The following is a 57671-nucleotide window of genomic DNA, read 5'->3' as shown; positions in this document are numbered from 1 at the left end:
CTTCAGTGACGCCGTGAGGCGTTGAGCACATGCAGGCGGCCATTCTGGACGAGTTGACCACAAAGGTGCAGACTTCAGTGACGCCGTGAGGCGTTGAGCACAAGCAGCGAATCATAGCGGGCACACAAACCCCGATGTGCAGACTTCAGTGACGCCGTGAGGCGTTGAGCACCCGAGGCGGACCCGGCGGTCGGTCCGGAGTCGGTGCTGTGCAGACTTCAGTGACGCCGTGAGGCGTTGAGCACCCCGCGGCGCCGAGCGAGACGAGCTGCGGCGGGTCGTGCAGACTTCAGTGACGCCGTGAGGCGTTGAGCACAACTTGAGGTGCGGGTGGTCCCACACCAACTCCGGTGTGCAGACTTCAGTGACGCCGTGAGGCGTTGAGCACCGAACCCTGTGCCGGAGTCTGATCGCCCCCGCCGTTGTGCAGACTTCAGTGACGCCGTGAGGCGTTGAGCACTCGTCTCGTGCCGGGTGTTTCCTCTCCACATCCTTGTGCAGACTTCAGTGACGCCGTGAGGCGTTGAGCACTCCTGCCCGTGGCTGGAAACGGCACCTTCGATCATGTGCAGACTTCAGTGACGCCGTGAGGCGTTGAGCACGCGGCGGTGGGTCAACGGAGGGCGCGGGCGTGACGGTGCAGACTTCAGTGACGCCGTGAGGCGTTGAGCACGGCTATTCGAAGGGCTGATGCAGTCCGACGGGCACGGTGCAGACTTCAGTGACGCCGTGAGGCGTTGAGCACTGACCGCGACGGCCCCGCCGAGCCGGTCTCAGCCCGGTGCAGGCTTCAGTGACGCCGTGAGGCGTTGAGCACCCTATTGCGCGTTGCGTTGATTTCTTCACGCGTTGTGCAGACCACAATGCGTGAAGAAATCAACGCAACGCGCAAGTACTTGTTTAGCGCCCCGTGAGTTGGCGGGATGATTTCCTGCCCCCCCCCTGTGGCTACGATAGCAGGTCTTCCCGACCGAACGTGAACGCCGAGGCGATGGCGCACATGTCCCCGTCATCAATGATCTGGAACGTCAGCCCGACGAACTGGCGGACGCATTCGGGGACGCTCGGCGATCCCAGGGCTGCGGACACGGACTTGCCCCGTCGCAGTTCGGCCAGGAAGCCGTCGATCAGGGCGGTGCGGGCTTGGCAGCGGGTCATCGCCCGGTGGTACAACTCGAAGTGGCTGACGAACCCGCCCCGCCCGTCGTCGTCGCTCTCCTCAGCCAGCACGATCTCGTTGACGAGCCGACAGCCGAGCGGGTCGGCGGCGGGGAGCCACGGCACATCGGTGCAGCAGAGCCGCCGTTGGAGCGCCTTGAGCAAGGACATGAAGTCCCACACGCCGAAGGCGTGGTGCTCCATGAACAGGCGCAGCGAGTCCAGCCGGTCGATTTCCCGGTAAACGGGATGGTTCAGGAGCGCCGCCTTGAGCGGCCGGATACGCTCTTGAATCCGTTGGATTCCGTCCACCGTGATGTTTCTCTTTCGAGAGGGGCAACGGACAAGTCGGGTGCGAGCCGGCGCAAGCGAAGTGACAGCCGGTGTCGGAGTCACCGCACGACTACGGCCCCGTTATTGTACCTTCCTTTAACTTGTCCGTCCCACTCGCCGAGAAACGGATGAGTAAGGGTAGAATGGGGCGAAGGGCGAGCCGGTCGTGTCGGCCCCCCCGCAAACGTGTGCCGGAGAACGCCCGGCCAGCGACGTGCGTACCTCCTGAAGAAAAGCACCTCGACCGAGAGGGCTGCCGATGGCGTTTGATGAACCCCTCGCCGCCCGCATCCGGGATGTCCTGGCCCGCCGGTGCCGGGGTTAATCTGGTAAACCGACACCCGCCGGCCGACCTCTACGCCCTCCAGGTGGAAGCGTGGGATGCGCCGGTCGTCGGCGAACCGGAAGGTGAAGAACGGCTCCTCGAACAAATTCACAGCATCCTCGCCACTCGGAGCTGTTCGGTGCGTTCGCCCGCCCGCTCTCGTTGAGGAGACCGAGCCGGACCATGCCGTGGCACGCAGACCACCACAAACGGCCACTGCGCCGAAAACGAGTCGCTCGGTAGGAACGCCCTCGCATCCGTTCGTTTGGCCAGTTGGCCGCCGCACAACACTCGCACGAGCCAACCGCAAGTGCGGTCGGCACCTGAACTTTTATGATTCTCGTACCCGCCGGTGGCTGCGCGCGTCCACTGCCCTATTCCCACTCCTTGGGGTGGAACCCCAAGCTGTTGGCGTTCTCGCTCACAATCCGCTTTAACGCGTCGCTCACTCCGGCGGGGAAATCGGCCGAGATCTCGATCGTCACGCGCACCGTCGCGTTCGGGTCTGCGGCCAGTTGCTCAATGATGTCCGCGGCGATACTCGACCGCGCGAAACCGACGGGCAAAGTGGCCGTTCAGGAGAACGGGAAACCGGGCGACGTGGTGGCAGTGTCGATGGCCGCGTTCCGGCTGTTCACTGACATCCTCAACGCGATGGCCCGCGGCGACGCGGGCACTATCATACCGCTGCACGCCGAGTTGACTACGCAACAGGCTGCAGACCTGCTGAACGTGTCGCGCCGGTACCTCGTGAAACTGCTGGAGCGCGACGAACCGTCCTATCACATGGTCGGCACCCACCGACGAATCAAGTTCCACGACCTCATGGCATACTCTCGGGTCGCGGATGAGAAGCGGCGGCAGGCGCTCGACGCGCTGGCCGAAGAGGGAGAAGAACTCGGAATGGGGTAAGTGCCCGGTGTCCAACTTTACGGCCCTTTACGACACCTGTGTCCTGCACCTCGCCCCGCTCCGCGACTTCCTCATGTCGCGCGCGGAGGCGAAAATGTTCCGCGCGCGGTGGACGGAGCGCATCCACGAGGAATGGACGCGGAGCCTGCTGGAAGCAGCGAACCGACCTAACCCGCGAGAAGCTCGAACGCACGCGGCAGTTGATGGATGCCGCGGCGCCCGACTGCCTCATCTCCGGTACGAAGACCTGATCGACGGTCTCGAACTCCCGGACCCAGACGACCGGCAGGTCCTGGCCGCCACGATCCGCGGGCGGGTGGACGTGATCGTAATGCTCAACCTCAAGGACTTCCCGCCCGAGCGCCGTTCCCCGTTCGGAATCGAAGCCCATTACCCGGACGTGTTCATCGACCACCAGTTGAGCCTGAACCAATCGGACTAACAACGAATCGGCTGGAAATCTAGGCAAGTCTGCAAATACGCAGACCGCTTGCACCAATGCTTGCACCAGCCCACCTTCTGCAATTTTAGAGGGCATCAACTCGCCTTTGATCGCGGCACTGCTGACGTTGGCCAGCCAACTGACCTCAGCCGAGCGGCACGCGCTCGCGCACCTGCTCATTGCCGGCTCGTAGTTCACAGGGCCATCCATCCGCTGCTTTCGCAGTGCGTGATGCTTCTTGCGGAGAGGAGCTCGTGATCGGTGCTTGGTGATCGGATGACTGGCCGAATCCTGCTTCGCTCAAATGGTTCGTCTCGAAAGGAGCACGCGGCGGAGCGGACGGCTGCGCGCGGGGCGGGGCGGCACACGAGCAGTGCAAGCCCGACCGGGCCGGGAGCGCCCGGGGGCGGCCGCGCCGCCTGTGGAAACAAAATAGATCCACGCACAAGCACCCGATAAGTGCCGAATGAAGACGCAAGCTCAAGCCCGATCGTGGGAACGGTAAAAGGCAAAGAAAAGTTGTGCTCCTTCGTTGACAATTCGCGCCGCATGTGGGAATATCGGCTGCGTTAAAACAATCCTGTTGATTCGGCACTGGTCTGTTGCGGACGGCGGATCGTCTGCTCAAGGTGTGCCCTTTTGAGGACGCCCGGTTGAAACGCCCCGCCCACCCTCTTCACCATACCCTCTTCCCCTCCGTTGTCGCGCACACGCGACCGGCGCCCGCGGCCGGTCGCCGCGGGTAGTACCACAGTCTCGCTGTGCAGCCACGCTCACCTCGCTGTGCTACCGCAGTCGGGGCTCACGGTTTGTCTCGTACTTGTTCCGAGTTAGGTTCCGATGCGCCCTGACGCCCCGTCTGGTAATCCGTTCGTTACGGTCGTGGTGCCCCTGTTCAACGGGGCGGGCCGGATCGATCGCGCGCTGGCCTCGGTGCGGGCGCAGACGCGGGGCGACTGGGAGTGCGTGGTGGTGGACGACGGGTCCACGGACGGGTCGGCGGCGGTCGCCGAGGCGGTGGCGGCCGCGGACGCCCGCGTGCGGGTGCATCGGCTCCCGGCCAGCGGCGGGGTGTCGGCCGCCCGCAACGCCGCGCTCGCCCGGGCGCGGGGCGCGTGGGTGGTGTACCTGGACCCGGACGACGAGTTCGACCCGCAGTACCTGGCGCACGTCGCCGCCCGCGCCGGGGCCGACGCCGACGTGCTGGTGTTCCGGTACGAACTGGTGGAGGAGCGGCCCGGGCACCCGTGGTTCGGCCGGACGCACACGCACGACCCGGCCCCGTTCCACGACCGGCTGTTCCGGGAGCACATCGCGGTGCCCCTCGGGGTGGCGCACCGCCGGGCGGTGACCGACCACACCGGCGGGTTCGACGTGCGGCTCTTGCGCGAGCCGGACAGCGAGTTGTGGCGCCGGTTCGCGACCGCCGGGGCGGTGTTCGTGTTCGCCCCCGAGACGAGCGGGCGGTGCCACGTCCGCGCCGAAGGCGCGTACGGGGCCAGTCCGCCGGACCCGGTGGTGCCGCGCCCGGCCCCCGCACGGCTGCCGTGGCGCACGCAAGCCCCGGCCCCGCGCACCGAGCCGCCGATCGCGACTCTTGAGGTGCGCTGCAACGGCACCGCGCACACGCTCCGGGTGCCGGACCGGGACGCCGGGGTGGCGGACCGGATCTTCGCCCGCGGCGCATACGCCGGGGTGCCAGCCGCAGCCCTGGCGGACCCGCCGGTGGTGGTGGACGTCGGGGCTCACTGCGGCGCGTTCGCCGCCTACGCGGTGCTGGCCTGGGGCGCCCGCGTGACGGTGCACTGTTTCGAGCCGCACGCCCCGCACATCGAGTTGCTGCGGTGGAACACGGCCGGGTGGCCGGGGGTGATGGTGCACCCGGTCGCGCTCGGGGCCGCGGACGGGACCGCCGAGTTGCTGTTGGACCCCAGCTCCGGGGCCGGGCACTCGACCGTGTCCGAGCGAGTGCCGCGACCAGCGGGCCGGGTGCCGGTGCCGGTGCGGGACGCGGCCGCCGCGTGGGACGAGTTGGGGCTCGGCGAGGTAGACGTGCTCAAGGTGAGCGCCCCGGGCGCCGAGGCCGACATCCTGGAGCGGCTCGGCCCCCGCCTCGGCCGGGTTAAGGTGCTGCTGGTCGCGTGCCACACCGACGCGTTGCGCCGCCGGATCGGCGAACTGACCGCCGGGCACGTGCCGGTGCGGGCGGCGCCCCACACGGCGGCGGGAGACGTGCTCACGCTGGTGCGGGCGGATCTGGCTCAGGGGATGGCCCCGCTCGCGCGGGCGGCCCGCACCGGCCCGCCGCGGGTGCTGTTCGCGTCGTACCACTGCTTCGACGACCCGACCAGCGGCGCGGCCCTGTGCACCCACGACCTGTTCGACCTGCTGACCGCCCGCGGGTGGGCGTGCGCGGTGTTCACCGGCCCGCACCTGGACGCCGCCGGCGCGCCCGTGGGCGACCGGCTCCGCGCCCGCCCGGGAACGATCGTCGCCGCCGGCTCCGCCGACGGGTGTACGTTCACCGAGTACCGGTACGACGCGCCCGGCGGGTACCCGGTGACCGTGTTCGCCCCGGACCCGCCGGCGGCGCGGCGGCACCCGAGTCCGGCTGAGGCCCGCGCGTTCGCGGCCCGGCTGGGCGCGGCGGTGGAGCGGTTCCGCCCGGACGTGGTGCTGCACTACGGCGGGGACGCGGCCAGCGGGGCGGTCCCGGCGCTCGCCCGGGCGGCCGGCGCGGCGCCGGTATTCTGGCTCCACAACCTCGCGTACACGTCCGCCGACGCGTTCCGCGGGTGCGCCGCGGTGGTGGTGCCGTCGGCGTTCAGCCGGGACCACTACCGGGCGCTGGGCGTGGCCCCGGTGGTCCTCCCGGGGCCGTGGAACTGGGACCGGTTCCGGTGCGAGGAGGTGGCCCCGAAGTACGTGACGTTCGTGAACCCGGAGCCGGCCAAGGGCGTGTTCTGGTTCGCCCGCGTCGCCGAGGTGCTGGGCCGCACCCGACCCGACATCCCGGTCCTCGTCGTGGAGGGCCGGGGCACCATCGACTGGCTAGCCCGGTGCGGGCTCGAGCTGGGCGGGGCCGGGACCCTGCTGCGGATGCGGAACACCCCGGACCCGCGACGGTTCTACCGGCGCGCCCGGCTGGTCCTGGTCCCGTCCCTGGTGCAAGAGGCGCTGACCCGCGTGGCCGTCGAAGCCCTGGCCAACGGGATCCCGGTGCTCGGGTCCGGGCGCGGGGGGCTGGGCGAGATCCTGGACGCCGGGGGCGTGCGGCTGGAGATCCCGGCCCGGTACACGCCCGAAACCCGGGCCACGCCGGCCGCGGACGAGGTGGCCGAGTGGGTGGCGGCGATCGAGCGGCTGTGGGACGACCCGGCCGCGTACGCGACGGCCGCGACCCGTGCTCGGGCGGTCGCCGAGCGGACCTGGCACCCGGACGTGGTGGCCCCGCAGTGGGCCGCCTTCCTCTCGGCTGTCGCGCAATTAGGCAACAGCCTATAGTGGATGAGTTTCATTTGTACATAACGTGTGAAATATTACAATTTCCTTGCCACTATATTGCGTAAGATATAGCATTCCGCAATAATTCTGAGCGATCACAGCAACGTGGACCGGCCGCCGGACGGCGGCGTACTCCGGACGATTCCCCCTAGCCCCGTCGAGGCCCGATCGATGACGCGGTTGAACCGTTGGATCCTGCTGAAGCCGTTCCGTCGCATTGTTCGCACCTTGACGCGGCGCGCGGCCACCAGTCCGCGCCCGGCCGGCCTGCGCCTGACGACGCTCGAGGACCGGCTGGTGCCGGACGGGCGGCCGTTGCCGGTGCCGCTGGTGTTCGTCGGCGGGGCCACCGGCGCCCCGCCCCTGGTGCGGGCGTACTACGGGGAGACCGGGGAGCTGGCGTTCGAGCGGCAGCCGTTCGACGCCGGGTTCACGGGCGGGGTGCGGGTGGCCGCCGGGGACGTGAACCACGACGGGATGCCGGACCTGATCGCCGCGGCCGGCCCCGGGGGCGGGCCGCACGTGAAGGTGTACGACGGCCGCACGGGGGACGTGCTCAGCGGCCCGCTCGGGAGCTTCTACGCGTACGACGCCGGGTTCACCGGCGGGGTGTACGTGGCGAGTGGGGACGTGGACGGGGACGGGTGGGCGGACCTGGTCACCGCGGCCGGACCGGGTGCCGGGCCGCACGTGAAGGTGTTCAGCGGCCGGACCGGCGGGGAGCTGGCCTCGTTCTACGCGTTCGCGCCGGCGTTCGCGGGCGGGGCCACGGTCGCGGCGGCGGACTTCACCGGGGATGGTAAGGCCGAGCTGGTGGTGGGTGCCGGCCCGGGGGCCGGGCCGCACGTCAAGGTGTTCGACTTGGCTACCGGGCAGCCGATCGCGGGGCCGCTGGGCAGCTTCTACGCGTTCGACTCGGCGCTCACGAGTGGCGTCGAAGTCGGTGCGGACCTCCTGGCGGGTGACGTCACGGGTGATGGCCGGGCGGACCTGGTGGTGGGGACCGGGCCGGGGACCGGGTCCCGGGTCCGGGTATTCGACGGGGTGACCGGAGCCGTGGTGTCGGACTTCAGCCCGTTCGGGGCCGAGATGACGGCCGGGGTGCGGGTGGCGGTGGCGTACGTGAGCGACGACGGGGTGGCAGACGTGGTGGCGGCCACCGGGGCCGGGGTTCCGGGCCAGGTCAAGGTGTTCGACGGGGCCACGGGCGCGGAGCTGGCGGCCCCGATGACCGGGTACACGCCGTTCGGGGCCGGGTACACGGGCGGCCTGTACGTGGGGGCCAGCAACGACCCGGAGGACGTGAGCGGCGGGTCGGGCGGCTCCGGCGGGAGCGGGGGCAACTCGCCTCCGGTTGCGGTGGGTGACACCGTCACGGTCGGCTCGGGCACGCTGGCCGCGATCGCGGTCATGAGCAACGACTCCGACCCGGACCTGGACACGATCTACATCACGACCGTCGGCACGCCCTCCCACGGCACGGCGGCGGTCAGCGGGAGCGTGATCAACTACACCTCGAGCGCGGGATACTCCGGCCCCGACAGCTTCACGTACACGATCGCCGACGGGCACGGGCACACCGCCACGGCCACCGTCTCCGTTAACGTCAGCGGCGGGAGTTCGGGTGGGAGCGGCGGGAGCGGCGGCAGTTCGGGCGGGAGCGGCGGGAGCGGCGGCAGTTCGGGCGGGAGCGGCGGGAGCGGCGGCAGTTCGGGCGGAAGCGGCGGGGTCGTGATTTTTGATCCGATTCGCCCCAGCCAGCCAACCGAAACGTGTGTGTCCGCGGAACTGGTCGAGTCCGACGGGGCCGCGAACAACGGCGGGGTGACGAAGACCGAGTCCGGTGTGGAGGACACGGGCGCGGTGCGGGTGGTGCTGGCGAGCGTGGGCGGGGACGGGTTCGGGCCGGGGATGAGCAGCGGGGTGACCTGGAGCAACGCGCTCGGGTACGCCGAGGGGACGGCGGGCGCCGGCACCCAGGTCGGGGACTGGACCCGGCTGGTGTCCACCGACGCGACCACGGGCGACGTGGCGGTGATCACCTCGGCCAACTCGCGGGTCAGCTTCGACGCCGCGTCCGGGGGCGGATACACGACCGGGTTCGGGAGCACGATCCGGCTCAAGCTGGACGCCGTCAACAACGAGTACACGCTCACCGCCGGGGACGGCAGCACGCAGGTGTTCTACGACCTGTCCACGTCGGTCGCGCCGGAGCTGCGCGGGCGGCTCAAGTCGCGGGCCGACGCCGCCGGGAACGCCGTGTCGGTGACCGCGTACGACACGGCCGGGCGGCCCCTGGGGTTGCAGAAGGTGGACGCCGCGACCGGGGAGACGGAGCGGCTCGCGTACACGTACAACAGCGCCGGGCAGGTGGCCACGGTGACCCGCGAGCGGAAGCCGTCGGGCGGCGCGTTCGCGACCGTCCGGTCCACCGAGCTGAGCTACGCGACGCCGGCCGGGGCGAGCGGCCCGGCGCTGGTGGGCACGGTCGACAAGGACGGGGCCGGGGCGGTGCTGGGGGAGACGTACACCCGGTACTACGCGAGCGGCGCGACCGCCGGGTACGCCGGGGCGCTGAAGTTCCACCTGGGCGCCGACGCGGTGGCCCGGCTCAAGCAGGCGTACCCGGCCACCGCGCTGGACGCGCTGACCGACGCGCAGGTGTCTCCGTACGCGGACAACTACTTCGAGTACGACGCGAGCGGGCGGGTGACCAAGGTGGTGACGGCGGGGGCCGGGTGCAGCGCGTGCGACGGCGGGCTGGGCACGTACACGCTGTCCTACGACACGCGCTCGGCGGCCAGCTACGGGGTGAACGAGTGGCGGACGGTGGTGACCGAGACCCGGGACGACGGGACGGTGACCAAGCGGTACGCGAACACCAGCGGGCAGACGCTGTTGACGGCGGCGACAGAGCCCGGGGCGGGCGGGCGCACGTGGGTGAGCTACACCCGGTACACGGCCGACGGGCAGGTGGCGCTGACGGCAGCCCCCAGCGCGGTGACCGGGTACAGCGAGGGGTACGCGGACCTGGTCGGGTACAGCGGCGGGAACGCGACGTACCTGAGCGACACGGCCGGCCTGGTGACGGTGTACACGTACGGGAGCATCACCACCGCGACTCTCTCGGCCGCGGGCGACGCGATCGGGTACCTGAAGCAGTCGGCGATCCAGCAGGGTGAGACCGGGACGGCGGTGCCGCAGCAGACGCTCACCTACATCCTGAACACGGTGGGTGGGCTCGACTTCTTCCACCTGGCGTCGGAGACGGTGTACCGGAACGACAACGGGACCGGCGGGCAGACGACGAGCTACAGTTACACGTTCCGGTCCGGCACCAACGACATCGCTTCGACCACGGTCACGTTGCCGACCGTCACCACGGCGCAGAACGGGTCCAACAGCGCCACCACGGTCACGACGGTGAACGACGCGTTCGGCCGCCCGGTGTGGCAGAAGGATCAGGCCGGGTTCCTGACGTACACCGCGTACGACGCGGCCACCGGGGCGGTGGTGAAGACCATCACCGACGTGGACACGGCCCAGACCGGGACGTTCGCGAACCTGCCCAGCGGGTGGGCCACCCCGTCGGGCGGCGGGCTGCACCTGACGACCAGCTACGAGGTGGATGCGCTCGGGCGTGCGACCAAGGTGACGGCCCCGAACGGGCGGGTGGACTACACGGTGTACGACGACGACGCGCGCGAGGTGCGCACGTATGCCGGCTGGGATGCTACTACGAACCGCCCGACCGGGCCGACGACGGTGACCCGCACGGACGCGGCGAACGGGTACACCGAAACCCTGACGATGAGCGCGGCTCCGGCGGTGAGCGGCGGGCGGCCGACCGGGGCCGAGTCCATCTCCCAGGTGCAGTCGCTGTCCCGCACGTACGTGAACGCGGTCGGACAGGCGACGCACACGGACGCGTACTTCGCCCTGAGCGGGCTGACGTATTCGACGTCGGCGACGCTGGGCACCGAGGGGGTGAACTTTTACCGCACCCAGACCGGGTACGGGAAGACGGGGCAGTCGAACAAGGCGGTGAGCGCGGCGGGCACCATCACCCGCACCGAGTACGACGCGCTGGGGCGGGCGGTGAGCGTGTGGGTGGGCACCGACGACACGCCCACCACCGGGTTCTGGAGCACGACCAACCTGACCGGCACCAACATGGTGAAGGTGCGGGCGTACGAGTACGACGGGGGCGGCGTCGGGGACGGGAACCTGACCACGGTGACCGAGTACCCGGGCGGCGGGGCCGCTGCGCGGGTGACGCAGACCTGGTTCGACTGGCGGGGCCGGGCCGTGGCGGTGAAGCAGGGCGTGGAGTCGAGCGAGTCCACGAGTGTGAACCGGCCGCTCGTGTACACCGACTACGACAACCTGGGGCAGGTGACCAAGACCCGGGTGTACGACGCCGACGGGGCGACCCCCAGCGTGACGGGCGGGGTGCCACAGCCGCTCAGTTCCAGCCTGCTGCGGGCGCAGTCCACCACCAGCTACGACGAGTTGGGGCGGGTGTACCGCACCGACACCTACGCGGTCGACCCGGGTACCGGGAACGTGGGCTCCAACACGCTGTATTCGCTCACGTGGTACGACGCCCGCGGGCAGGTGCTCAAGACCGTGTCGCCGGGCGGCTTGGTGCAGAAATCCAGCTACGACGGGGCGGGCCGGCTCACCGTCAACTACACGACGGACGGGGGCGGGGACATCGGGTATTCCGACGCCGACGACGTGACCGGGGACACGGTTCTGACGCAGGCGGAGTACGGGTACGACGCGAGCGGGAACGTGCTGACGGTGACGAGCCGGGAGCGGTTCCACGACGCCACCGGGACCGGCGCGCTGGGCTCGCCGTCGGGCGGGATCGGGGCGCGGGTGAGCTACGCCGGGTACTACTACGACCTGGGCGACCGGCCCACGGCGAGCGTGGACGTGGGGACCAACGGCGGGACCGCGTGGACCCGGCCCGGCACCGTGCCGATGGGCACCGCCACCGTGCTGGTGACGCAGACCCGGTACGCGACGGACGCGGTGCAGTGGTTACAACTCACCGGGGCCAACGTGGGGGGCTCGTTCACCCTCACGTTTGGCGGCCAGACCACTTCGTCGCTGGCGTGGAACGCGTCCGCGGCGGCGGTGCAGGCGGCGCTGGAGGCGCTGTCCTCAGTCGGTAGCGGGAACGTGGCGGTGACGGCGGCCCCGGGCGGGTACGGGTGGGAGGTGCGGTTCACCGGAGCGCTGGGCAGCAAGTACCAGCCGGCGGTGGTGGCGACGGGCGGCAACCCGACCATGTCCGTGACCGTGGTCAACGCCGGCGGGGATGCCGGCTTGGCGGCCGAGGCGACCGACACGGCGGGGCGGGTGAGTCGCACCTACGCGGACGCGCTGGGGCGCACCGTGCGGACGGTCCAGAACTTCGTCAACGGGGTGGTGAGCGACGCAGACGACAAGGCCGTGGGGTACACGTACAACGGGGCCGGGATGACCAGCCTGACGGCGTACGTGACGGGCGGCTGGGGGCAGACCACCCAGTACCTGTACGGGGTGAGCCAGGGTACCGGCAGCGCGGTGGACTCGTTCGATGTGGCGGGCGCGACCCGGTGGCCGAACCCGAGCACCGGAGCCGCGAGTGCGTCCGAGCAGGAGGTCACGACGGTCAACGTGCTGGGGCAGACGCTGACGGCGACGGACCGCAACGGGAGCGTTCACACGCTGACGTACGATGTGCTCGGGCGGGTGGTGAGTGACGCGGTGACGACCCTCGGCAGCGGCGTCAGCGGTGCCGTACGGCGCATCGAGACCGCGTACGATGGCCAGGGGAACGCCTACCTCGTCACCAGCTACGACGCGGCCTCGGGTGGGAGCATCGTGAACCAGGTGCAGCGGGCGTTCAACGGGCTCGGGCAGATGGTGACCGAATGGCAGGCGCACGGCGGCGCGGTGAACGCCTCGACCACCCCGAAGGTGCAGTACGGGTACTCGGAAATGGCGAGCGGCACCAACCAATCGCGGCCCACGTCGATCACGTACCCGTCCGGATATGTGTTGACGTACAACTACGCGTCGGGGATAAATGACAGCATCAGCCGGCGGTCGTCGCTGAGCGATTCGACCGGCACACTGGAAGCGTACTCGTACCTGGGGCTGGGCACCGTCGTGGTTCGCTCGCACCCGCAGCCGAACGTGGACTTGAGTTACGTGAAGCTGGCCGCCGAGAGCGTCGGCGACGCGGGCGACCAGTACACGGGCCTGGACCGGTTCGGGCGGGTCGTGGATCAGCGATGGCTGAACCCAACAACCGGCACCGCGACGGACCGGTTCCAGTACGGATACGACGCGGCCGGGAACCGCACGTACCGCGACAACCTTGTCAATACCACGTTCGGCGAGGTGTACGGGTACGACGCCCTGGACCAGCTCGCGAGCTTCGATCGCGGCACCCTCAACGGCACCAAGACCGGGATCAGTGGCACGGTAGCCCGGAGCCAAGACTGGGACTACGACGCGGTGGGCAACTGGGACAGCGTGACCACCAACGGCGCCGCACAGACACGCACCGCGAACGCGCAGAACGAGATCACCGGGATCAGCGGGGCCACCACCCCGACGTACGACGCGAACGGGAACATGACCGGTGACGAGACCGGGCGCCAGTTCGTGTACGACGCCTGGAACCGGCTCGTGGCGGTGAAGAGCAGCGGCGGCGCCACGCTCAAGACCTATGGGTACGATGGACTCAACCGGCGGGTGAACGAGACCGTGACGGCGACGAGCGTAACCACGGACCTGTACTACTCGGCCTCGTGGCAGGTGCTCGAGGAGAAGGTCGGCGGCAACACGAGCGCGCGGTACGTGTGGAGCCCTGTGTACTTGGACGCATTGATCCTGCGTGACCGCGATACCGACGCCAACGGGACGCTCGATGAGCGGCTATGGGTGCAGCAGGACGCCAACTGGAACGTCACCGCGCTGGTCAACGGCAGCGGGAGCTTGGTCGAGCGGTACGCCTATGACCCGTTCGGCGTGCAGACCGCGTACAACGCTAGCCATAATGAAATAGACTTGGGAGGCGCATACGCATTTTATCACGGGTTTCAGGGCATGGAGGCCGATGCGGTGGCCGGTCTTAACCCGCAACGTAACCGGTGGTATAGCCCGACACTCGGGCGGTGGGTGAGCATCGACCCGATCCGGCTTGCCGGTGGAGATGTGAATTTTTACGGCTTCGTTGCGAACGGTCCGCTAAACGACACGGATGCAAGCGGATTGCAGAAACGCAAAATTGATGACGGTTTAGATAAGATTCCCGACGCCGATGTTGTGCGTGATCTGAAATGGAGCAAAGGTGGAACTGGTGAGATGCTGCATCATACACAGATTGTCAAGATTGAATTTACAGGGAAAACGCAAGAGCAGTTGGATGCAATCGCCAGCAATATATATTTTGACATGCAGCAGTTTAAGTATTTTAATGAAAATAATAACTCTCGAGTCATACCTCCTTTTAGAATCAAAGATGGTAGATGGTTTGCCGGATTTGAAGCTGTTGGCCTAAAAGGTTGGTCGAGCGGCCTAATAGCGGGTGATGGCCCCGGCAATATCAATTATGTGGAATTGTTTTTCAATCGCCCTAGGCGGCAAATCGAAGCCGTCACCGTCGGCAATCACTTGCTCGTTGGCTGGCGCACTTGGTCCGTAAGAACAGTAGATTTGAAGTGCAAGCAGCTTGTGATACTCGAAACCAACGCAGAAGAGAAGCGAAACGGAGCGTTGATAGAGGCTGGATTTCAGCTCAACAATCAAGGTAGAAAAGATACTGAAAAAGTCTGGAAGACATACTTGACTAATATGGCAAATGCTCACAAGGGTGATGGAGTTGTCGACGTTCGGCCACCCATCTCGGTATTCAAAAAGACTGACGCTGCGGCGGGAGGCAGAATGCCATATTTAGATGATTAATGTATTTATATAAATTATAGTGTTTTGTCCATTGACCACGGCCATATGGGTTGAATAGCTCGATTTGCCTAATAATCTAGCTCGTTGGGTTGCAGCATCTTATACGCTTCCCGGAGACAACTGCCGACAGCTACCACTGGAATGGCAGTTGTTTTTCGACTGCTTCTGAAAGCCTGCCCGGCAGTTGTTTCCTGGGAAGCGTATTGCTAGCCGTTGCAGAAAGAGTGCGATTCAGTTAGCAACCAACTCCTTGGAAAGGTGCCCTGCTGCAGTCACAGGAGTTGCACTCTTTCTGCGATGGCTAGTAGATCATGTAGACAGTCAACTCACGAGCTGCTGCCTAGCAAGCGGTTGCGGCGGCCAAACCCCTGGCCGCCATTGTGGCACTACATCAGACTGATTCAGGGTTTACGTCGAAAGTCAATTGCGGCTGTCCACACGGCCTAGACAATTTTCTAAATGGATACATTATGTTTTTTTTACGATCAACAGTCCACAAAGATGCGCAACAGCCATGTCAATCGTTGTGGCCGCAGCGGATCGCGATCTTGCTTGCTTTGGGTGGTTCACTTTGGGGCGTTCTACTATTCGGTACGTTTGGCGTGTCGGCGCTTATTCCGTTTCCATTCGGTATTGGGTACCTTATTACCATCGGTTACTGGGTGCGTGCAATCACAATTCCCACTCGAAAAGTGCGTCTGCTAATTTGGTCTGCGTCGCTCATTGTTCAAGCCTGTTGGCTTGTGCGATTTGGTCTAGCCAATGATCCACAAAACAGCACCTTCATTTTCTCTGCGTGGTGGGCCCTTTCAACGACTTGCTCAGCCGTCGCCTTGGTTGCTGATGCCCGGCCAGCACAATAGCCGGGCAGTCCTGCGCTCACAAACAGTCGGCGCGGTAACCGTTCACGGTGTCGCGAGTGGTGTGGGAATGAGTGACGGGCAGGCGTGCCTCTCGCGCAGCAATTCCCGGCGAGCGAAATTCGGCTTGAAAAGCTTGAATTCGTGGGCCTTTTTGGCCCCGGCGGGGAAGCTCGGTCGGCCCGAGGCGGCCGTCATTGTATCGCCCTCCGATCCCGTTGGGGCGTGGTCATGAGCCCACCCGTCGGTTCCCCGGGTGCTATGAGCACCTCCACTTCGATGCCCTGATCTCGCTCGCCCGGAACCGGTTCGACACGATCCCGGATGCGCGTCACGAGCCCACGTTCTCGTTGCCCGACACGCTCCTGGCGAGCCTGGCCCTGTTCGCCCTCAAGGACCCGTCCCTGCTCGCGTTCCAACGCCGCACCCTGGACCACAACCTGCGCCGTAAGCGCCCGGCGAAACACGTTGCTCGGGATGGAACGCGGGTAGCCCGCTGATCTCACGTGATCAGCGGGTTTGGGTGTCGCGGTTCGCTATTGGGATTTGTGCGGCGCGGCGGTGTTGGCGGGTCGGTCGCGGGTGCGATTGAGCAGCCACCGATCGGGTAGCCAGTCGCGCAGTTGCTCGGCGGTCGGCTCGTCGCCCAGCGCGAAGATCCCCGGCAGCGTGTCCCGCAGGTACGTCCACGGGTCGATGGACAGGTGCTTGCACGTCCCGACGACGCTGTACAGGGTCGCGGCCGTTCGCCCGCCCACCTCGCTACCCACCACGCCCCAGTTGTTCCGTCCGACGGCGACCGCGCGAAGCGTTCGCTCGGCCAGGTTGTTGTCGATCGCCAAGTACCCCGCGTCCCGGTCGCGGACCAGCGCCGCCCAGTTGTTCGTCGCGTAACCGACTGCACTCCCCAACGGTGACTTCGGCAACGCACTCGCCCGCGTCGTATCGAGCCACGTCCGCAAGTCGCTCAGCAGCCCTTCCGACGCCCGCACGCGGATCGCGCGCCGTTGCTCTTCTCGGGCGCGTCGTTGCTCGGTCGCGACCAGGTCGTCCGAAGGGGGCAACAGCGGGGGCAACGTCCGCTCGATCGCGTATAGCGGGCCGATCAGTTCGAGCGCTCGACCGGCTCGCTCCTCGCCGGCGTCGTGAGCGGCCACGAACTTCCGCCGGGCGTGTGCCCAGCAGCACACGTGCGTCACCTTCCCCTCGCGCTACAGCCCCTCGTACTGGGCCAGCGCGTCGGCCTGGAGGTAGCCCGCATAGCCGTCGAAGAACGCTCTCGGCCCGTCGGCCGTGTAGCCGGTGGTGAAGTCGAACACTACGTACGGGAAGTCCGCATCCCCGATCCCGACCCACCGGTGCGCCCGGGCCGTGCGGTTCTTGCCAGCGACGCGCAGCTTCACCGCCGTCGGGTCGCACTGGCGGCACGCGCAGCTCCGCTTGCGGGTCCGCAGGACGAAGAACCGGGGCGGGTCCAGGTCCAACTGCTCGGCCGTCTGCTCGCCGATGCATTCCCGCGCACGCCCGCACGCCGGGCACCGCTTCTGCTCGTCGGTCGGGTCGTGGACCACGTCCCGCCGTTCGAGATGTTCGGGCAATACCGAGCGCCCGTGCTCGTCGCGTCGGCGTGCGGGCTTCGGATCAGCCGGTGCGGGTTTCTTGCGCTCGCTGCGACGTCCGAACCGGTGCTTCGTCGCCGCGTCGAGTTTGGTCTTCAGTTCGGCGTTCTCGGCCCGCAGTCGGGTCCCCTCGGCCAGCAACGCGCGGACCAGCGCATGGAGCGCGGCCACGTCGGTCGGGAGTGGGGCGCCGGGGTCGGGGAGCGGGGCGTCCATGCCCGCGATGATGACCGCCGCGTGAGGGGTCGGCCAGCGAAAAGTGTCAGCGGGGTGTCGCGGGCGTGAACCGCTTGAACCGTCGGACGCGGGACAGGTCGATGCCGTCGAGGATCATGGCGAACTGGGCGGCCGACAGCTCGACGCCCGCGTCGGTCGCCTCGGCCGGGTCGGGAAAGTGATACCGCCCGGCTTCGAGTCGCTGGCACCACAAGCACAGACCGTGACCGCCCCAGTACAAGACCTTCACCCGGCCGGCCGTCTTGTTCCGAAAAATGAACAGGTGGCCGGACAGCGGATCGGCCTTGAGCCGGGACTGGACCAGGTTGAACAGCCCGTCGAACCCGAGCCGGAAGTCCACCGGCGTCGGCGCGTACCACAGCTTGACCGATGGCGGTATGGTCAGCACGGGATTGCTCCCACCGCCCGGAGCAACGCCGCGACGTGCTGCGGATCGCAGTCGGCCGAGAAGCGGAGCATCGCGCCGGAGGTGAGCACGACCTCGACGCCGGACGTGGGACGCGCGACCCGCACGGGGACGACGGTGAGCCGGTCGGCCGGTTCGGTAGCGCGCTCGGCCGCGAGCGTCCGCCGCCACTGGTAGAAGGCCGGGACGGAGACGCCCTCGGCCAGACAGAACTGTGCGACAGTAACGCCGGCGGTGCGGAACCGGTCGATCCGCTCGACCCACTTCTGCCGGGTGGCCGCCGGATCGCGCCGAGACGGGCGGCCCGGACCAATGGGCGTACTCGTCACATCGACCGGAAGAACAAACTCGTTCATCGCAAAACCCTCGGGGTGGAGAAACCAACCCCGAAGGTAAACAACTCGTCAAGGACGTGATCGACCGGGCGGGTGCGGTGCTGGCGAGCCACGACACGTTCGCACCTCGGTTCTGCATGCCCGCGACCCCGACCGAGAAGCCCGGTGTGGAGAAGCGAGTGCAGGATCTCGAGCGCCAGTGGGCGACACCCGTGCCCCGCGTGACGGATTTCGGCGCGTTCAGCGCGCATCTGCTCCGGCAGCGCCTCGCCTCCCGGGAACCCGCGTGCGGTGATAACGTGTTGTCAGTGGGCACTCGGTTCGAGCACGATCGCGCCGCCGTGTTGCCCGTTCCAGCCCACCATATCGTCTCGTTGTTCTGCCGCGCTGAATCAATCTGTCGCAGCGCAGATCGTCATGGCTTGAGCAGGTTGAGCCGGGTGAGCACCGGGTCACTAGCAGGCGTCGAGCTAAACCGGCCGAGCGTGTGGTGGAGCACCCTAAACCCAGCACCTAGCACCGACATTACCTCACTGGCTCCGAGCAGCCAGCGGAAGTGCCCGTCGTCGAAAAACAGGCGCGAGTCGTTGGACACGGGCGTCAGTGCAGATGCGTCCGCCGGATCACGGAACTCCAGACACACGACGGTTCCCGGCCGGACTTCTGCCAGTCGCCGCAGCAGTGCCCACTGCTGCCGGGACGAGAGGGTGTGCAGCAGCCAACGACAGTACATGCGCCCGTACCCGGACAGGTCCGCCATCAATGCGTCCCCGCCGCGGCCGGTATGCGGGTCGCACTCGTCCACCTCGAACCCCTGCGCCCGCAGATACGCGGCGTCTCGGCCGGACCCACTGCCCAGATCGATCACCCGCCCCTGGCCCCTGGCGAACGCCGCTGCCGCGACCGGCGCGAACGTGGAGTGCGACTCGCCCGTCGGCGGCGTCTGGCGCCAGTGCGCGGCGTTCACCCGCTCGACGATTTCGTCCAGAGGCACCGACCGCTCGGTCCGGTGGTCGTAGGTCTTGATCTGGTACGTGCCGTAGTCGCCGTACAGGCTCCGCAGCACGGCCAGTGGGCACGCCGGCGCGAGTCGCGGAGTCCCCTCGAACAGGACCGGGCGGAACGGCAGCACTTGTGGCGCCGGGAACCGGTACACGCGGTTGGCGAACCGCGTCAGCACCTCGCCTCCGAACACGTCGTACGGGAACACGTCGACGAACGGCCAGCGCCACGGCAGGTCGGGCCGGCACACCGCCCCGTCGCGTCGGAACAGCTTCAGGAAGTGGGCCTTGTGGTGAACGATTCCGATCCCGCGGGCCGCACAGAACGCCTCCAGGGCGGGCACGTCCGACCGCGGCAGCAGCAGATCGATGTCGTCGTCCCACGGGATGAACCCGCCGTGCCGCACCGCCCCCAACAGGTTCCCCCAGAACAGGGCCGCCCGCGGGGCCAGGAACGGGTCCAGTTCGGTCAGGAGGTCGAGCGCCTCGTGCTGCTCGGGTAAACGGGCCATGCGGTTCTCGTGAGTGGATTCAGGGAGACCAGGGAAGCCGTTGCGCGTCAGGGCCGGCGACCGGGGGGCGGCCCGTCGCGACTCCTCAACCGTCGAATGCCGATTCCGCAGGTAGAACGGTGGTTCCGGCCCGCGCGATGAGGTCGGTGGTGTGGTACCCGTCGAACTCGGGCAGCGTGTGGAACCGGCCGGCCGCCATCAGATGGCTGTAGTAGGTGTGGAGGAACGCCGGATCGCCGGCCCCGTGGATCAGGTAGTCGATCCCGAGGGCGTCGAGTGCGGCCACGGGCGTCCGGAGCGGGTAGTGGGGGATCACCGCATCGACGTACCGGCACGCCCGCACCACCTCCACCCGGTGCTCGTGCGGGACCACCGGCCAGCGCTTGTAGGTGGCCGTGGTGGCGTCGTCGATCACCCCGGCGGTAACGTGGCCGTACAACGCCTTGGCCCGCGCGAACAGGCGCACGTGGCCCACGTGGAACAGGTCGAACACCCCGTCGATGAGGACCCGCAGTTCGGAGCGAGCCGCGGGCGGGTGCGAGGCGAGTGCGGGCGGGGCGTGGGACGTGCGCCAGCCCGCACCGTACCAGTGATCGAGAAGTTGGGGTGCGTATCGCGGTACCGCGACCGGATGCCCGGCGACCGATAGCTCCTCGGCCCCGCAGAAATGGAACTCGTATCCGAACCGCTCAGGAGCGCACGCAATCACGCGCGTGATCCCGCGGCGCTCGGTGCGCCACAACCGCACACACCGGCCGTCGGCTCGCGCCAGTGAGACCACATTCGGATCGGCGCGGCGCCCGTTCGGTAATTCATCGGGTAACGACGGGCACGCCAGGAGCATGTCCCGACACGCGGAGAAATCGCTCGCGTCCACGCCGATGTCGATGTTGAGGTCCGCCCGAGGTACCGGCTCGGGCGCACGGTGGGCGAGCCACAGGGCGTCGAACAGGAGCCAGTGGCGGACGCCACAGCTACGCAGGCGTTCGAGGACCGGGCGGGCGAAGCTGAGCATGAATCAAGAATCGCGTGAATGATCCGCGCGGTCGCAGTGTGACCGTACGCGCCGACCCACACATCTAATCGCCCAAACCGGCCTTGGGGAAGGGAAGGAGCGCGATTTTCGGGGGATTGGTCGATTGTGATGATTTCGAGTAGGCCGCATGCTTCTGTCAGGTGCCGGTTGCTCGTTCTTCTGGGGGAATTGGCACTCCGGTGCATCTGCCCCTGACCTGCTCACCTTGCGCGGCATGAGCAAACGGGTACAATCAAATACCCGCCGAAGCGGGGCACGTGCCGAGGTGTAACAGAAATGGGCTGGGACAAGGGCGGCCTGTACTACACGCGATCCCGCCGCGTCGGTCGACGCGTCGTCCGCGAATATGTTGGTAGCGGACCGGTCGGCGAACTGGCCGCCCAACTCGACGCCCTCGATCGCGACCGGCGAAAAGGTGAGCGAGCCGACGCCCACGCCGAGCGTGAGCGACTGGCGGGACTCGACGCGCCTCTGGACGAACTGAACGCACGGGCCGACGAACTGGTCCGGGCGGCTCTGGTCGCGGCCGGGTTTCACCAACATAAACGTGGCGCGTGGAGGAAGAAGCGTGGCTGACGCAACGAAGCCGCTCCCCCCGGCAGAGCCCGAACTGCCGAAGACGGCCGCCGAGATCCGAGCGCTGCTGAAGCGCACCCACGCCGGCGATGAGAGCACCGCTCCGGTGGTGCGGAAGATGTTGCAGGACCCGGCCTGCGTCCACCTGTTCGGCGGCGACTTGGCCCACGAGGTCGTCGCGTCGTTCACCCGGGCGATGGCCGGCGACAACGTCAGCTTCCGTGAGGCGGTGCTGAGGAAGTTGGAACTGCTCCGGGCCGAGCTGCTCGGCGAGAACCCGACGCCCGTGGAGCGGGTGCTGGTCGAGCGGGTCGTGGCGTGCTGGCTTCAAGTGCAGGACGCCGAGCTGCGCGCCGCACAGGGCCAGAAGGACACGTCGTTCCGGCAAGCCGAGTTCCATCAGCACCGGATGGACGCCGCCAATCGCCGGTTCCTGGCGGCGGTCAAGACGCTCGCCCAGGTGCGCAAACTCGCGATCCCGGTGCTTCAGGTGAACATTGCGAAGAAACAAGTTAACGTGGCCGCCTCGGCGGCTGTTATCGTTGGAGCAAATGGCTAGCGACGAACCAAGGCCGCTGGCGCTCATTCGGCGAGTGACGGGAATCGAATTGGGTGTAACCGGTCGGGCTCTCGCGGAAAGCGGCGCTTTCAAAGGTTTTTCTCGTTCGGTGGCCTCTCCGCATGGCCGAATGGGGTTCATTTGGGTTGGGCTCCGGATTTCGCTGCGATCGTGGTGCCCGTACTCGCCGACACGCTCCGCCCGGATTCCGCAGAACCGCACCGTTGGAATCCAAGAAGATCCCAAATCCACTTAATGATGCCACCGACAAGTACGCCAGTGCATGCTACCGCTGAACTTCCCTCAGAGCGCCCGACCGGTTTCACCCAAATCATTGGGCAAGAGCGCGCCCGGAAATCGCACGCTGTGTTGTAAAACCCTTGTCTGACAGCCGTTCGCGGCGAAACGCGGGGTTAACATTTCGCGGCACAATTCTGCCGCAAAACGCCTCCGGCCGCTCACCCGGCGCGGGCTTCGGTCGAAGAGCGCGCGCCCAGACCGCGAACCACGGTCACGAACACCGACACCGCGCGTCGCAACTCCGTCATGTTCTCGGCCGCGTGGGCGCGAACCACGGCTTCCGCCGCGTCCTGGACCGTCGTGCGGCATCCGCTCACCCCGAGTTCACTCACCAGCGTGTCCGCGGTGTACATGAGCCGGTGCGCGAGGTCACCGTCCCAGGCATCCGAAACGGTCGGGGACTTCATGTCTGCGGGCGCCAGCGATTCGTTCGCCAGCGCCGCGACCAACTCCGGCAAGTTGCGCCGAATGGCCTCACGATCAGCCGCGGCGAGTCTGGTCGCCGGTCGCACCGCTAACTTGCCGTCCACCACCGCGAGCAGGAAGCCTCGCCCCCGGAGCGCTGTGATTAGGTCGCGGGTGTTCATGGGGCGAACACCTCCACGTCGTTCGTAAACAACTCGTCCGCGTGTGCGTGTCGACCGTTCGTGCTCTCGGTACCGCCTCCTGTTCCCGAAACCGGGACAACCGGGACAAACGAGCCGGTATTTCCCTTGGCCAGTCCCGGTTGCCCCGGTTGTCCCGGTTTCCCCAGCAGGAAGTCGGCGGCCAGCACCAACACGCGCCGGCGCACGCCCTCTAGGGTGACCGGGTAAGCGGTCCGATCGCCGTCGGTGCGCACCAGCACGCCGCTCTCTTTGAGCCGCCGGTACAAGGTCTGTTGCGTGACCGGATACGCTTGTCCCTGTTCGTGCGCCAGTTCCGACAGCGCCGCGAACGCGCTGTCCGGGTCCAAATACACTTCTTCACCCGCAACCCACCCGATCTTGCGCCCGCGCGGCTGACAGCTCACACGCGCCTCGCCGAACCCGGTGCGGCTCTCGCGAGCATCCCAGCCCCAGGCCGCGACCGATGGCGGGGCGCCAGGTTCCTTGCCGTCCGGCCCCGCGAGGTGCCCGCGCCCGCTACTCAGCACCGCCCCGAGCATCTCCGGGAACCGGGCCACCGGGTCGGCGGCTCGCTGGTGCTCACCTTGCTGGCCTGCCAGCGCCCGGAACGCGACCTCACCACGGCGCCACAGTTCCTCGCGCTGTGGTCGGTCGATGGCCTGAATGTCCCCCGCGAACGCGAGCAGATACCGCAACCCGAGCAGCAGGTTGGCGATGATGTCGGGGGTGCGAGCGTGCGAGAACTGACCCACGAACTGGTCCCGCAGTTGAACCCGCTCGGCATCAAGGCCGCCGCGGACATTTGCGTACCGCGGCGCCAGCCACGCGATGAACCCCGCCATTGCGGCGGCGTGTAACCCGTCCGCTGCGTCCTTCTGGCACGCCGACAAGCGAGCAAGGTTCACGTCCCCGCGCCGCACTGCAACCACGCCCAACCGAGCGGTGATCGAGTGTCCACGCGGAACGTCCTCGCCGGTCGCCAGGATCAGACCCCGCGGCGGCTTCGGCGGGCGCAGCGTGCCGTCGGCCCGCATCCGCTGGCGCCCGGCGCTGTTGCCCTGGCCGCGGATCAGCCGCTCGGCGGTGCGGTGCTGCCGGTCCGCGTCGGCGCGGGAGGTCGGCGGGGCGAAGTCGTCGATCACCAGCACCGCGTCCTTCACGGTGAACGCCAATCCTTCGAGCGCGTTGTCGGTGGACGCCCAGTTCCCCGGCAACCGGCTCCGGGTCATACCGGCGCCGAAGTGCTGTTGGGCGAGCGCCGCGAGTTCGCTCTTCTGCGCACCGGTCAGCCCCGAGAGCCAGAGCGCGAAGTCGGCGGGACCGAGTCCCGCGCGGTACACGGTTGCGACCAGCGGGAACGCGACCGCGTCGGGAACCAACCCGTCGAGCAACCCCAGAGAGGCGCGAACCGCGCCCCGGAGCGCATCGCCGGCGAGCGGCGCCGGGAACTGGAACCCAGAGGCCGCGCCGTCGAGTCGCACATCTATCGATGGGGAAACCGGGACACCTGGGACACTCGGGACGATCGCACCCGCGCCGTGCAGGTAGCACCACCGGCGGCCGATCTCGCGCCACCCGGTGTGTGTGTAGACCGTGGCCGACGGGATGTCGTCCCCGCTCATCTCCTGAATCGCGCACCGCAGGTGATCGCGCTTCCCGCTGCCCGCCTGGATCACCAACGTCGGCCCGAACTTCTCGACCACCCAGTCCAGCGCCCCGAACCGCTCCACCGGCACCCCAGCGACGCGCGCGGGCTTGTGCCCCTGTTCCACCCGGACCGCGAACTCGCGGGCCTGTTCGGTCCCGTCGTCGGTGACCGTCTCGCCCACGATCTTAGCGATGAAGTTGGCCAGCTTGGTCTTCTTGGCGACCACCAACTCGTCCGTGTCCTCGTCCCGCGCGAGCACGCAGTGGAACGTGTTGCCGCGGACCGCGGTGTACCCGCTTTCGGTGAATGCGGTCGCATCAATGGGGACCGCCTCCGGCTTTGGGTTCGCGGCCGGGTTGGTGGCGTTGAGGATCTGACGGAGTCGTTCGGCGCCGTGACGGACGAGGAAGTCGTCGAGCCCGTTTTTGGCCCCGTCCGGTTCAGCGGGCAACCGCACGACCCGTACCTCGGCCCCGTGGCGGATCAACACCTCCGCGAGCGCCTTCTCGGCTCGGGCCACATCGGAGTTCGACGCGGCGTCGCTGTCGAAGCAGATGTACACGCGGCGCCCCTTCCATGCGACGCCCGCCAGGTCGTGGTTGAGCGCGAGCTTGCCGACCTTCTTGCCGTTCTTCTTCTCGCGCGGCGCCACCCAGCACCAGACGCCGGGCAGCGACACGCACGGGAACCCGTGCTGGGTCGCGGCCAGCGCCTTCTTGCACCCCTCAGTAACGAGCAGCGGCGCGGTCGGCTCGCCCAGCGCGCCGCGGGCACCCGCAGGAACGTACAAGCGGTTCGGTCGCTGGCGCGGGTTCTCGTACTTCACCTTCCCGGGCTTGTCCGCCCGGTCACGTGGGCGGTCCGGCTTCACTGCGGCGTGGTGCAGCGGTCGCCCGTCGCGGTCGAAATGCGGGTACACCAACACCGGCCCGAGCAACTTGGCGCGGGTCACACTCCAATTGATGAGCGCGGCGACCTCCTTCGGGTCGGACTCGGAGTACACACCATTCGCCGTGCCCGTTTCGTCCGTCAGCCCGGACGCCCGGAGTTCGGCCCGGTGGTTCGGCAGCAGTTCGGGCTTTTTGGTGCCATCGGTGGGCTGTTCTGCCCGCGCCGCACCGCCCTGACCCACAGTTTCGGTGTCGGCTGCCTCGGGGCCGAAATCGACAGTGATTTCTTTCGGGCTCTCATTGCGATCGCCGGACCCATTTGATACGGTGAAGTCCATAGGTTTCTCCAGTCGGTCCGGGGCGTCAGTTGCGCGGCTCCCCGGGCCGATTTCGTTGAGTGGTGAGTGAAGTTGGCCGGGTAGGGATCAGGCGCCCATCTTCTTGAGCGCCGCGACGGCCTTCTCGGTCGCACGCGTGTGAGCTGCGGGTGCGCGGGTCGTGGGTGCGACCGGAGTAACAGCGGGGGTTGCGGCTTCGGTGAGCGCGGCGACGAACCGGGCGACGGCCTCGCGGGACGTGAGCCAGCGCCCGCCGACCCGGGCGGCCTCCAGCTTGACGACCCGCCCTTCGCCCGCCCGGGCGCCTTTGGTCACCCAGCGGAACACGGTGGACGGATCAACGGACGCGCCGCCGCGGTGCCCCGGGAACAGGCGCCCGGCGGCGGACAGTGACAGCCCCGCGCCCACCTGGATTTCGGCCAGCACCGGCAGCGCGGATGCGGCTTCGGAAACGGTTTCGGCCATCGTGAACCTCCTCGCACGGGTTGTGCTGAGGTTCACAATGGCCGATGCGCGGCGGAGTTGTAATTGGGCCGAAACGGGGCAAAAGGTTTCGCCCCGGTCACCCGTTCTTGAGATAGCCGCGGAGCGTTTCAGAGGTGTATCGGACCTTGAATTGCTGAAACACCGCGTCGGGAATGTACTTCCACGGCACTTTCTTCTCACGCAGTTCGCGGACGTACTTCACCACCTCTGGTTTGGTATCGTCGAGCGGACGCCCGGTTTTCCGTGCCGCTTCGCGCTGGAGCGGAGGGGTGGCGCGAACCGCATCTGGCACCCCCGGCCCCGGTGTCGTGGTCGTTACTACCGCGTGCGGCCGAAGATCGCTAAGTTGGTCGCCGTTGATCGTCACGGTCTCGCGCGTGTCGCCGTCCAGCACGAACCACACGCCATCGCGGGTCGCCCACAGTTCCAGGTTCCGCTCGGCGAGCAAGCGCTCGGCGAGCCACGGATCGTTCAACCGCTCGGGTGTCTGCGCGAGGTATTCGGGGCATGTGGGGCGCCCGTGGTATTGGCACGCCGCAAGCGATACTAAGTGCTCGCGCCCGGCGTGGTCCCGAAGGGAAATGTGCGCCGTCGGATCATTTGTCCTTCGGAGCGGTCTCATTGTGGAGTTTGGGTTAGTCAGTTCCGCAACCGCCCCCCACCTCGCCTGATCGAACGGGGCCGCGAACGGCGCGCCGGGGTGGCACCGGCACCGGTTCCGCACACCGGTGTCGTGCCCGACCCAGTGGACGGTGGTTCCTTCGGGGAGCGGATACAGCCGACGAATCGCCTGTTCCGCGAGCGATAACAGCGAGGGCGGAAGTACGGGATTCGCGTCCGGGCACGCGGTCGGGGTGCTCCCGGCGATCACCTTGCAACTCAGACCGGTAACCTGAACCCACTCACCCGTCCCGGCGCTAATGTGGTCGATTGTGCAAAGCCCGTGGCGAAGCTGATCTCGGCTGGCTTGTTGTAATTCATCGAGCGTGACCCGCTGGACGCCTTCAAGCAAATCGGCTGCTTCGTCGAGCGTCAGTTCGTTGGCGTGCTGTGGTTGCCACCGTTGCCGCTGGCAGATTTTTGCCCGCAACCGGCGCACCTTCGAGGTATTGATCCCCGCTTCTCCGGGTTCGAGGTCGCACAGTACCTCAATCCGCCGTATCCCCTGCATCTCGCTCTCGTCGGGTAGCAGATGCGCGGATGAAGGGTCCGTAGCTACGAGACCTCTTCGTAATTGTTCATGCTGGTTGAGGCGCTGGAACTCGCGGTTCCGTTCGGCGCCTTCAAGGTACTCAAGCAAGCCCCCCAACGTGGAACGTAACTTAACCGGTGCGCCCGGGCCATCGGACGGAGGTTGGGTTGCCGCTCGGCCGACACCCGCGCGGTCCAACCACCCCCGGCGAGCCAGTTCCGGTCGTGCGTGCCCAACAACCCAGTTGTGCGCCTCGCGAACGAGTTCCAAGATGGGAGAACTCGGGTCGAACTCCGGCCACTCGACACCGAGGATGCCGGCCAGTTCCGCAACGCACCGCCGAAGTTGATTTCGTGCCCAAGCGTGGTGCCGCGGTGGTTCGTCCCAGAGGCGCTGCATCGGATCGGTTCGGTACGCCAACCGGCGGAGCCACGCCCATTGCTCGTCGGTCGGAGTTCCGAGCAGAAACGTAACCGCCTCAAAGAACTGCGATTGGTCGTAGCGCGTTGTCAAGGAACTGTCGCCGGGTCGATCTTCCAGCCCCCGCCGCGGGTCACACTCGGGGCAATACTGCGCCACCCACTCCACCGTGGGAAAGGTGCCGAGGCCCGGGTCATACGGGAGTTCGTAGAACCACACGCGCTCTGCGCCCGACCACCCGGCCCGGCGCTCGGTGAAACGCAGTGCTTCCAAGAGCGCGACAATGTCCTCAATGGCGCTCATCACCTCGTGCGGGGCGAGCCGGTCGTGTTGGGGGACAATGCCGATGAACAGGTCATCGACCCAGGACGCCATCCAGTCGGCAATCAGGGCGTCGGGAAAACGCATGCCACCCGGAAGGGCAGCGTTGGCTTGGTTTACGGTTGCGACGAACTGATCGTAGTCTTCGCGCTTCACCCGCCACCGCTCCGCGAAAGGAGAGATGGGTTGGTGTCGGAAAGCCGCGGGGAAATGTGGGGCAGCATCCGCGCCGGCGGTGGGCGCGGGTGCTGAATGGTTCAACAAGGAAAGACGGGCAGATTCGACGGTCGTTCGCACGGATTCAGGCATGTAAAGTACCCGCACACCGGGCCGAGCGGCAGGGAAGACGGCGGCTCTTGCGCCCGCCCGAACACCCACGAACCACCCGTTTGCAACCGGGCGGCGACCATGTGTTCACAAGTATACCAATAGATTGCGAGGGGCGCGTAGATCAACTTCCGTTGTGCCCTCACCCGATCTTGGCAGCGAGGGCCACGGCCAGTTGTTCGTTGCGTTCGGCGTACACCTGCGTTACATCGGCACGCGAGTGACCGAGAAGCACTTGGGCGGCTTCGAGGCCGTGTTCCTTTCGGACCCGAGTCGCGTAACTGTGGCGGAGTTGATTCGGGTGCCAGCGGTGCTCTTGCTGCCACGCCAGAAGACGCGCCTTCTCATCCACCGTTAACCGACTCGCCCACGCGACTCGCGTTTCGCCGGACTGCTGCGCGAGCGGTGCCGCGGCCGGGAACGCTTCGTCACAGGCGCGGGCGACGGCGCGAGAATACGAGCGGTGGTCGTATTTGTCTGTCGGTGCGCGCCTCGGCCGTGCCTTCCGCTTGCCGACGTTCCGTTTCATGTGGCTGGGGTATCGAGGCGTCTTACGGTTCGCGGCGCGCTCGGCTTGGTGCTCTTCCATCGCACGCTCCGGGCTAAACAGGTAGTCACTCGCTTCGGTGGTGAAGAATTCGTTGAGTACCAGTTGAGCTTTCGGGCCGATCGCGATAACGCGACTTTTCCCCTTCCATGCGGTCTTGTGCGTCTCCGGGCGGTACAGCCAGACGGGACCGCTCATGTCGATGTCGCACCGGCGCAGGTTGCACGCCTCCCCGGGTCGGCACCCGGTGAACCGCTGGAACTGAACCAACCCGCGAACGAAACGGTTCAGGTATGGCAGCGTTGCATCGACCACGACATTTTCGACCGGCCCGACCGGTTCGGTCTCGCGCGCTGCGGATCGCCCGCGAGTAAGTCCGCTGACAGTGGTGAGCGCTTGGTAGGTCGCCACCGGAACCAGTTCTTCAGACGACGCCCATTTAAACATGCGCCGGACGAGGTTCACGCGCCGGTTGCATTCCGAACGCGCGAGGTTCGCGTTCACCCACCTGCGCTGAACGGCCTTGAGACGCAGTGGGCCAAACTCGGCAGCGGGCGTCTCGGCATACAACTCCCGAAGCGCCTTGACTACCAACCTGATCTCGTTGAACTCGCTGGTCAGCTTCCCGTCCGCGCCGCGGTAGTGTCGTTCGGCGTGTTGGAGGTACGCGACCATCACCTCGGCGAGCGTCATTCCCTGTGTGGGAGCGGTGACCGCGGCAGGCGAGGCGTCGAGTTCGAGCAGGAGGGTTGCGAACGCGGTGCGCGACTCGCGCGACTCGAACGCGCCGGGAAGCAGCTTGAACCGGCGTGTCCCGGTCGCGTCGGTCCAAACGGCACGACCGCGGCCAGATTGCTTGTGGAGGCAGTAGGTCGGAACAGACTTGCGCTGTGCGGGCATCGGGCACGTCCCCCCGAAGCGTGAAACGATTTCACACTTCGCGTCGTTTGGGGCCGCACCCGGCAACTCACCGGGGTAAGCAGAAACTGCTTCGGCAGAAAGGGCTTGCGATCACTTCGAGCCAGTAGCGGGGGTGGGAATTGAACCCACGACTCCTCGCTTATGAAGCGAGTGCTCTAACCTCTGAGCTACCCCGCCAGGGTATATTTAACTTACTCACCAGCGGCACTCTGGCAAGACAGTGTTGAGCGGTTCGAGGTTCACCGCCACCCCGAACTTGGCACACGGGTCACAAAAGCAGAATTGAATTCAAGGATTGTGCCGTCTGTGTCGATAAATTGGGTACGGCTCACCGGAAGGCTGTCGGCGTGGGGGACGCGCGGCACCACCGGCGGGCACGGTACACCGGCGCACGGAGGCACGGGGATGGTCCGCAAACTCGCATTCCGCAAATTGTTGCTGGCCCTGATCGCCGCCGTCGCGCTGACGGCGAACAGCGGGTGCCTGCTGAACCAGTACTCCAGCGACCCGAACGTGCGGATGCAGCAACTGCTGTATCAATCGGAAGACCTGCGCCAGATCCAGAACGAGTGGCGCCGGTTCTGGTTCAATGATCAGCCCAGCCACCTGACGCCCGAGCGCATCCACGGCGGCATCTACTGACCCGGTTCCGGGCTCCGAGTTCCGAGACGCGATCGCGTCGCCGACTTGGAACCCGGAGCGGGAGCACCGGCGCCCGGTTACCGACCGCCGGTTGTAGGCGCGTCGGGCCTGGATGCGGTGCGCAACCCGTCGCCGGCCACGCGGATGCTCAGTACCGCGGGCTTGCCTCCGTTGGCCACCTTCACCAGAACCGCGTTCCAGCCCTGCACGAGTTCGACCTCCGTGGTCGCCGCGGGTTGGGCGGTTGAGCCGTTCACCCACGCCCGCCACGGGTTCTCGCTCTCGACAGTCACGGCCGCCTTTTGCTTCGCGGGGGCGAAGACATAGGCGCGGACCAAGACCGCGGGAGCGTTCGGCGCCGCGAAGGTGCCTTTCAGGTCGAACTTACCGTTCGGCCCGGCGGTCACATCCGCCCACGTTACGTTCGCAACCGGCTCGGGCTTCGTCGAAGTCATGTCCGTGGTCGTGATCGGGACAACCGCGGCGTCCACCACCAGCCCGCGCAGCGACTCCTGCTGCCCCTTGCTCTTCAAGAACGCCAGCAGGTCGATGAACTGGTCGTAGGTGAGCTGCGACGCCACGTTGTCCGGCATCAGCGACAGCTTGCTCGCCGTCAGCGATTCGACCTCGTCCTTGGCCACGCGAATGTCGCGCCCGGTGGCGTCGCGGAGGATCACCTCTTTCGCGTCGTCCTTGATCTTCAGCCCCGTGTACACCTTGCTGTCGGCCGTCGTGAGCCGGTACGTCTGGAAGCCCTCCTTGATTTCCTTGCTCGGGTCCACGATCGCTTCCAGGATCTTCTCGACGCTGTGGGTGTCCCACACACGGGTCAGGTCCGGGCCGACCGCCCCGCCCACCCCCTCGAGCCGGTGGCACGTCGCGCACGCCAGCACCTTCGTGTTCAGGTACAGTTCCTTGCCCTTCTTCGGGTCGCCCTTGGCGCTCACCAGGGCACGGATCTTGTCCACCTGACCGGGTTCGAGCGACAGCAGCAACCCGCCGCGCAGCACGTCTGTGCGGAGCTTCGCCAGCACCGGGTCCGCGACCGCCCGGCCCATCCGCGGGAAGAACAGGTGATCGAAGCCGACCACCGCCGGCACTACTTCGTCGGGGAACTTGCCGAGCGCGTCGTTGACCTGCGGGAAGAACTCACGGGGCAGCTTCTTCGCGACGTACCGCTCGGCGATCAGCTTCGTCCCGGCCCGTGTCGCCGACAGCACCGCGACGGCCTCGGTCAGGAGCGTCGGGTCCGCCTGATCGAGCAGCGGCTCGGCCTCCTTGCGCGCGGCCGCGGCGTCGAACGCCGCCAGCGTGCGCAGCGCCTCGGCCTTCAGCAAGGCCGGGTTCGGCCCCTTCAGGAGCGCCTTCACCGGCTCGACCGCGCGGCGGTCGCCGAGCACGCGGAGCGCACGAACCGCCGCGCCCCGTTCCAGTTGCGTCCGGTTCGCGTCGCCGAGGAACTCGATCAGCTTCGGCGCGGCGGGCTGAAGCCGGGCCGTCTCGATGGCCGCGATCGCCGACAGGCGGGTCATTTCATCCGGGCGGCCGAGCAGGTTCAGGACCAGTTGAACGGCCCGCGGGGACAGAGCCTCGCCGCTCGCGCCGAACACCTCGACCGCGGCGAGTACAACGCTCGCGGGCTCGTTGGGCCGCCGCGCGAGGTAGTCCGCGAGCGGGGTCAGCGAGACCGGCGGGTCGGTCTGGTAGTTCGTGTACGACAGCACCAGCGCCTCGCGCTGGGCCGCGTCCAGGTGCGGGTTCAGCAGCAGTTCCGGCAGCGCGTCGGCCGCGGCCCGGGCGCGCAGCCCGAGGAACACGTCCGCCACCAGGTCGGCCCCCTTGTCGCTTGTCTGAGCCAGCACCAGCAGCGCGTCGATGCCGGGCTTGCCGAGACGTTCGATCCCGCGAACGTAGGCGTCCTTCAGGTACGCGTCGGCGTCGGTGTCCTGGCGCAGCGTGCTTACGAGCACGTCCCCGGCGCCGTCGGCGCCGAGCCGCCCCAGCCCGAGCGCCGCCGCCCGGCGGACCGCCGGCGAGTGGTCGCCGAGCGCCCGCGCAAGTGCCTCGTGGACCCGCTGGTCCTTCGGGCGGGCGTGGTACGCCAGCGCCTCGACGGCGAGCCGGCGCACGTCGGCGGAATCGTCCTTGACGAGCAGCCGGAACAGGTCTTCCACTTCCGGCGTCCAGTGGGACTGAAGCGCCCCCAGCGCGACCAACCGGGCGTCGCCGTCCAGCGAGCCCGAGACGAACTTACTGAGTACCAGGTCGCGCGCTTTGGGACCGCGGCGCACGAGTTCCTTGCGGGCCTCGACGCGGTCCGTCAGGTCCGGTGCGCCCAGCGTCTTGAGCAGCTCGGCGTCGGTCTGCTTCTGGATCTTGGCCCAGCTATCCATCCCGCGCCGCGGCAGCGCGGGCGAATCCTTCGTGCCGGCCCAGGTGATGCGGTAGATGCGGCCGTTGACCCCGTCGCCGGACAGCTTCCCGGCGCCGCCAGAGTTGGTCCGCCAGTCGCACACGTAGATCGCGCCGTCCGGCCCGGTGATCATCTGGCACGGGCGGAACAGCCCGTCCGCCGCGCCGCCCGACTTGGCCGGCTTCATGAACTCGAACTCGTTCGTGATCTTGAACGTGCTGCCGTCCGGGGCCGCCTTATAGGCGCGGACCAGTTGCCGGTACACGTCCGGGTAGAACATCAGCCCGCGGTACTGCTCGGGCAGGCGCGTGTCGTTGTAGATCAGCATCCCGGCGGGTGACCCGCGCCCGGTCTTGATCATCGGGGCCACCTTTCCGGGGCGCTCGCCCGCGACCGCCCCGCGCACGAAGTCCGTGCGGCAGCACCGCGCGCCCGGCTGCAACCGCCAGCCGAAGTCTGTGCCCTCCGCGACGTGGACGATGCGGCACCCCTGAAACTTGCTCCCGTCTTCCTGGTCGTTGTCGGTGTGGAACAAGTTGAACTTGTCGTCATAAGCGATGTCGCGGTACGGGTTGCGGTACCCGATCGAGAACGTCTCCATCTTGGAGCCGTCCGGGCGGCAGCGGAACACCGCCCCGGTGCGCAGCACCGTGGCCCGGCTCCCGTCCGCACCCTCCACGAAGTTGTCGTCGTCGCCGCTGGTCAGGTACAGCAAACCGTCGTTGCCGATGGTGAGGCCGGACACCTGGTGGTGGTGGAACCCGCAGAACCCCTGCGCGATCGTTTCGCGCACGTCCCACGGGCCGTTCGGCTTCGACTGCGTCCACCGCCGCACGGTGCCCCGCCCGGTGACGTACAGGTACCCCTCGTGGTACAGGATGCTCGACGGCAGCTCTTCCGAGATGATGGGCTGCGGCTTGTCGAACCGCCCGGTCGCCGGGTTGTACTTGAACTGCTTGATGAGGTCGGTCGTGAACTTCTTCATCGTCGCGACCTGCCGGGTCGTACCGTCCCGGTAGCGGAACGTCTCCTTCACCTCGAACCACCGGTCGCCGGTGACCGCGTCGGGGCGCCACTCCATCACGTAAAGGTTGCCCGCCGGGTCGAAGGTCATGCCGACCGGGTTAATGGTGTCCGGCGCGTCGATGACGATTTCGGCCTTGAACCCGTCGGGCAGCGAGAGCCCCTGGAGTCGTGGGTCGAACCGGCCCTGATCCATGAGCGTAATCGGGAACGGTTCCGGCTTGGCCGGTGTCTGGTTCGGTGCGAACTCCGGTGGCGCGGCCGGGACCGGCGGGGCGGCGTGGACGGTCGGCGGGGGCGGTAGCAGGTTCGCGATTACGAGTAGCAGCAATGAGGTAGGCAGGAAGGTGCGCATAGTGGAGGCGGTCTCCGCGGGAGAGCTGAGCGCGAGAAGGCAGGTAGGATAGAAAGAGGATACCGCGCACCGGGGCCGTGAAGAAAGAGGCATTTCGGGCGAACGACAGACGAGGCCGGCCGGAGAGTGCGGTTGCACAGCGCAAACGCCTTACGCAGGTGGTGGGAGCGCACAAACCCACCAAATGACGGCCGCGACGATGACGCAGTTGCTGTCCGCACATCTGGCGTTTACTTTCTGCCGACAGGAGTTCGGCCACAGCAGATTCCGAGCGAGATCCCGTTGACGGACTGTCTCAGTCATCATCGCTATCGAAAGTTGAATGTCCTTTTGTGTCCCGGGGGGGCAAGCGGTGTCGATTTCGTCCCGTACACCGGAAGGCGATTCGAACCGTTGCGTCGTGTGCGGCCAGCGCTGCAAGGTCGAGCCTTCGAATCCGGCGCTGGATGCTCCGTGCCCGTCGTGCGGCCATTTGCTCTGGTTCCCGACGAAAGGCCGTGAGCCGAAGAGTGAGGTAGCTTCCGCCGTCCGGGCCAAGCGCGTCCAGAATCCGCCAACCTTTCGCGCCCCACAGGTACAAGCCTCGCGGTTGATCTCGCGGCTCATCAGGCGTGCCGTCGGACGGCTGGGCTCTCCAGACAGAACGACGGCCGCGGTACTCGCCGGGGTACAAGTTCCCCGGCATGCTGAGCGACTGCTGTCGCTGCTACACGTCGCCAGTTCATGGAGCGCGTTAACTGCAGCGTGGCGGGCTGAGCAAAAGTATGCAGAACCCAGCGCGTCACCGGACACCGCCATCTGATTTCGGGTCTTATTGCTCATCCGGTAGATGAGCAATAAGCCAGCGAGTTTGTCGTTCGCAAACCCGTGTCGCGTGGCATTCGGGCCGAGCAAAGCGGCCCGTGCGGAACGACCATCACAATAGGGCATTCGTTGCAAGTCATTTTGCAAAATCATGTTGCTTCATATCTCCTGATCGCCGTGTATCAACTCCGAGCGGCCCGAAACTCGCCGCCAGAGGTTTCAACTAGGCGATTCGTTGGTAGCAACCACCCAGCGAATGACCAGTCGGTCGGTAGCACTTGTCCAGTCGATGCCCCATCAGCCGCGGGTGCGAGTGACCTCTGTCCCAGCGGAAGCCAGCAAGTCACCCGAACCGGTTTCGGCCACAACTCACCGCGAAGTCGTTGTTCCCGGGGCTGGTTCACGGGCGAAGACGGTCCTCTGTTGTGCGCACCGTCTTCGCCCGTGAACGGGCACTCGCCGGGAAGCGCGTGGTCCGGTCAATCGGGGTCGCGGGTTTGGCCCCTACAGGACTGATGGCACGGACGGTGCGGGGGCGCTCGCGTCAGATGCGGTGTCACGGCCCGGAGCGCCGGACCAATTGGATCATGCAGCGTGAACGTAAAAATGGCTGGAACTGCGATAGTGCCAGCGTCGATGTGCTGAGCGCAGACGCCCCCGCCCGTTCGCACAGGCCGGGGGCCGAGAGCCGGATGAGAACCGGCGTCACTTCTTGAGACGGTCGATCAGGTACGCCTGCGAGGTGGGGAGTTTCGCGTTCGGTTCGGCGGCCGAATGGTACACGACATCAACGCCGGTGGCCTTGAGCTTCTCTGCCAGTTTGATCCCCAGGGTCGGAGAGTGGGTCGGGTCCGCGTCCTTCTCACCCGGTTTCGGCTCCTTCGGACCGGCGTAATACAGCCCGATGGGCGGATCGTCCTTCGTCACGTGCTCGATGGGCGAGTACTCCTTGATCCAACCCGCGAGTTTGTCGCGGTTCTGCTCCACCTCGTCCAGGTTCTTCATCCCGAAGGCGTGCGCGCCGTAGGTGTAGTTCGGAATCCACTCGCGCACCACCTTCGGGTCCAGCGACACCTGGGCGCCGTTCACCGCGGCGCAGTAGAGGCGGGTGGACTCGCGCGCCACGGGGTCAGCGCTCTTGGGGTCGGCCATGTCGTCGTGGAACGCGAGCCACAGCGACGAGCACGCGCCCGCGGACCCGCCGGTCGCGCCGATCTTCTTCTTGTCGATGTTCCAGTCGCCCGCCTTCGACCGCACGAACTGGAGGGCACGCGCCGCGTCTTCGAGCGGGGCTTTCACCGGCGGGGTGACCTTTTGCGCGTTCGCTTGGGCCATCAGCCGGTAGTTGATGGTGGCCACCGAGATGCCCTTATCGAGGTACCCCTTCACGCTGCCGTAGTAGCTGCTCTTGTCGCCGTTGACCCAGCCGCCGCCGTGGATGCAGAGCACCAGCGGCGTGGGCGCATCGGACTTGGCCTGCCAGAAATCGAGCACGTTGCGCTCGTCCGGGCCGTACTTCACGCCCGCCGCGGTGGGCGGGATCGCAGGCGTTGGGAGCTTCTTCTCTTCCTTCTTGGTGTCCTTTTTCTTCACGTCCTTTGTGTCCTGGGCCTGCCCGCTCGCGAGGGCGAGCAGACTGGCCGAGGCGAGTGCGAGCAGCGGGCAGAGGAACCGGCGCGGCAGCATCGGGAACTCCGATGAGGTGGGAGGGCGGGCGACCGGCCCTGACCGTATCACAGCGGACATGCCGCCGCAACCGGGTGCATCAACAGGGCAATTGCCAGATCCGGAACGGCGGTTGAAGTGTTGGCGCGGCGGCGCGTTAATTTTCCGGGATGTCTCGGTCGAAACCCGTTCCCGGTTGCTGATGCAAAATGGTCCGGTGCCAAGTTAAAGAAGAACCGGAGGCGGAATGGACGGCTGGTCGTGGCCCCGTTTCGGCCCACGCGGAAATCATGTTTATGAAGACATCTTTTGACAGGATCGACAGGATGAAGACAGATCAATTTGAAATCCTGTTTATCCTGTCGATCCTGTCAAAGTGTTTTCAGCGCCCTTGTCTCGGGCTGGCCGCGCCTCTCGGAGTGGGGCTTATTCGGCCATGCGCTCTAACGCTGTATCGGCACGCTGTTGGTGAACTGGTCTGCGACCAAACACTACCGCCGGCGGTACTCGTACTTGTACTCGTACCGGTACGGGGTGCTGCCCATGTTCCGGATGATGGTCATGTTGGTCTGGTGCTGCATCCGGAGCATGTTGCTGATCATGGCGGTGTTCTGCTGCTGCGCTTGAAGCGCCCGCCACGCCGCCACCGAGTCGATTTCCCGGGCCGGGGACGGAGTGGCCTGCCACACCGCCAGTTTGGGGTTCACGCCCAGCGGTCGCAGGCTGTCCGCCCAGCGGTCGCGGAGTTCTTGGCGGTCCGCCTCGTTGAGCGTGGGCCAGGCGTAACGGATCAGGGCGAGCTGCTGGGCCGCGCCGGTCACTTCGTGTACCGCGCCGACGCCCGACTTCACTTTCTCGACCGCCACGGTCGCCACTTTTTCGGCGGCGCCGGCGTCCCCGCCGGTGACCTCCCGCGTCTGGAACCGTAACAGCTCGCCCAGCGCGTCCGCGTCGGCCTGCGTCGGGCCGGGTTTGCCCTTCACGAGCGACGGGTACCGGGCCTCGTACTGCTCCAACAACCACTTGTTCCCCGGGTCCGTATCCTTGGTCTCGCGCATCACCTTCAAGAAGTCCGGAAGGGTGAACGCACGCACCAGTTCGCGGTCCTCCGGCGTGAGCCACATGAGCTGCGTGTACAGGAACGCGTTGTCCAGCGTCCCCTCCATCGAGGCCTTATCCTTGCGTGCCCACTCGTCGAGCTGCGTCTTGCGGAACGCGGCCCGCTGGTCGGCGGTGAACGTGAACCCGAACAGCCACTCGAAGCACATCCGGGAGCACTCGGCCTCGCCCTCGGTCAGTGGCGGGGCGCCGTCCGCCAGCACCTTCCGACTGTCTGGCAGAATCGGGGCTTCCACCCCGGGGTGGGCCTTTCGGTACACGTCCATCGTCGCGCGGTTGACCACGTTCTTCGGCTGCCCGCACACGAACAGCAGCGTGCTGGCCCGGTCCCGGAGGCGGCTCAGCTCGCCGGCCCCGCCGCCCGGCGGGTCGTCCATGAGCCGGGCCGTGTCGAGTGTGCCCCGGCGCGTCGATTCGATCGTCGTCCAGTCCTGAACGATCAGCTTGCGGAGTTCGGCGCGCGTGTCGTCCGCCAGCCGCAGCCCCAGCGCCCAGTCGTAGAAGTCCGCTTGTTGGTCGGTGGCCCCGGCGGTCAGCGCGTCGGGCGGGCCAGCGGCCAGAACCTTGTTCGCCTCGGCGTGCGCGCCGGCCAGCCAGCGGTCGAGTGGCGTCTCGGGCTTCTTGAGCGCATCGAGGAGCAGCGGCTCGGCCATGTTGCGGACGGCCGTCCGGTCTCCCGGCGCGAGCCGCACCACCTTGCGGTAGACGGGGAGGAACTCGTTGATGATGGTCTCGCGGTCGGCCTTCGCCGTGTCCCGGTTCCACTCCGCCGGCACCAGCCGCAAGAACTCTTCTTGTTGGCGGACGGTGAGCTGCATCCGGAGCACCCACTGGATGAACTCCAGGGTGTTCTCAAGGGCGTCGCGGCGCAGGGGCGGCGGCCCCGCCGCGATGACCTCGGCCGCGCGGTCCGCCGTCGCGAGCAGCCAGCGGTGGTACGGGCTCCCCTTTTCGGCCCGCTCCTTGGCCTCGGCCAGCAGGGCCGCCCGGTGTTTTTCCCGCAGCGCCTTGCGGTCCGCGTCCGTCTTCTCGAAGGCCCCGCGGAAGGCCGGCAGGAACGCGGCCTCGGCCTTTTGGCGGTCGGCGGTGGCGTACTTCCAGTGCCACGCGTACAGCCGCTGGTGCTCGCGGAGCTGACGGGCGGTGAACTGAATGTCGAGCGACACCTCAACCGCGTCCCGGCGCAGGTCGGCGAGGTCCTGGGTGAGGGGCGGCGCTCCCGGCGCGAGGTCGGCAGCGGATGCGGGGTGAGCGGCGACCAGGAGCAAGAGAGCCGCAAGCCGAAGGGGCAAGCGGGGCAGGGGTGGTCGTGCCAGTCGTTTGGTAACGGAGAGCATAACGGTTTCCGAACGGCGATCGCGCCGGCAACCCGGTGCCGCAGGCGCGACTCGCCACTCGATCCTATTCGGTCGCCGAGCGCGGATTTTTGGGGCTCATTTCGCACGCCCGTTCATCCGGCTACGCGGCCGCACTCGCGGGGCCGGATGAACGGGTTGTGACAGGGAATCGGGTTCTACGGGAGTCCGTAAATTCGCTCGGCCAGCGGCCGTTTTCATGGCCCTTTCTGGATTGCCGCCCCGTGTCGGACACGAATCGTTCCGCGGCCCGGTCCGGTGATCCAGCCCACGTTCGCACTTGCGAGCGCACCGGCCGCATTGAGTGCGCGTATCACCTCATCCGCGACGGCTACCGGTACGGCCGCGAGCAAGCCGCCGGACGTCTGTGCGTCGCACAACAGCAGTTGCTCTTCCGGCGGAACCTCGGGCGCGAACTCGACCCAGTCGGCGAGGAATTTTGCGTTGGCTCGTGTTCCGCCGGGTGCGATCCCGGCTTTCACGTACTCGCGTGCGGCGTCCAGCACCGGAACGCGCGACGCGAACACCTCTGCGGTCACGCCGCTCGCTGCCGTCACGTTTCGCAAATGCCCCAACAGCCCGAACCCCGTTACGTCGGTGAGGGCGTGGACCTCGAACTGCGTGAGCACCTCCGCGGCCGTGCGGTTGAGTGTCGTCATGACCCGAATCGCGTCGGCAATCGCCCCGCGCGTGTCCTGATCGTTCTTCGCGGCCGTCGAAATGATGCCCAACCCGAGCGGCTTGGTGAGAACGAGTACGTCGCCCGGTTTCGCCCCCGCGTTGCTCAACACGCGGTCGGGGTGAACCGTGCCGACCACCGCGAGGCCGAAAATCGGCTCCTCACTCTTGATGGTGTGCCCGCCGACGATGGCGATTCCCGCCTCGGCCGCGACTGCGGATGCGCCGGCAAGGATCTCGCCCAGCACCGCCGCGGGGAGCGAGTCCGGAAACCCCACGATGCTCAGCGCCGCTGTGGGTTTGCCGCCCATCGCGTACACGTCGGACAGCGCGTTCGCCGCCGCCACCCGGCCGAAGTCGCGGGGCGCGTCGACGATGGGCGTGAAGAAATCGGTGGTGAGGACCAGCGCCAGATCCGGCGACAACTTATAAATGGCCGCGTCGTCGGCGGTGGCACTGCCGACCAGCACGTTCGGGTCCGTGATCGGCGGCAGCATCCCCAGCAGGGGCAGCAGGAAACCCGGCGGGTGTTTTGCGGCGCACCCGGCCCGCTTCGCGAGTTTCGTTAACCGGATCGGTTCGGTCGTATCCATCGGCAACTCCGGAATCACAGATCGCGGACACGGACCAGCCCGGGGCCGTGCGTGTCCGGTGCGGTGGTGAACTCGCCGCGTTCGAGTTCGGCGGCGAACAGTGCGAGCCACGCGGGCAGACTGTTCGCCACGACGAACCGTTCGCTCTCGTCGTGGTACCAGTAAATGACCTGGCCGACGTGCCCGCGCTTCGGCGGGAACAGGTCCAGGCAGTGCAGGTCGCCCGCGCCGTCGCGGGTAAGGGGGAGCCACTTGCGGTGCCACCAGTCCTTGCGGATCGGCCCGCGTGGCGCCCCACGCACCTCCGCGAACTCGCCGCGCAGGCTGTGAAGCGTTTCCCAGTAGTCCGCCATGTCCGCGAGTCCGTGCCACCGGTGCCCGTACAGGAATGCCGGCGCGCGGTGAAACGGGGCCTGACCGTTGTGAACGCGGTAGCACGCTTTGACGTGTTCGGGTAACGCGGTGCCCGTGACGCTTTCAACTTGGCGGAACTGCTCGTCGGTGGCGGGAGGTGCGAGGCTCGCCAGCACGGCCGGGGCGTGCGCGGCGAGCCAGTGGTGGATACGATCCCAGGTGTCGGAGAGGTCGGTCACGGGGTGCTCCGTAAGACCGGTCGTATCGTGGCGCCGCAACGGGCTCCAGGATACGACCGGCACGGCCCGCGATCAATCGAGCGGGCGCGGGTATCGGGCGCCGCGGTCCTCGCGCCCGCCCCCGCTGCGGCGGTCGTCGCGCGGCGGGATGCGGCCGGCGCTCAGCTTCGGCAGCGGGGCCGGCGGCAGCAGCCGCACCTCGTTCCCGTTGTGGTCGAAGCACCGGATCGTGAGCGCCTCCGGCGAGATGCCGGGCTGCCCGGTGATGTTCACCTCGAGCTTGCCGCGCTCTTCCAGCGCCGCGATCTCCTTGCGCTTCTTGTTGAGCAGGTAGCTGGCCGCGTCCGTGTGGACCGCCACCTGCACCAGTTGCACCGCCGGGGCGCGGTGCGCCGCGAGGTGCAGCAGCCGCATCACCTCGATGGCCAGGCTCTCGGAGGTCTTCACGAACCCGTTCCCGCGGCAGTGCGGGCAGTCCGCGAAGATGCTGCGCTTCAGGCTCGGCCGGATGCGCTGCCGGGTCATCTCGATCAGCCCGAACTGCGAGATCCGCAGGATCTTGGTCCGCGCCCGGTCCCGCCGCAGCGCCTCGCGGAACGCGTCCTCGACCTTGCGGCGGTGCGACTCGCTCCGCATGTCGATGAAGTCGTTCACGATCACCCCGCCGAGGTCCCGCAGCCGGAGCTGGCGGGCGATCTCCTTCGCGGCGTGCAGGTTCATCTGGAACGCGGTCTCTTCCGCGTTGTTGTCCGCGCGGAAGTTCCCGCTGTTCACGTCGATCGCGACCAGCGCCTCCGTCTGCTCGATGACGAGCGACCCGCCCAGCGGCATCTCGATGCGCTTCTGGTGGATCTTCGCGATCTCCTCCTCGATGCTGTACTTGTGGAACAGCGGCTCCGTGTGGTCGAAGTGCTTGATCCGGTTGGCGAACTTCGGCATCACGATCTGGAGGAACTCGCTGGCGTGCCCGAACGCGTTCGCCTCGTCCACCCAGATGGTGTCGATGTCCGAGGTGAAGATGTCGCGTATGGTACGCGTGATCATATCGGACTCCCGATAGATCTCGACCGGCCCGGCGACGCGCTTCAGCCGCTTCACCACCACCTGCCACAGGCGCAGCAGGTATGCGAGGTCGTTCTGGAGTTCCTTCGCGTCGCGGTCGACGGCGGCGGTGCGGACGATGAACCCGACGCCCTTGGGCGGGGCCAGGGTGGACATGATCTCGCGGAGCCGGCGGCGGGCGTCGTGGTCCTCGATCTTGCGCGACACGCCGACGCGGTTCAGGCTCGGCATCAGCACGAGGTACCTGCCCGCGATGCTCACGTAGGTGCTGAGCGTCGGCCCCTTGGTGCCGACCGCTTCCTTGATCACCTGGACGATGACTTCCTGGCCGCGCTTGAAGATCTCCTGGATGGGCGGCTTCGGCAGCCCGCGGTCGCGCCCGCCCTTCGGCCCGCTGCCGCCCTTGAACCCGCCCGGCGCCCCGGTGCGCGGGCCGCGGTCGTCGCGGCTGCCGCGGTCCCCGGGCCGGTCCCTGTCCCGGCTGCCGCGCCCGCCGCGCCCGCCGCGGTCCCGGTCGCCCCGTCCGCCGCGCCCGCCGCGGTCCCGGTCGCCCCGTCCGCCGCGGTCGCTGCGGCCGGAGTCGAAATCGTCATTGAACCCGCGCCCGGTCACCTCGGGCTCGGCTTCGGCCTCGTGTGCGAGGTCGCGGGCCTCTTGCTCGGCGACCTCGGCCGGTTCCGGGTCCTCGGTGAACCGGTCCTCGTGCCGGGCCGCGGGGTCGGTTCCGTCGTCACCGGCCCGCCCGCCGTCGAACCGGTCGTTGGGCGCGTCGGGGTCGAAGTCGGCCGACCCGGTGTCGTCGAAGAACGGCTTGATCTCCCCTTCGTCGTCGTCGCCGGCGGCCGTGCGGCGCTCGGCGCCGCCCATGTACTTGGGCTTGTCGTCCGGGCCGTCGCCCTCGCCCTCCCCGTCGCCCTCTTTCTTCTTGCGACGGGTGCGCGGTTTGGCCTTCGCTTCGGTGGCCGGCTCCTCGGCGGCCGGCTCCTCGACCTTCGGCTTCGTGCGGCGGGCACGCGGCTTCTTCGCCTCGGGCTCCGGCGCTTCCGTGACTTCTGGGGCCGGGCTCACTTCCGGAGGCTCCACCGGTGCGACCGGCTCCCCAGCGTCGAGGGCGTCGATCGCCTTGGCCACCTCGGGCGGCGCGGCCTCGGGCTCGCGCTTGGCGGCCGGGGCCGGCGGCACGTCGGCGTCCACGATGCCCGCGCCGAACTCGTCCTCTTCAACCTCCACCGGCGCGGGCTTCTTCACGACCGGGGTGTGGGCCGCGACGCGCGGCGGCGGCGCGACCAGTTTCGGCGCCGGTGCGGCCGGTTCGATACCCTCCGCGAACCCGTCGTCATCGTCCGCGGGCGGGGCCGCCGTCCGGGCCGCGGGCGCCGGCACTTCGGGCTCCGCGTCCAGACCTTCCGCGAACGCGTCCACCTCGACCGTTTCGGTTTCGACCTCTTCGACTTCGGCCACCGCCTCGGCCTCGCCTTCGTCCGCAACGGGCTCGGCCGTCGGGATGTCGTCCAGGCCCGACGCGAACTCGGGCTCGTCGAGCAGGTCTTCGTTGCGGGCCGCGGCCGGTTGCGGTTCGAGCCACGAGGTCATTTCGCGGGGCGGCTTCGGGCCGCGGTCGCGGCCACGCCCGCCGCGGGCGCCGCGGTCACGCCCGCCGCCGCCCGGGGCCGAGCCGTACTCGCGCTCCAGTTCCGCCTCGTACTCGGCGAGGTCCGCCTTCGAGAGCAGGTGCTTGTAGTACGCGGGGTCCACGTCGGACACGTGCAGGAACCCGTTGCGGCCGATGCCGAAGTCCACGAACGCCGCCTGGATGCTCGGCTCGATGTTGACGATGCGGCCCTTGTAGATGTTCCCGACGTAGCTCTCCTGGCTCGCGCGCTCGACGTAGAGTTCCTCCAGAACCCCGTCCTCGACGATCGCGATCCGGCACTCCTCCGGTTGGAGGACGTTGATCAGCATTTCCTTTTTCATGTGGTGCTCGTTAGTGCTCAGGGTGTTCGCTACTCGACGACCGGGCCGTTGGGCGACGCGCCCCAGGCCTGGTCGGCGGTTTGGCTCTCTTCGGCTTCGAGCCGCGCGGCGAGCGCGGCGGCTTCCGCGCCGCTGAGCGGCACGGCGTCCGCGGGGCCGTCCGGGGGAACGTCCCCGGGATCGGTCGCGGTGATCTCGTCACGAATTTCGACGGCGGTGCGCTCCAGCACCGCGCCGGCATCAATCAGGTCTTTGAGGCGGAGGAGGGAGAGCAGTTCGTCGGCCCGTGCGGACCCGGTCTGCGTAACCCACAAATCCAGCACGAGCCGCGGAGAAGCCCCCGCATCCGCTCCCACCGAGGGAAGGGAAGGGGGTGTGGTCTGTGCGTGCCCGGCATGGGGCGCCACGCCCTCCACCCGCACGCCCCGCAAGTACGGGCGAATGTTGAGCCGTTTGGGGCTGGGTTTGAGCCGCTCGACCCACACGCCCGGTTCGGCCATCAGCGCCGCGGCGGCGGCCTCCGCTGCGGCGGCGCGATCGGGCGGCAGCGGCAGCTCGTACACCACGCGCCGCGGCCGGGCCGTGGCCTTCATGGGCACGACTTGAACGTGTGTGAACGTGAGGCCGGGGGGCGTTTGGGCGTTGAGGGCCGCGAGCACTTCGCCCGCTTCGCGGGGCTCGGTCAACTCGAGTTCGACGACTTCGTGGTGACAGACGGCCCCGAGCGGGGCCGAGAGGGCGAACACCCAGCGGGGGGTGGGGTGGAAGCCGGCGGTGGACTTGAACGGCAGGGCGGCGCGACGCAGCATCCGCTCCGAGCACCGCATCAGGTCGTGATGGCTCACGAGCCGCAGCGCGCCCGACTTGGAAAACCGGAAGCGGAACTTGTCACCGAGCATCGGGTCCGGCAACCCTTCGGGAAGTCAAAAGCTGAAAGGCAAAAGGCAAAAAACGAGGCGCGTTCGCCTCTAAATTTTTGCCTTTTGTCTTTCAACTTTTGACTTCCCCAAAGGCAAGCCCCTCCAATACCCCTCCGGTCGGTGTGCGAGCGGGGCCGGAGACGTGAGAGCGTGAGGGCGCGCAAAAAGAAACGGGCCGAGCGCATGCGGGGAGTCGGCTCCCGTTCTGCTAACGGCACGTTTCATATTGGGTGCTTCACTCTCTACGCCGTCGCCGACCCTGTTCGCGATTCGACGGGGCGGACCGGTCACAGCGGTTTAGGTGCCCCGCGGCTGACCGAACAATCCGCCCTCAATCGACCGCCTCCGAGGGGAGCATTTTGCGTAAATGGTCGCGTAAGTAACTCGTCACCTGGCTCGCGGATTCCATCGCCAGGGCGCGCCGGGCGACTTCTTCCGCTTCGGGAATCCGCAACTCACGGATCACCCGCTTGATTTCCGGGATCTTGCGGGGCGTCGCGCTGAACTGCCGCAGGCCCAGGCCAACCAGCAGCGGGATGTAGAGCGGCTCGCCGCTCATCTCCCCGCACACGTTCACGTCGAACGCCCGCTTCCCGTGTTCCTTTTCCTTCTGCGCCGCCTGCACCACCATCCGGATCAGCCGCAGCACCGCCGGGTCCGCCGGGCTGTACAGGTTCGCCACGTGTTCGTTATTTCGGTCGGCCGCGAGCGTGTACTGGATCAGGTCGTTGGTCCCGATCGAGAAGAAGTCCACCTCGCGCGCCAGCACGTCCGCGAGCAGTGCGGCGGACGGCACTTCGATCATTGTACCGACCCGCAGGTCGCGTTTGAAGGGGATTCCGGCGTACTCCAGCTCCTCTTTCACGTCGTTCAGCAGCGTCTTACACTGCCGCAACTCGTCGGCCGTGCTGATCATCGGGAACATGACGCGCACGTCGCCCAGCAGCCCGGCCCGCAAGATGGCCCGCAGTTGCGTGACGAACAGCTCGCGCTGGCGGAGGCACAGCCGGACGCTGCGCAGGCCCAGGAACGGGTTCTTCTCGTTCGCGACCGCGCCCGACACGCTGGAGAACTTGTCGGCGCCCAGGTCGAGCGTGCGGATGACGACCGGCCGGTTCGAGCCGAGCGTGCCGAGGACCGACGCGTAGGCCGCGTAGTGCTCCTCCTCGGTCGGGTGCGCCGACTTGTTGAGGTACAGAAACTCGGTCCGGTACAGCCCGACACCCTCCGCGCCGCGGTCGAGGCAGTGGGCCGCCTCCTGGGCCAGCTCGATGTTGCCCAGCAGCCGGATCGGAACGGGCACCGCGTCCGCGGTGACGGACGGCTTGTCGCGCAGGTGCTCGTACCGGTCCTGGCGGGTCAGCAGTTTGGCCCGCTTCTCCCGGTACTTGGCGAGGGTCTCCTCGTCGGGGTCGATGACGAGGACGCCCTCGCTCCCGTCCACGATGACGGTGTCGCCCCCGGACACGTCCGTGAGGAACCGGCCGATGCCGACGACCGCGGGCAGCTCCAGCGCGCCGGCCAGGATCGCCGTGTGGCTCGTGTTCCCGCCGCTCTCGGTGGCGAAGGCGTGGATCGTGCGCGGGCCGAAGTCGGCGGTGTCCGACGGCATCAGGTCGTTCGCCAGAACGATGACCGGCTCGGTCAGGTTGGCGAACGGGTTGCCGGGGTGCCCGAGCAGCGCGGAGAGCACCTGCCGCTCGACGTCGATGAACTCGGTCACGCTGCGGCGGGCGTCCGAGGCGCCCGAGTTGGTGCGCAGCGCGATCACCTCTTCGAGCCGCTTCACCATGTCGCGGATGACCCGGCTGACGGCGTACTCGGCGGAGTAGCTCTCCGCCCGGATGCGCACCTCGATCTGCTCGCGGAGCCACCCGCTCTCGATCATCGACTGCTGGGCGCCGTAGATGTTGCCGAGGGCCGAGCCGAGCCGGGCGGTCATCCGCTCGCGGTCCGCGCGGGCGGTCGCGGCGGTCTCGTCCAGGGCGCGGTACAGCCGGGCCACTTCGGCGTCCGCCTGCTCGGGCGGCACGGTCCGGTGGGAAATGAGCACGCCCTCGGAGTCCAGCACGAGGGCCGGGCCGATGGCGATGCCGGGGGAAACCGCGATGCCGTACCTGTGTTCCATTCGCCGGAGCGTCCGGTTGTGCCCGTTGGGGAGGAGCCGGACCGGTTCGGGCGAACCCGGTCGGCACACGTGCCGGTCAAATCGTGTAATCTTCGCCGCCGGGCGAGGCCAGTATGGCGGCCAGCGCCTCCGCCGCGTGCGCCGCGTCCGCGCCGTCCACCTCGAGCACCACTTCCGAGTCGGGCAGGGCGACGAGCATAATCAGCGCCCAGATGTCCTTCCCGTCGGCCCGGGTGGAACCGTTCCACACGCTGACGGCGCAGGAGAACTTCCGGGCGGTGCGCGAGAACCGGTCGGCGATCCGCTGGTGCAGCCCCAGCGGGTTCACGATGCGGATCACGCGGCGGAGCGGGCCGCTCCCGCCGGCCGCGGTCTCGGCGCCGCTGGGCGGGTTCGTGTCGGGCGGGACCGCGGGCGTACAGGCACCCGGCGGGAGCACGTCCCGCGGTCCTGGCCCGTCCCCCCCTGCGCAACCGATCATTCCCGCACCTCGTGTCCCGCGTGCCCGGTATCCCGTCTCACCCCCTCGGGCGCCGCTCACCAGCCCGGCGCCGCGCTCTCCAGCAGCGCCCAGATCTCCTCGCGCGTCTGGCACCCGCGGAGCTGGCGCACGAAGTCGTCGTTGCGCATCGTGCGGACCACCGCCTCGAGCGCCCGCAGGTGGTCGCCGGGGCGGTCCTGCGGGGACACCAGTAGGATGAACACGTACACCGGCTCGCCGTCGAGGCTGTCGAACGGCAGCCCGTCGCGCGACAGGGCCAGGGTGCCGATCAGCCGGTCCGCGGCCGGGTGCCGGGAGTGCGGGATGGCGATGTGCCGCCCGATGCCCGTGGTCCCGAGTTCTTCGCGCCGCAGCACCGCCCGCACGATCTCGTCCACGTCGGACGCGCGAAAGTGGCCCGCGGCGTGCAGCGAACCGACCATCTCGCGGATCACCTGCTCCTTGACGCTGCGGACGGCGGAGGGGTCGCGGTGCCCGCCCGGCGGCGCCGGCGGCGCGGACGCGGCCAAGGCCGGGGTGATCGCGTCGCGGACGATGAAGTTGCACAGGCGCATGTGGACCTCTCCCCTCGTTGTCCGCCCCCCACCGCTCCTGTCGCCGGCGGTGGAGTTCCTCTCCGCGTCGGTACCGCCCGGGCCGCCTCAACGACGCGGCCCGGGCCGCCGGGTCACTTGGACCCGTTGTTCCCGCCGTAGTCCATGTCGCGGCGGTGGTCCTGGATCTTCTCTTTGTAGTGGGTCACCTGTTGTTTCACGTGCGCGGCGGCTTTATTAAAGGCCGCCAGCACGTCTTCCGCGTGGTCGCTCCCCACGAACTCGTGCTTGTGCTCTGCGGTGGCCCGGACCTCGACGCTCATATTCCCGTCGTGGGTGCGGTGTAAGTCGACCGTGATCTCGATCATCGTCAGCCGGCTGAAGAAGTGGAGCAACTTTTCGCCCTTCTCCTTCAGTTGCTGTTGGATGTCGTCCCCCAACTGCCCGTGACGAACGGAAACGGTGACTTGCACGGCGAACCTCGCTCTCAACTGTCGCGCGGCCGACCTCCGGCCGGCGGGACCGCAAACCCAACCGGAACAGGACGTCTCGAAACGTTCCGATCGGAAGATTGTAGCCCACACCGCGGTAAAGATCCAAGTTCGCGGCCCGGAACCGGTCCCGGAAGGCGCAAAACCCGCGCGAACGCGCCGATTCTTCGCCCGCACACGTCTTTCCCGCCGTTACTCCCTGCCGATCCGGACGCGCATCCGCTGCCCGACGAGCAGCCCGCCGGTCGGTTCGTCCAGTGTGACGACGCACTCCAGTGTGCGCACGTCGTTAACCTCGCCCGGCTCGAACAGCACCCCTCGCCGGCGCGACACGAACGCCCCAACCCGCACAACCCGCCCGGTCCAGGTCGGCGCATCTGCTCGCGTCTCATCGGTGACGGTCGCCCGCATCCCGGGCCGCACCCGACCGATGAACTCCTGTTCCAGTTCCGCCCGCACGACGAGTGGGCCGGCCGGGCGGAACAGCAGGGCCGGCGCGCCCCCGCCCGGCAGCACGCTCTCGCCGACCGACACGTTGACACGCAACACGGTTCCCGCCGACGGGGCCACGAGTACACAGTCCCGCACCGCCTGCTCGACCTGGTTCAGCGCGACCCGCGCCTGCACCTTCTTTGCCTCCGCCGCCCGCACCCGGAGCGCCGGGCTCAGTGCGTTGAGTTCGGTGAGCCGGTCGGCTTCAACCGCCTCCAGCCGTTCGAGCTGCCGCACTTCGGCTTCGGCGCGGATGATATCGGCTGCCGTTATCGTCCCGAACGGTTTGGCCGCGCGGAGTTCGTCAAGAAGCCGGCGCGCGGTCGCGGTCCGGTCCTGGGCGGACGCGATGGCGAGCTTCTGGCCGGCGACCCGCTGCGGGTGGAGCTTGGCCTCGGCCCCGGCGGCTTCGATTTCGAGGTCCGCGACGGCGAGCGCGGCTTTCGCCTCCTCGACGCGGAACTTCAGCGATTCGTCGGCCAGCCGGAGCAGCGGCGCGCCCGCGTCAACGGTGAGCCCTTCCGACACGAGCACCTCGGCCACTTTCCCCGGCACCGTTGGGGAAAGTGCGGCCAGGGGGTGCGACCCGTCCACGCGGCCGGTGCACACCACGTCGAGTTCCGAGGACGTGGGTGGGGGCACGCCGGCGTCGGCCTTCGGCCGCGCCAGCCACCACCCCACCGCGACCAGCGGCGCGAGGACGAACAGCACGGCGGTCAGCGAACCGCTCACGGAGAATCGCCCCCCCGGCATGTGTGCCACCTCGCGCGGTTTCAACGTTCTCGGGGCGTTAAGCCGGGGCCACCGTGTAGAACGTGGAACAGAAACTTGAAGCTGCCGCAACTGGTTACGATTGTACTGCGGCGTCCGGCTCGTAGACCAGTTATAACCGTTAACCTCTGTGTGACCACGAGCGCATGGCCGAACCGAACCGGGTGGAGCGCGAGTTCGGGGTGCCGTTCCCCGGCCGCATCTTGGACCCAGACCGCTGGGCGCAGACCGCACTGAAGGCGATGCCGGCGGGGCACCTGGACTGGCCCGCGCTGTTCGGCCGCGCCGCGCCCGTTGTGCTGGACGTCGGGTGCGGGAACGGGCGCTACCTGATCGGCTCGGCGCTGGCGCGGCCGGACCACGACCACCTCGGCGTCGATGTGCTGCCCGTGGTCCTCCGCTACGCCCGCAAGCGCGGCAACCAGCGCGGCCTCGCGAACCTGAAGTTCGCGGTCCTGGGCGGGCGCGAGCTGCTGGCCGACCACGTCGCGCCGCACTCGGTTGCGGAAGTGCATTGCTACCACCCGCAGCCGTACTACGACCCCGCCAAGGTCCACCTGCGCCTCATCACCCCTTCGTTCCTGGCGACGGTTCACCGGGCGCTCGCCCCCGGCGGGCGGTTCGTGATTCAAACCGACAACCCGGGCTACTCGAGGTACATCTGTGCAGTGGTGCCGGTGTTCTTCGAGTTTCAGGAGCTGGAGGGCCGCTGGCCCGACGCGCCCCGCGGCCGCACCCGCCGAGAGATCATTGCGACCCAAAAGAAGCTGCCGGTGTTTCGCGGCGAGGCGGTCCGGAAACCGGACCTGAGCGAGGCCGAGGCGGTCGCGCTGGCGGAATCGCTCCCGGCACCGACGTTCGACGCCGACCGCCGCTTGCGCGACCTCGACCGGCTCGCGTGAACCGCCCCGCTCCGGCAAGCGGACTCATCCGACATGCTCAACCTGACCGACATCCCCCGCCTCGCCCGGAGCGCGTCCCGGCTCGCCGAAATCGCCCGCGTGCTCGCGAAGTACGGGCTGGCCGGTGCGCTCGCGCGGCTCGACTACCGGTTCGTGCGCCGCTGGACCGCGGGCACGGAACTGCACCGCCTTGCGGACCGCCCGCGGGAGGTCCGCATCCGGCTCGTGCTCACCGAGTTGGGCACCACGTTCATCAAGTTCGGGCAGGTGCTCAGCACGCGCCGCGACCTGATCGGCCCGGCGCTCGGGGACGAACTGGCCACACTGCAATCGCGCGTCCCGGCCGACCCGTTCTCGGTCACGCGGGCGACCGTCGAAACCGAACTCCGGCAGCCGCTTGAGGCGCTGTTCGCCGCGTTCGAGCCCGAGCCGCTCGCGTCCGCCAGCATCGGTCAGGTCCACCGCGCCACGCTCCGCGACGGTCGCAGGGTGGCGGTGAAGGTGCAGCACCCCGACATCACGCACCGGGTCGAAAACGATCTCGCGATCCTGGCGGAGCTGGCGGCCCTTGCGGAGGAGTACCTGCCCGAGTTCAAGGCGTACCGCCCGGTGGCGGTGGTCGCGGAGTTCGAGCGGGTGCTCACGCGCGAACTCGATTTTCGCCGCGAGCTGCGCCACCTGCAGCTCTTCCGGCAGGCCTTCGCGCACGACCCCGGGGTCCGCTTTCCGGAGCCGCACCCGTCGCTGTCCAGTGGCCGCGTCCTCACGATGGAGCTGTTCGAGGGGGTGCCGTTCAACCGGCCCGACGAGGTGCGGGCGGCCGGCGGCGACTTCGAGGCGCTCGCGCGGGCCGGGGCGAGAGCGTTCCTCGACATGATCTTCCGCGACGGCCTCTTTCACGCCGACCCGCACCCGGGGAACCTGCTCTACCTCCCCCCGATCGGGAGCCAGCCGGCGGCGATCGGGCTGATCGACGTGGGCATGGTCGGGCGCATCGACGAGCGGCTCCGCGGGATCATCGACCGCGGCGTCGGGGCCGTTCTCATGAAGGATTCCGCGACCGTCACCGAGCTGATCGTGCAGACCGGCGACGTTCCGGCCGGGTTCGATGCGGGGGCGCTCGAGAGCGAGGTGGCCGACCAGCTCGCGTTCTATCACGGGATGCCCCTGGAGCAGTTCGAACTGGGCACCGCTCTGAACGAGCTCACGGACGCGATCCGGCGGTACCACGTGATGCTGCCGGCGCCGCTCGCGCTCTTGCTGCGTGTGCTCGTCATGCTCGAGGGGACGGGGCGGATTCTGGCGCCGGGGTTCAACCTGGTGGAACTGCTCGACCCGTACAAACAGGCCAGCGTGCGGAAGAAGCTCTCCCCGCGGCGGCTGCTGCGCCGGTTCGTCGGGGCGGTGGGGGAGTGGGACGACCTGGTCCGCGGTCTGCCCCGGCAGTTGAGCGGCGTGATGCGAATGGTGCAGCGGCGCGAAATGGGGATCGAGCTGAGCCACCGGCACCTGGAGCCGTCGGTGAACCGGCTGGTGTTCGGGATGATGGTGAGCGCGCTGTTCGTGGGCTCGGCGATGTTGTGGGCGTTCAAGGCCGAGCCGCTGGTCCGCGACGTGTCCGTGTTCGGACTGTTCGGCTGCGCGGTCAGCGCGCTGCTCGGGTACCGCCTGTTCCGCGCGATCCAACACTCGGGCAAGCTCGAAGAGCGCGACCGGAAGGAGTGAGCGGTGCCGCTCCGCCGCCCTCACGTTCTCGTTCCTCAGCCATGCCAGACCGTAACCCGTCGGCTCACGCCGCTTCAGGCGCGGGTTCTGCAAGTCGAGCGGCACCGGCAGAGCCCCGCCAACCGCAACCCGTCGGCTCGCGCCGCTTCAGGCGCGGGGGCGTTTGCCCTTCCGTTTACCTCTTGCGGTGTCACGCGGCGTGCGGATAATTAACACCTCATTCCGACCCGTATCCGCAGCCCCCACGCTATGCGCCACCACCACTTCGTTTTCGCGCTGGTCGCGCTCGCGCCCGCGGTCGCCCGCGCCGTCGAACCCGCCGACCTGAAGCCGGGCCTTGTTACGCGGTACGCGGCGCCCGGGGCGGGGCCGGCGGTTCACCGCCTCGAACCGACCGTGGCCATTTCGCTCAGCGCCGGCGAGCAACCCCACCCGAAGCTGGCGGGCACCGGTTCGATCAACTGGACCGGTTACATCAACATCACCCGGGCTGGTAAGTACACGTTCTCGCCGGTCGTCACCGGTGGGACGCTGGACGTGAAGGTTGGCGGCAAAATGGCCCGGGGGGAGATCTCGCTCGACGGCGGCGTGACCACCCTGGACGTGGTGTTCCGGCGCGAGGACCCCGTCGCGCCGGTGCGCGTGGAACTGTTCTGGCGCGGCCCCGGATTCGTCGATGAGCCGCTGGCGTATCAGTTCCTCGGTCACCTCGCGAAAGACCGCCCCAAAGAGTTCACCGCCGATACCGAACTGGACCACGGGCGGTTCAAGTTCGAGGAACTCGGCTGCGTCAAGTGCCACACGCCCGCCGCGGGCGACACGATGGCCAAGACGCTCGCCGACCGCACCGGCCCGAACCTGACCGACGTGGCCCGGCGCGCCTACCCGGGCTGGATCTACGCCTGGCTCGCGGACCCGACGAAGATCCGTTCCCACACCACGATGCCGAAGAGCTTCGCCCCGGACGAAGCCGGTGCCGCGGAGCGGTACGCGGTCACGCAGTACCTCGTCTCGCTCGCGGGCCAACCGCTCGACGTGTACCGCTTGCCCACGGTCGTGCCGAACGGATTGCGTGAGAGCATGGAGCGCGGGCGGGCGCTCTTCAGCGTGGCCGGGTGCGCCGCCTGCCACTCGGACCCGCTCCCCCGCAAGAAGAAAGACGAAGAGGACGACCGGGAGCCGCTCGCGCCGGTCGATTACGCCTACGGGCTGGGCACGCTGAGCGGTCCGACGCCGAAGTACGCGCTCGGCGGGCTGGGCGGCAAGACGCGGCCCGAGGTGCTCGCCGCGTACCTCCAGAACCCGCTCAAGACGAACCCGCACGGGCGGATGCCGAACCTCAACCTGAGCGGCGGCGAGGCGCTCGACATCGCCCGCTACCTGTGCCGCGTGCCCGACGAGAGCGTCACGCCGGACGCCGTGCCCGTGCCGCAGGTCCGGCCCGCGGCCCTGGCGGCTCAGTTGCTTCCGAACGCCACCGACGCCGAGCTGACAAAATTCAACGGGCTGAAGCCGGAAACGCAGTGGGCCGAGTTGGGCGCCCGGATCGTGCTGGCAAAGGGTTGTGCCAACTGCCACGCCATCGAACCGGGCGGTCAGGCGATCGCTCCCCTCACCACCTTTCCAGGTCTCGAAGCGGTAAAGCGGGCCGGCGCGAAGGGGTGCCTGGACGCCGTTCCCGCTCCCGCGAGAAGGCCGGCTTACGCACTCGATCCCGCGGAGCGCGGCGCCCTCACCGCGTTCGTGCAGAAGGGGCTGACGGGGGCCGGCTCGTCGGCCCCGGTGTACCGCGCCCGCACCGCCCTGCGGCGGTTCAACTGTCTCAACTGCCACCAGCGGGACGGCGAGGGCGGCATCCCGACCGAACTCGCGGACCAGATGCGGCAGCTCGAAAAGGCCGAGAACGCGGACGACGTGCGGCCGCCGGTGCTCACCGGCGTTGGGCACAAGGCCCGCACGAGCTGGCTCAAGTCGGTCCTCACGCAGAGCGGTCGCGCCCGCCCGTGGATGCAGCTCCGGATGCCGCAGTACGGCGAGGGCAACGTCGGGTTCCTGCCGGACGCACTCGCCGCGCTCGAGGGCACCACCCCCGACGATCGCGTTCACGTCGTTCCGGGCACGAGTGCGAAGATCGCCGCGGGCCGCACGATCGTTGGCAAGGGCGGGCTCGGGTGCGTCTCGTGCCACGACATCGGCGGCGTGGCCAACACCGGCACGCGCGGCCCGGATTTGGCCACCATCAACCAGCGGGTGCGGTACGACTGGTACGAGCGCTGGCTCAGCCAGCCCCTGCGGATGGCCCCGGGTACGCGGATGCCGCAGGCCTTCGTGGACGGCAAATCGACGCTCACGACCGCGTTCAACGGCGACCCGAAGCAGCAGGCCGAGGCGATGTGGGCGTACCTGTCGCTGGGGCCGAACCTGGTGCTGCCCGAAGGGCTCGAACCGCCCAAGGGCCTCGTAATCGCGGTTAAGGATCGCGCGGAGGTGCTGCGCACGTTCATGCCGGACGCCGGGAGCAAGGCCATCGCGGTGGGGTACCCGGGGTACGTGTCGGTCGCCTTCAGCGCCGACCAGTGCCGCACGGCCTACGCGTGGAACGGCAACTTCCTCGACGCCTCGCCGGTGTGGAACAACCGCGGCGGGGCGCCCGCGAAGCTGCTCGGTCAGAAGTTCTGGACCGCGCCGGCCGGTCACCCCTGGGGGCTGACCGGCGAGTCGGCCCCGCCACCGGACTTCCTCGGTCGCGCCGCGAACCCGGCGTTCGGGCTGCCGCTGCCGCTCGAACCGGCACGCATCTACGACGGCCCCATGGCGGTCAAGTTCGACGGCTACAGCCTCGACCGGGAGGGGCGCCCGACGTTCCGCTACCGCCTGGACGAGAGCTTTAAGGGGCCGGAACTGGCGGTGACCGAGACCCCGGCCCCGCTGAGAGGGTCGGTCGCAACGGGGCTCGCCCGCACGTTCGAGGTGACGGTCCCCGGGGGCCGCCAAGCCTGGTTCCTGGCGGGACAGGCCGCTAAAGAGCCGCGGGCGGTCGACGGCGCCGGCCAACCGGTCCGGTTGGGTCTGAAGGCCGACGAGGTGAAGCTGCCGGCCGCGGGCGTACGGCTGGTGCTGCCCAGCGGCGACCGTGCGGTGCTGGTCGAGGTTCCCGGCGCGCCCGCCGGTTGCGAGTGGCGGTTCGTTCCTGTGAAGGGCGTGTGGCTCGCGGTGCTGAAGCTCCCGCGGCACAGCGACGAGCGCAAGGTCGCGTTCACGCTGAACCTGTGGGCGCTCCCGAAGGACGACGACGCGCTCATCAAGGAGCTGTTCGCCAAGTAGTGCGTGGCGAGGCGGGGGCGTCCGGCTTCCCCTCCTTTTCTGCGTGCCGGCGTGGCCCGTTCGTTCCGCTCGTCGTATCTGTGGCACAGACAGGAACGCCTCTCCCGCAAGTTCCGCGACCAACGCGCCAGTCGAACACGAAGGCGGCCCGCCCGGGCCGCCGTTTCCGCGTCAGGGGACCCGCATGATTGCGCCCGCGCCGACCGCGAACGCTGACCCGGACACGCCACCGGCACCGCCCGAAATCGACCTGCCGCCGACGCCGTGGAGTTGGCGCATCGCCCTTGTTGTGGCGTTGTGCGCGGTCGGCGCGTTGGCCTACCTTGGTAGTTCGGCGCTCACCGCTCAGCCGCAGGTTGCGTACCGAATCCAGGCCGGGTGCGGGGTCGTATTCTTTCTCGGGCTCACGGCGCTGTTCTCGAAAAGCCTCCAGTCTGTGAGTCGCAAAACCCTCCTGTGGGGCCTGGTGCTCCAGTTCGCACTCGCGGTGCTGGTGCTGTATTCGGAACACGCGCAGCTCCTGCTCCGCCGGGTCGGCGACGGCATTGGCGCGCTGATTGACGCGTCGGACAAGGGCGCGGAGTTCGTGTTCGGCGATCTCGCGAAGGAGAAGGGGAAAGCCGGGTTCGTGTTCGCGTTCCGGGTGCTCCCGCCGATCATCTTCGTGTCGTCGTTCTTCAGTGTGCTGTACTACCTGGGAGTACTCCAGCTCTTCGTGCGCCTCATGGCGCGGGTGATGATGTACCTGATGGGGACCAGCGGCGCGGAGACGCTCTCGGTGTCCGCAAACGTGTTTATGGGGCAGACGGAGGCGCCCCTGATTGTAAAGCCGTTCGTTCCGCGGATGACGCGTTCCGAACTGCTCGCGCTGATGGGCAGCGGGATGGCGCACATCTCCGGCGGGATGATGGCGGTGTACATCGGTTACGGCGCTGACAAAGTCGCCATCCTCTGCACGTGCGTCATGGCGTGCCCGTGCAGTCTGTACCTGACGAAGCTTTTGTACCCCGAGGCCGGAACGCCCGCGACCGCGGGTGCGGCCCCGATTGCGGTCGAGACGCCGTACGTGAACGTAATCGATGCCGCCGCGGCCGGGGTGAAAGACGGGGTGGTGCTCGCGATCAACGTCGCCGCCATGCTGATCGCGTTCACCGCGTTCATCGCGCTGTTCGACATCGTTTTGGGGCAGTTCTATCCCGGCCTGACGCTCGACCGGATATTCGGGACGCTCTTCGCACCGGTCGCGTACCTGCTCGGTGTCCCGCTCGAGGATTGCGATAAGGTGGGGAACCTGCTCGGGCTCAAGCTCGCGGTAAACGAACACTTCGCGTACCTGAAGTTCAAAGAGTGGAACGAGACCGGCGCCGTGGTGCTTCAGGGCCGGTCGAAAATGCTCGCGGTGTACGCGCTGACGGGGTTCGCGAACTTCGCCTCCGTGGGCATTCAGCTCGGGGGCATCGGCGCGATGGCCCCGGGGCGCCGTGCGGACCTCGCGAAGTTGGGCATGAAGGCACTGTTCATCGGGTTCTTGGCCACACTGCTGAACGCCGCCGTTGCCGGGTTACTGGTGGACCAGCGGTGAGCGGCCGGCCCCGCGGGACGCGGGCGTCAACCCGGCAGTGCGGCACCGAAGAACCGCAGCCAGTTGGCGTAAAAGATGCCGTCGATGTCTGCCGCGCTGTACCCGCGGCGCGACAAGATGTCCTCGAGCTTGTGGACGTCGGTGATGGTGTCCAGGTCGCGCGGGGTTTGCTCGGTGCCGAACCCGCCGTCGAGGTCGGTCCCCAGAGCGACGTGGCGCGCGTTGCCCGCGAACTGGCAGATCC

Annotated in this window: 35 protein-coding genes, 1 tRNA gene, 3 pseudogenes and 1 CRISPR repeat array (2 of these 40 running past the window's edge); of the genes and pseudogenes, 12 read left to right on the top strand and 27 right to left on the bottom strand. The window is 67.9% G+C overall.

What is annotated here, in order from left to right:
• Positions 1 to 817: a CRISPR direct-repeat array (repeat unit 36 nt; unit sequence GTGCAGACTTCAGTGACGCCGTGAGGCGTTGAGCAC); it reaches 6543 nt to the left of the window's first position.
• A gap of 131 nt (positions 818 to 948) precedes the next feature.
• Together GobsT_RS24465 and GobsT_RS38115 are read right to left on the bottom strand one after the other, a co-directional pair.
• Positions 949 to 1470: a DUF3050 domain-containing protein gene (locus tag GobsT_RS24465; protein ID WP_010037290.1), complete on the bottom strand. Its 522-nt coding sequence runs from the start codon at positions 1468 to 1470 to the stop codon at positions 949 to 951.
• Positions 1471 to 2190: 720 nt separating this feature from the next.
• Complete coding sequence (locus GobsT_RS38115; protein ID WP_010037292.1) at positions 2191 to 2382, bottom strand: hypothetical protein; 192 nt, start codon at positions 2380 to 2382, stop codon at positions 2191 to 2193.
• Between the two features lies 1 nt (position 2383).
• Between GobsT_RS38115 and GobsT_RS38110 the strand changes: the two genes are divergently transcribed.
• From GobsT_RS38110 to GobsT_RS24440, 5 genes are all read left to right on the top strand, one after another.
• Positions 2384 to 2728: an excisionase family DNA-binding protein gene (locus tag GobsT_RS38110; RefSeq protein ID WP_010037295.1), complete on the top strand. Its 345-nt coding sequence runs from the start codon at positions 2384 to 2386 to the stop codon at positions 2726 to 2728.
• Positions 2729 to 2735: 7 nt separating this feature from the next.
• Entirely contained in the window at positions 2736 to 3170 is a 435-nt protein-coding gene (locus tag GobsT_RS24455) for a PIN domain-containing protein (RefSeq protein ID WP_010037297.1), read from the top strand.
• Between the two features lie 840 nt (positions 3171 to 4010).
• Complete coding sequence (locus tag GobsT_RS24450) at positions 4011 to 6674, top strand: FkbM family methyltransferase (protein ID WP_010037300.1); 2664 nt, start codon at positions 4011 to 4013, stop codon at positions 6672 to 6674.
• A 171-nt stretch (positions 6675 to 6845) separates the two neighbouring features.
• Positions 6846 to 14642: an Ig-like domain-containing protein gene (locus tag GobsT_RS24445; RefSeq protein ID WP_010037304.1), complete on the top strand. Its 7797-nt coding sequence runs from the start codon at positions 6846 to 6848 to the stop codon at positions 14640 to 14642.
• A gap of 1057 nt (positions 14643 to 15699) precedes the next feature.
• Positions 15700 to 16002, top strand: coding sequence for a hypothetical protein (locus GobsT_RS24440; RefSeq protein WP_232068415.1), 303 nt, complete (start codon positions 15700 to 15702; stop codon positions 16000 to 16002).
• 36 nt (positions 16003 to 16038) lie between these two features.
• Here the strand turns inward: GobsT_RS24440 and tnpC are convergent.
• From tnpC to GobsT_RS24415, 5 genes and pseudogenes are all read right to left on the bottom strand, one after another.
• Positions 16039 to 17337 (bottom strand): annotated as a pseudogene (gene tnpC, locus GobsT_RS39920) (IS66 family transposase).
• Between the two features lie 46 nt (positions 17338 to 17383).
• Entirely contained in the window at positions 17384 to 17746 is a 363-nt protein-coding gene (gene tnpB, locus GobsT_RS38955; RefSeq protein WP_010037309.1) for an IS66 family insertion sequence element accessory protein TnpB, read from the bottom strand.
• A complete protein-coding gene (gene tnpA, locus GobsT_RS38950; protein WP_010037312.1) occupies positions 17740 to 18120 on the bottom strand; it encodes an IS66 family insertion sequence element accessory protein TnpA in 381 nt (126 codons plus the stop codon). The genes tnpB and tnpA overlap by 7 nt, the downstream gene beginning before the upstream one ends.
• Positions 18121 to 19446: 1326 nt before the next feature.
• Positions 19447 to 19573: pseudogene (locus tag GobsT_RS41215) on the bottom strand (LicD family protein); the annotation flags it as partial.
• 124 nt (positions 19574 to 19697) lie between these two features.
• Positions 19698 to 20627: an FAD synthase family protein gene (locus GobsT_RS24415; protein ID WP_010037318.1), complete on the bottom strand. Its 930-nt coding sequence runs from the start codon at positions 20625 to 20627 to the stop codon at positions 19698 to 19700.
• Between the two features lie 297 nt (positions 20628 to 20924).
• On the opposite strand from GobsT_RS24415, the gene GobsT_RS24410 reads away from it, so the two are divergent.
• On the top strand, positions 20925 to 21224 hold the full coding sequence (locus GobsT_RS24410) for a hypothetical protein (protein ID WP_010037320.1): 300 nt from the start codon (positions 20925 to 20927) through the stop codon (positions 21222 to 21224).
• On the top strand, positions 21217 to 21783 hold the full coding sequence (locus GobsT_RS24405; protein WP_010037323.1) for a hypothetical protein: 567 nt from the start codon (positions 21217 to 21219) through the stop codon (positions 21781 to 21783). Before GobsT_RS24410 ends, GobsT_RS24405 begins: the two co-directional genes overlap by 8 nt.
• 458 nt (positions 21784 to 22241) lie before the next feature.
• Here the strand turns inward: GobsT_RS24405 and GobsT_RS24400 are convergent, their stop codons facing one another.
• The 6 genes from GobsT_RS24400 to GobsT_RS24375 form a co-directional block, all read right to left on the bottom strand.
• Positions 22242 to 22670, bottom strand: a complete 429-nt coding sequence (locus GobsT_RS24400; RefSeq protein ID WP_010037325.1) for a hypothetical protein — start codon at positions 22668 to 22670, stop codon at positions 22242 to 22244.
• Complete coding sequence (locus GobsT_RS24395) at positions 22667 to 25567, bottom strand: DUF3854 domain-containing protein (RefSeq protein WP_010037327.1); 2901 nt, start codon at positions 25565 to 25567, stop codon at positions 22667 to 22669. The genes GobsT_RS24400 and GobsT_RS24395 overlap by 4 nt, the downstream gene beginning before the upstream one ends.
• A gap of 87 nt (positions 25568 to 25654) precedes the next feature.
• Positions 25655 to 26032, bottom strand: a complete 378-nt coding sequence (locus tag GobsT_RS24390) for a DUF1580 domain-containing protein (RefSeq protein WP_010037329.1) — start codon at positions 26030 to 26032, stop codon at positions 25655 to 25657.
• A 97-nt stretch (positions 26033 to 26129) separates the two neighbouring features.
• Positions 26130 to 28142, bottom strand: a complete 2013-nt coding sequence (locus GobsT_RS24385) for a hypothetical protein (RefSeq protein ID WP_010037332.1) — start codon at positions 28140 to 28142, stop codon at positions 26130 to 26132.
• A 313-nt stretch (positions 28143 to 28455) separates the two neighbouring features.
• Entirely contained in the window at positions 28456 to 29760 is a 1305-nt protein-coding gene (locus GobsT_RS24380) for a tyrosine-type recombinase/integrase (protein WP_010037336.1), read from the bottom strand.
• A 125-nt stretch (positions 29761 to 29885) separates the two neighbouring features.
• Positions 29886 to 29958 (bottom strand) — tRNA-Met (locus GobsT_RS24375).
• Positions 29959 to 30186: 228 nt separating this feature from the next.
• Here GobsT_RS24375 and GobsT_RS24370 point away from each other — a divergent pair.
• Positions 30187 to 30423: a hypothetical protein gene (locus GobsT_RS24370; protein WP_010037339.1), complete on the top strand. Its 237-nt coding sequence runs from the start codon at positions 30187 to 30189 to the stop codon at positions 30421 to 30423.
• A gap of 77 nt (positions 30424 to 30500) precedes the next feature.
• On the opposite strand, the gene GobsT_RS24365 is transcribed toward GobsT_RS24370, so the two are convergent.
• The 13 genes and pseudogenes from GobsT_RS24365 to GobsT_RS24305 all read right to left on the bottom strand — a co-directional run bounded on the left by GobsT_RS24365 (position 30501) and on the right by GobsT_RS24305 (position 49876).
• On the bottom strand, positions 30501 to 34214 hold the full coding sequence (locus GobsT_RS24365; RefSeq protein ID WP_010037342.1) for a PVC-type heme-binding CxxCH protein: 3714 nt from the start codon (positions 34212 to 34214) through the stop codon (positions 30501 to 30503).
• A gap of 1509 nt (positions 34215 to 35723) precedes the next feature.
• Complete coding sequence (locus tag GobsT_RS24360) at positions 35724 to 36704, bottom strand: alpha/beta hydrolase (protein ID WP_010037344.1); 981 nt, start codon at positions 36702 to 36704, stop codon at positions 35724 to 35726.
• A gap of 470 nt (positions 36705 to 37174) precedes the next feature.
• Positions 37175 to 39139 carry a hypothetical protein gene (locus tag GobsT_RS24355; RefSeq protein WP_148087854.1) on the bottom strand — a complete coding sequence of 655 codons (1965 nt, stop codon included), beginning with the start codon at positions 39137 to 39139 and terminating at the stop codon, positions 37175 to 37177.
• 215 nt (positions 39140 to 39354) lie between these two features.
• On the bottom strand, positions 39355 to 40428 hold the full coding sequence (gene selD / locus GobsT_RS24350; protein ID WP_010037350.1) for a selenide, water dikinase SelD: 1074 nt from the start codon (positions 40426 to 40428) through the stop codon (positions 39355 to 39357).
• Positions 40429 to 40442: 14 nt separating this feature from the next.
• Positions 40443 to 41021, bottom strand: a complete 579-nt coding sequence (locus GobsT_RS24345; protein ID WP_010037351.1) for an SMI1/KNR4 family protein — start codon at positions 41019 to 41021, stop codon at positions 40443 to 40445.
• A gap of 72 nt (positions 41022 to 41093) precedes the next feature.
• Positions 41094 to 42950 (bottom strand): Rne/Rng family ribonuclease, encoded by a 1857-nt coding sequence (locus GobsT_RS41210; RefSeq protein WP_081471538.1) that lies wholly within the window; start codon positions 42948 to 42950, stop codon positions 41094 to 41096.
• Between the two features lie 741 nt (positions 42951 to 43691).
• Positions 43692 to 44057: pseudogene (locus tag GobsT_RS41205) on the bottom strand (S1 RNA-binding domain-containing protein); the annotation flags it as partial.
• A 29-nt stretch (positions 44058 to 44086) separates the two neighbouring features.
• Positions 44087 to 44956 (bottom strand): TIGR03936 family radical SAM-associated protein, encoded by an 870-nt coding sequence (locus GobsT_RS24330; RefSeq protein ID WP_050790239.1) that lies wholly within the window; start codon positions 44954 to 44956, stop codon positions 44087 to 44089.
• A 352-nt stretch (positions 44957 to 45308) separates the two neighbouring features.
• Entirely contained in the window at positions 45309 to 47105 is a 1797-nt protein-coding gene (gene ptsP / locus GobsT_RS24325; RefSeq protein WP_010042184.1) for a phosphoenolpyruvate--protein phosphotransferase, read from the bottom strand.
• 76 nt (positions 47106 to 47181) lie between these two features.
• Positions 47182 to 47586, bottom strand: coding sequence for an HPr family phosphocarrier protein (locus GobsT_RS24320; protein ID WP_081471709.1), 405 nt, complete (start codon positions 47584 to 47586; stop codon positions 47182 to 47184).
• Between the two features lie 56 nt (positions 47587 to 47642).
• On the bottom strand, positions 47643 to 48161 hold the full coding sequence (locus GobsT_RS24315; protein WP_010042186.1) for a PTS sugar transporter subunit IIA: 519 nt from the start codon (positions 48159 to 48161) through the stop codon (positions 47643 to 47645).
• A gap of 113 nt (positions 48162 to 48274) precedes the next feature.
• Positions 48275 to 48613, bottom strand: a complete 339-nt coding sequence (gene hpf, locus GobsT_RS38105) for a ribosome hibernation-promoting factor, HPF/YfiA family (RefSeq protein ID WP_010042187.1) — start codon at positions 48611 to 48613, stop codon at positions 48275 to 48277.
• Between the two features lie 210 nt (positions 48614 to 48823).
• Positions 48824 to 49876 (bottom strand): HlyD family secretion protein, encoded by a 1053-nt coding sequence (locus GobsT_RS24305; protein WP_010042188.1) that lies wholly within the window; start codon positions 49874 to 49876, stop codon positions 48824 to 48826.
• A 164-nt stretch (positions 49877 to 50040) separates the two neighbouring features.
• Between GobsT_RS24305 and trmB the strand changes: the two genes are divergently transcribed.
• The 4 genes from trmB (at position 50041) to GobsT_RS24285 (ending at position 57427) form a co-directional block, all read left to right on the top strand.
• Positions 50041 to 50796: a tRNA (guanine(46)-N(7))-methyltransferase TrmB gene (gene trmB, locus GobsT_RS24300; protein WP_010042189.1), complete on the top strand. Its 756-nt coding sequence runs from the start codon at positions 50041 to 50043 to the stop codon at positions 50794 to 50796.
• 33 nt (positions 50797 to 50829) lie between these two features.
• Complete coding sequence (locus GobsT_RS24295; protein WP_010042192.1) at positions 50830 to 52521, top strand: ABC1 kinase family protein; 1692 nt, start codon at positions 50830 to 50832, stop codon at positions 52519 to 52521.
• Positions 52522 to 52770: 249 nt separating this feature from the next.
• Complete coding sequence (locus GobsT_RS24290; protein WP_010042194.1) at positions 52771 to 55845, top strand: PA14 domain-containing protein; 3075 nt, start codon at positions 52771 to 52773, stop codon at positions 55843 to 55845.
• Positions 55846 to 56029: 184 nt separating this feature from the next.
• A complete protein-coding gene (locus GobsT_RS24285) occupies positions 56030 to 57427 on the top strand; it encodes a NupC/NupG family nucleoside CNT transporter (protein ID WP_010042196.1) in 1398 nt (465 codons plus the stop codon).
• Between the two features lie 26 nt (positions 57428 to 57453).
• On the opposite strand, the gene GobsT_RS24280 is transcribed toward GobsT_RS24285, so the two are convergent.
• Positions 57454 to 57671, bottom strand: the final stretch of a protein-coding gene (locus GobsT_RS24280) for a dipeptidase (RefSeq protein WP_010042198.1). 868 nt of this gene lie beyond the right edge of the window; only the last 218 of its 1086 coding nucleotides appear in the window; the start codon falls outside the window, past its right edge; the stop codon is at positions 57454 to 57456.

Source organism: Gemmata obscuriglobus (genome assembly GCF_008065095.1).
Taxonomy (GTDB): Bacteria; Planctomycetota; Planctomycetia; order Gemmatales; family Gemmataceae; genus Gemmata; species Gemmata obscuriglobus.
The sequence above is the reverse complement of the archived record's forward strand: the minus strand, read 5'-3'. Positions and strand labels throughout refer to the sequence as shown.

Coding starts and splice junctions, on each gene's coding strand:
- GobsT_RS24290 (WP_010042194.1), top strand. CDS start 52,771: ATGCGCCACCACCACTTCGTTTTCGCGCTGGTCGCGCTCGCGCCCGCG.
- GobsT_RS24320 (WP_081471709.1), bottom strand. CDS start 47,586: ATGATCGGTTGCGCAGGGGGGGACGGGCCAGGACCGCGGGACGTGCTC.
- GobsT_RS24395 (WP_010037327.1), bottom strand. CDS start 25,567: ATGGACTTCACCGTATCAAATGGGTCCGGCGATCGCAATGAGAGCCCG.
- GobsT_RS24360 (WP_010037344.1), bottom strand. CDS start 36,704: ATGCTGCCGCGCCGGTTCCTCTGCCCGCTGCTCGCACTCGCCTCGGCC.
- GobsT_RS24445 (WP_010037304.1), top strand. CDS start 6,846: ATGACGCGGTTGAACCGTTGGATCCTGCTGAAGCCGTTCCGTCGCATT.
- GobsT_RS24410 (WP_010037320.1), top strand. CDS start 20,925: ATGGGCTGGGACAAGGGCGGCCTGTACTACACGCGATCCCGCCGCGTC.
- GobsT_RS24390 (WP_010037329.1), bottom strand. CDS start 26,032: ATGGCCGAAACCGTTTCCGAAGCCGCATCCGCGCTGCCGGTGCTGGCC.
- GobsT_RS24285 (WP_010042196.1), top strand. CDS start 56,030: ATGATTGCGCCCGCGCCGACCGCGAACGCTGACCCGGACACGCCACCG.
- GobsT_RS24305 (WP_010042188.1), bottom strand. CDS start 49,876: ATGCCGGGGGGGCGATTCTCCGTGAGCGGTTCGCTGACCGCCGTGCTG.
- GobsT_RS41210 (WP_081471538.1), bottom strand. CDS start 42,950: ATGGGCGGCGCCGAGCGCCGCACGGCCGCCGGCGACGACGACGAAGGG.
- GobsT_RS24415 (WP_010037318.1), bottom strand. CDS start 20,627: ATGCTCAGCTTCGCCCGCCCGGTCCTCGAACGCCTGCGTAGCTGTGGC.
- GobsT_RS24355 (WP_148087854.1), bottom strand. CDS start 39,139: ATGCTCTCCGTTACCAAACGACTGGCACGACCACCCCTGCCCCGCTTG.
- GobsT_RS24400 (WP_010037325.1), bottom strand. CDS start 22,670: ATGAACACCCGCGACCTAATCACAGCGCTCCGGGGGCGAGGCTTCCTG.
- trmB (WP_010042189.1), top strand. CDS start 50,041: ATGGCCGAACCGAACCGGGTGGAGCGCGAGTTCGGGGTGCCGTTCCCC.
- GobsT_RS24330 (WP_050790239.1), bottom strand. CDS start 44,956: ATGCTCGGTGACAAGTTCCGCTTCCGGTTTTCCAAGTCGGGCGCGCTG.
- GobsT_RS24450 (WP_010037300.1), top strand. CDS start 4,011: ATGCGCCCTGACGCCCCGTCTGGTAATCCGTTCGTTACGGTCGTGGTG.
- tnpA (WP_010037312.1), bottom strand. CDS start 18,120: ATGAACGAGTTTGTTCTTCCGGTCGATGTGACGAGTACGCCCATTGGT.
- ptsP (WP_010042184.1), bottom strand. CDS start 47,105: ATGGAACACAGGTACGGCATCGCGGTTTCCCCCGGCATCGCCATCGGC.
- GobsT_RS24370 (WP_010037339.1), top strand. CDS start 30,187: ATGGTCCGCAAACTCGCATTCCGCAAATTGTTGCTGGCCCTGATCGCC.
- GobsT_RS24365 (WP_010037342.1), bottom strand. CDS start 34,214: ATGCGCACCTTCCTGCCTACCTCATTGCTGCTACTCGTAATCGCGAAC.
- selD (WP_010037350.1), bottom strand. CDS start 40,428: ATGGATACGACCGAACCGATCCGGTTAACGAAACTCGCGAAGCGGGCC.
- GobsT_RS24295 (WP_010042192.1), top strand. CDS start 50,830: ATGCTCAACCTGACCGACATCCCCCGCCTCGCCCGGAGCGCGTCCCGG.
- GobsT_RS24315 (WP_010042186.1), bottom strand. CDS start 48,161: ATGCGCCTGTGCAACTTCATCGTCCGCGACGCGATCACCCCGGCCTTG.
- GobsT_RS24380 (WP_010037336.1), bottom strand. CDS start 29,760: ATGCCCGCACAGCGCAAGTCTGTTCCGACCTACTGCCTCCACAAGCAA.